This is a genomic window from Rhizobium sp. BK060, assembly GCF_014193145.1.
In the GTDB taxonomy this organism is placed as follows: Bacteria; Pseudomonadota; Alphaproteobacteria; order Rhizobiales; family Rhizobiaceae; genus Rhizobium.
The window spans coordinates 57672-114139 of the sequence record NZ_JACHYW010000001.1 but is presented as its reverse complement, the minus strand read 5'-3'; the positions used below and the strand labels follow the sequence as shown (position 1 = coordinate 114139).

The 56468-nt window shown below is 60.1% G+C and carries 54 protein-coding genes (2 of these 54 cut by a window edge); 34 read left to right on the top strand and 20 right to left on the bottom strand.

Translation table 11 applies throughout. The annotated features are described in order from the left end of the window. From pxpB to FHT71_RS00420, 7 genes are all read right to left on the bottom strand, one after another. Nucleotides 1-527: the 5' portion of a 5-oxoprolinase subunit PxpB gene (gene pxpB / locus FHT71_RS00450; protein ID WP_132588194.1), read on the bottom strand. It extends 184 nt beyond the left edge of the window; 527 of the gene's 711 nt are visible here — the first part of the coding sequence; it begins with the start codon at nt 525-527; its stop codon lies beyond the left edge, outside the window. Further along, complete coding sequence (locus FHT71_RS00445) at nt 524-991, bottom strand: acetyl-CoA carboxylase biotin carboxyl carrier protein subunit (protein ID WP_132588195.1); 468 nt, start codon at nt 989-991, stop codon at nt 524-526. The genes pxpB and FHT71_RS00445 overlap by 4 nt, the downstream gene beginning before the upstream one ends. After that, nucleotides 978-2375: an acetyl-CoA carboxylase biotin carboxylase subunit gene (locus tag FHT71_RS00440; RefSeq protein ID WP_183718652.1), complete on the bottom strand. Its 1398-nt coding sequence runs from the start codon at nt 2373-2375 to the stop codon at nt 978-980. Before FHT71_RS00440 ends, FHT71_RS00445 begins: the two co-directional genes overlap by 14 nt. Then, on the bottom strand, nt 2375-2794 hold the full coding sequence (locus tag FHT71_RS00435; protein WP_183718650.1) for an acetyl-CoA carboxylase biotin carboxyl carrier protein subunit: 420 nt from the start codon (nt 2792-2794) through the stop codon (nt 2375-2377). The genes FHT71_RS00440 and FHT71_RS00435 overlap by 1 nt, the downstream gene beginning before the upstream one ends. A 459-nt stretch (nt 2795-3253) precedes the next feature. Further along, the gene (locus FHT71_RS00430) at nt 3254-4339 is read right to left on the bottom strand and encodes an alpha/beta hydrolase (RefSeq protein WP_245505398.1); all 1086 of its coding nucleotides are present in this window, start codon (nt 4337-4339) and stop codon (nt 3254-3256) included. Nucleotides 4340-4478: 139 nt separating this feature from the next. Continuing rightward, nucleotides 4479-5309 carry an endonuclease/exonuclease/phosphatase family protein gene (locus FHT71_RS00425; RefSeq protein WP_183718648.1) on the bottom strand — a complete coding sequence of 277 codons (831 nt, stop codon included), beginning with the start codon at nt 5307-5309 and terminating at the stop codon, nt 4479-4481. 92 nt (nt 5310-5401) lie between these two features. Next, nucleotides 5402-6865 (bottom strand): phospholipase D-like domain-containing protein, encoded by a 1464-nt coding sequence (locus FHT71_RS00420; protein WP_183718646.1) that lies wholly within the window; start codon nt 6863-6865, stop codon nt 5402-5404. 246 nt (nt 6866-7111) lie between these two features. Between FHT71_RS00420 and FHT71_RS00415 the strand changes: the two genes are divergently transcribed. From FHT71_RS00415 to FHT71_RS00395, 5 genes are all read left to right on the top strand, one after another. Further along, nucleotides 7112-7363: a DUF2934 domain-containing protein gene (locus tag FHT71_RS00415; RefSeq protein WP_132588199.1), complete on the top strand. Its 252-nt coding sequence runs from the start codon at nt 7112-7114 to the stop codon at nt 7361-7363. 298 nt (nt 7364-7661) lie between these two features. After that, nucleotides 7662-7829, top strand: coding sequence for a hypothetical protein (locus FHT71_RS00410; RefSeq protein ID WP_183718644.1), 168 nt, complete (start codon nt 7662-7664; stop codon nt 7827-7829). 119 nt (nt 7830-7948) lie between these two features. After that, nucleotides 7949-8263 (top strand): plasmid stabilization protein, encoded by a 315-nt coding sequence (locus tag FHT71_RS00405; RefSeq protein ID WP_183718642.1) that lies wholly within the window; start codon nt 7949-7951, stop codon nt 8261-8263. A 29-nt stretch (nt 8264-8292) separates the two neighbouring features. Then, nucleotides 8293-9024 (top strand): glutathione S-transferase, encoded by a 732-nt coding sequence (locus tag FHT71_RS00400; protein ID WP_132588201.1) that lies wholly within the window; start codon nt 8293-8295, stop codon nt 9022-9024. A gap of 99 nt (nt 9025-9123) precedes the next feature. Next, nucleotides 9124-9918 (top strand): SDR family NAD(P)-dependent oxidoreductase, encoded by a 795-nt coding sequence (locus FHT71_RS00395; RefSeq protein ID WP_132588202.1) that lies wholly within the window; start codon nt 9124-9126, stop codon nt 9916-9918. Nucleotides 9919-9974: 56 nt separating this feature from the next. On the opposite strand, the gene pcaF is transcribed toward FHT71_RS00395, so the two are convergent. Genes pcaF through FHT71_RS00380 form a run of 3 tightly spaced genes read right to left on the bottom strand, consistent with a single transcriptional unit; the run spans nt 9975 to nt 12823 of the window. After that, complete coding sequence (pcaF, locus tag FHT71_RS00390; protein WP_132588203.1) at nt 9975-11180, bottom strand: 3-oxoadipyl-CoA thiolase; 1206 nt, start codon at nt 11178-11180, stop codon at nt 9975-9977. Nucleotide 11181: 1 nt separating this feature from the next. Beyond that, nucleotides 11182-11964 (bottom strand): CoA-transferase subunit beta, encoded by a 783-nt coding sequence (locus tag FHT71_RS00385; protein WP_132588204.1) that lies wholly within the window; start codon nt 11962-11964, stop codon nt 11182-11184. A gap of 10 nt (nt 11965-11974) precedes the next feature. Then, nucleotides 11975-12823 (bottom strand): CoA transferase subunit A, encoded by an 849-nt coding sequence (locus FHT71_RS00380; protein WP_183718640.1) that lies wholly within the window; start codon nt 12821-12823, stop codon nt 11975-11977. Between the two features lie 125 nt (nt 12824-12948). Here FHT71_RS00380 and FHT71_RS00375 point away from each other — a divergent pair, with 125 nt between their 5' ends. Beyond that, a complete protein-coding gene (locus FHT71_RS00375) occupies nt 12949-13704 on the top strand; it encodes an IclR family transcriptional regulator C-terminal domain-containing protein (RefSeq protein ID WP_183718638.1) in 756 nt (251 codons plus the stop codon). A 165-nt stretch (nt 13705-13869) separates the two neighbouring features. Here FHT71_RS00375 and FHT71_RS00370 read toward each other — a convergent pair whose 3' ends face one another. Together FHT71_RS00370 and FHT71_RS00365 are read right to left on the bottom strand one after the other, a co-directional pair. Then, nucleotides 13870-14871 (bottom strand): NADP-dependent oxidoreductase, encoded by a 1002-nt coding sequence (locus FHT71_RS00370; RefSeq protein ID WP_183718771.1) that lies wholly within the window; start codon nt 14869-14871, stop codon nt 13870-13872. A gap of 57 nt (nt 14872-14928) precedes the next feature. Then, nucleotides 14929-15744, bottom strand: coding sequence for an oxidoreductase (locus FHT71_RS00365; RefSeq protein WP_183718636.1), 816 nt, complete (start codon nt 15742-15744; stop codon nt 14929-14931). An 89-nt stretch (nt 15745-15833) separates the two neighbouring features. On the opposite strand from FHT71_RS00365, the gene FHT71_RS00360 reads away from it, so the two are divergent. Continuing rightward, complete coding sequence (locus FHT71_RS00360; RefSeq protein WP_132588208.1) at nt 15834-16265, top strand: helix-turn-helix domain-containing protein; 432 nt, start codon at nt 15834-15836, stop codon at nt 16263-16265. A gap of 137 nt (nt 16266-16402) precedes the next feature. Here FHT71_RS00360 and FHT71_RS00355 read toward each other — a convergent pair whose 3' ends face one another. Continuing rightward, nucleotides 16403-17290, bottom strand: coding sequence for a helix-turn-helix domain-containing protein (locus FHT71_RS00355; protein WP_183718634.1), 888 nt, complete (start codon nt 17288-17290; stop codon nt 16403-16405). Between the two features lie 114 nt (nt 17291-17404). Here FHT71_RS00355 and pobA point away from each other — a divergent pair, with 114 nt between their 5' ends. Beyond that, nucleotides 17405-18577 carry a 4-hydroxybenzoate 3-monooxygenase gene (gene pobA / locus FHT71_RS00350; RefSeq protein WP_132588210.1) on the top strand — a complete coding sequence of 391 codons (1173 nt, stop codon included), beginning with the start codon at nt 17405-17407 and terminating at the stop codon, nt 18575-18577. A 76-nt stretch (nt 18578-18653) separates the two neighbouring features. Here the strand turns inward: pobA and FHT71_RS00345 are convergent, their stop codons facing one another. Together FHT71_RS00345 and pcaQ are read right to left on the bottom strand one after the other, a co-directional pair. Beyond that, complete coding sequence (locus tag FHT71_RS00345; protein WP_132588211.1) at nt 18654-19082, bottom strand: lipocalin-like domain-containing protein; 429 nt, start codon at nt 19080-19082, stop codon at nt 18654-18656. Nucleotides 19083-19150: 68 nt separating this feature from the next. Beyond that, entirely contained in the window at nt 19151-20077 is a 927-nt protein-coding gene (pcaQ, locus tag FHT71_RS00340) for a pca operon transcription factor PcaQ (protein ID WP_183718632.1), read from the bottom strand. A gap of 151 nt (nt 20078-20228) precedes the next feature. Between pcaQ and pcaD the strand changes: the two genes are divergently transcribed. The 11 genes from pcaD to FHT71_RS00285 all read left to right on the top strand — a co-directional run bounded on the left by pcaD (nt 20229) and on the right by FHT71_RS00285 (nt 29852). Next, entirely contained in the window at nt 20229-21038 is an 810-nt protein-coding gene (gene pcaD, locus FHT71_RS00335; RefSeq protein WP_183718630.1) for a 3-oxoadipate enol-lactonase, read from the top strand. Continuing rightward, entirely contained in the window at nt 21035-21439 is a 405-nt protein-coding gene (gene pcaC / locus FHT71_RS00330; RefSeq protein ID WP_183718628.1) for a 4-carboxymuconolactone decarboxylase, read from the top strand. Before pcaD ends, pcaC begins: the two co-directional genes overlap by 4 nt. A gap of 10 nt (nt 21440-21449) precedes the next feature. Next, complete coding sequence (pcaH, locus tag FHT71_RS00325) at nt 21450-22199, top strand: protocatechuate 3,4-dioxygenase subunit beta (RefSeq protein WP_132588215.1); 750 nt, start codon at nt 21450-21452, stop codon at nt 22197-22199. Next, nucleotides 22199-22813, top strand: a complete 615-nt coding sequence (gene pcaG, locus FHT71_RS00320; RefSeq protein WP_132588216.1) for a protocatechuate 3,4-dioxygenase subunit alpha — start codon at nt 22199-22201, stop codon at nt 22811-22813. The genes pcaH and pcaG overlap by 1 nt, the downstream gene beginning before the upstream one ends. 72 nt (nt 22814-22885) lie before the next feature. Beyond that, the gene (locus FHT71_RS00315; protein WP_132588217.1) at nt 22886-23938 is read left to right on the top strand and encodes a 3-carboxy-cis,cis-muconate cycloisomerase; all 1053 of its coding nucleotides are present in this window, start codon (nt 22886-22888) and stop codon (nt 23936-23938) included. Nucleotides 23939-24063: 125 nt separating this feature from the next. Beyond that, on the top strand, nt 24064-25236 hold the full coding sequence (locus tag FHT71_RS00310) for an ABC transporter substrate-binding protein (protein ID WP_007794999.1): 1173 nt from the start codon (nt 24064-24066) through the stop codon (nt 25234-25236). Nucleotides 25237-25336: 100 nt separating this feature from the next. Further along, on the top strand, nt 25337-26200 hold the full coding sequence (locus FHT71_RS00305) for a branched-chain amino acid ABC transporter permease (RefSeq protein ID WP_132588218.1): 864 nt from the start codon (nt 25337-25339) through the stop codon (nt 26198-26200). 1 nt (nt 26201) lies between these two features. Then, on the top strand, nt 26202-27212 hold the full coding sequence (locus FHT71_RS00300; protein WP_132588219.1) for a branched-chain amino acid ABC transporter permease: 1011 nt from the start codon (nt 26202-26204) through the stop codon (nt 27210-27212). After that, the gene (locus tag FHT71_RS00295; RefSeq protein WP_132588220.1) at nt 27209-27973 is read left to right on the top strand and encodes an ABC transporter ATP-binding protein; all 765 of its coding nucleotides are present in this window, start codon (nt 27209-27211) and stop codon (nt 27971-27973) included. Before FHT71_RS00300 ends, FHT71_RS00295 begins: the two co-directional genes overlap by 4 nt. Then, complete coding sequence (locus tag FHT71_RS00290) at nt 27954-28670, top strand: ABC transporter ATP-binding protein (protein ID WP_132588221.1); 717 nt, start codon at nt 27954-27956, stop codon at nt 28668-28670. Before FHT71_RS00295 ends, FHT71_RS00290 begins: the two co-directional genes overlap by 20 nt. 348 nt (nt 28671-29018) lie before the next feature. Continuing rightward, nucleotides 29019-29852 carry an MBL fold metallo-hydrolase gene (locus FHT71_RS00285; RefSeq protein WP_132588222.1) on the top strand — a complete coding sequence of 278 codons (834 nt, stop codon included), beginning with the start codon at nt 29019-29021 and terminating at the stop codon, nt 29850-29852. Here the strand turns inward: FHT71_RS00285 and FHT71_RS00280 are convergent. Further along, nucleotides 29845-30594, bottom strand: coding sequence for a polysaccharide deacetylase family protein (locus FHT71_RS00280; protein WP_132588223.1), 750 nt, complete (start codon nt 30592-30594; stop codon nt 29845-29847). The genes FHT71_RS00285 and FHT71_RS00280 overlap by 8 nt on opposite strands. Further along, the gene (locus tag FHT71_RS00275) at nt 30591-31679 is read right to left on the bottom strand and encodes a glycosyltransferase family 4 protein (RefSeq protein ID WP_183718626.1); all 1089 of its coding nucleotides are present in this window, start codon (nt 31677-31679) and stop codon (nt 30591-30593) included. The genes FHT71_RS00280 and FHT71_RS00275 overlap by 4 nt, the downstream gene beginning before the upstream one ends. Nucleotides 31680-31870: 191 nt before the next feature. Here FHT71_RS00275 and FHT71_RS00270 point away from each other — a divergent pair, with 191 nt between their 5' ends. Next, nucleotides 31871-33592 (top strand): adenylate/guanylate cyclase domain-containing protein, encoded by a 1722-nt coding sequence (locus FHT71_RS00270; RefSeq protein ID WP_183718623.1) that lies wholly within the window; start codon nt 31871-31873, stop codon nt 33590-33592. Further along, a complete protein-coding gene (locus tag FHT71_RS00265; RefSeq protein ID WP_132588226.1) occupies nt 33589-34467 on the top strand; it encodes an FkbM family methyltransferase in 879 nt (292 codons plus the stop codon). Before FHT71_RS00270 ends, FHT71_RS00265 begins: the two co-directional genes overlap by 4 nt. Here the strand turns inward: FHT71_RS00265 and FHT71_RS00260 are convergent, their stop codons facing one another. Continuing rightward, nucleotides 34468-34947, bottom strand: a complete 480-nt coding sequence (locus FHT71_RS00260) for a class I SAM-dependent methyltransferase (RefSeq protein WP_132588227.1) — start codon at nt 34945-34947, stop codon at nt 34468-34470. Between the two features lie 125 nt (nt 34948-35072). Between FHT71_RS00260 and FHT71_RS00255 the strand changes: the two genes are divergently transcribed. Beyond that, on the top strand, nt 35073-36251 hold the full coding sequence (locus FHT71_RS00255) for a DUF3095 domain-containing protein (RefSeq protein ID WP_007794970.1): 1179 nt from the start codon (nt 35073-35075) through the stop codon (nt 36249-36251). Here FHT71_RS00255 and FHT71_RS00250 read toward each other — a convergent pair. Next, nucleotides 36241-37593: a nucleotide sugar dehydrogenase gene (locus tag FHT71_RS00250; protein ID WP_183718621.1), complete on the bottom strand. Its 1353-nt coding sequence runs from the start codon at nt 37591-37593 to the stop codon at nt 36241-36243. The genes FHT71_RS00255 and FHT71_RS00250 overlap by 11 nt on opposite strands. A 434-nt stretch (nt 37594-38027) precedes the next feature. Between FHT71_RS00250 and FHT71_RS00245 the strand changes: the two genes are divergently transcribed. The 10 genes from FHT71_RS00245 (at nt 38028) to FHT71_RS00200 (ending at nt 52658) form a co-directional block, all read left to right on the top strand. Further along, nucleotides 38028-39374 (top strand): adenylate/guanylate cyclase domain-containing protein, encoded by a 1347-nt coding sequence (locus tag FHT71_RS00245; RefSeq protein ID WP_132588229.1) that lies wholly within the window; start codon nt 38028-38030, stop codon nt 39372-39374. 152 nt (nt 39375-39526) lie between these two features. Beyond that, the gene (locus FHT71_RS00240; protein ID WP_132588230.1) at nt 39527-41419 is read left to right on the top strand and encodes an ABC transporter ATP-binding protein; all 1893 of its coding nucleotides are present in this window, start codon (nt 39527-39529) and stop codon (nt 41417-41419) included. Beyond that, entirely contained in the window at nt 41413-43323 is a 1911-nt protein-coding gene (locus tag FHT71_RS00235) for an ABC transporter substrate-binding protein (RefSeq protein ID WP_183718619.1), read from the top strand. The genes FHT71_RS00240 and FHT71_RS00235 overlap by 7 nt, the downstream gene beginning before the upstream one ends. A 3-nt stretch (nt 43324-43326) precedes the next feature. Beyond that, a complete protein-coding gene (locus tag FHT71_RS00230; RefSeq protein ID WP_132588232.1) occupies nt 43327-44325 on the top strand; it encodes an ABC transporter permease in 999 nt (332 codons plus the stop codon). After that, nucleotides 44326-45498, top strand: coding sequence for an ABC transporter permease (locus tag FHT71_RS00225; RefSeq protein WP_007794952.1), 1173 nt, complete (start codon nt 44326-44328; stop codon nt 45496-45498). A gap of 89 nt (nt 45499-45587) precedes the next feature. After that, on the top strand, nt 45588-46796 hold the full coding sequence (locus FHT71_RS00220) for a glycosyltransferase family protein (protein WP_132588233.1): 1209 nt from the start codon (nt 45588-45590) through the stop codon (nt 46794-46796). Between the two features lie 11 nt (nt 46797-46807). After that, nucleotides 46808-48055 (top strand): glycosyltransferase, encoded by a 1248-nt coding sequence (locus FHT71_RS00215; protein WP_132588287.1) that lies wholly within the window; start codon nt 46808-46810, stop codon nt 48053-48055. Next, a complete protein-coding gene (locus tag FHT71_RS00210; protein ID WP_183718617.1) occupies nt 48052-49185 on the top strand; it encodes a glycosyltransferase in 1134 nt (377 codons plus the stop codon). The genes FHT71_RS00215 and FHT71_RS00210 overlap by 4 nt, the downstream gene beginning before the upstream one ends. 195 nt (nt 49186-49380) lie before the next feature. Continuing rightward, nucleotides 49381-52095: an ABC transporter ATP-binding protein gene (locus FHT71_RS00205; RefSeq protein WP_132588235.1), complete on the top strand. Its 2715-nt coding sequence runs from the start codon at nt 49381-49383 to the stop codon at nt 52093-52095. A 92-nt stretch (nt 52096-52187) separates the two neighbouring features. Then, nucleotides 52188-52658: a cyclic nucleotide-binding domain-containing protein gene (locus tag FHT71_RS00200; RefSeq protein ID WP_132588236.1), complete on the top strand. Its 471-nt coding sequence runs from the start codon at nt 52188-52190 to the stop codon at nt 52656-52658. Nucleotides 52659-52731: 73 nt separating this feature from the next. Here the strand turns inward: FHT71_RS00200 and FHT71_RS00195 are convergent, their stop codons facing one another. Next, nucleotides 52732-54063: an MFS transporter gene (locus FHT71_RS00195; RefSeq protein ID WP_132588237.1), complete on the bottom strand. Its 1332-nt coding sequence runs from the start codon at nt 54061-54063 to the stop codon at nt 52732-52734. Between the two features lie 384 nt (nt 54064-54447). Between FHT71_RS00195 and cyoA the strand changes: the two genes are divergently transcribed. Together cyoA and cyoB are read left to right on the top strand one after the other, a co-directional pair. Further along, a complete protein-coding gene (gene cyoA / locus FHT71_RS00190) occupies nt 54448-55623 on the top strand; it encodes a ubiquinol oxidase subunit II (protein ID WP_132588238.1) in 1176 nt (391 codons plus the stop codon). 46 nt (nt 55624-55669) lie between these two features. Then, nucleotides 55670-56468, top strand: partial view of a cytochrome o ubiquinol oxidase subunit I gene (gene cyoB, locus FHT71_RS00185; RefSeq protein ID WP_132588239.1) — the beginning only. The gene runs 1205 nt beyond the window's last position; the window shows 799 of its 2004 coding nt (coding positions 1-799); its start codon is at nt 55670-55672; its stop codon lies off the right edge, out of view.

Genomic DNA, 56468 nt, shown 5'->3' with positions numbered 1-56468 from the left:
CTGAGCGAGGGTACGGTCTTGCGCGGCATATGGATGCGCGGATCGAGCCCGTAGAGATAGCCGAAGCCCGGTGCACTGCCGAGGGCGAAGACGCGGTAGGTGCCTTCGTGATGGATACGCACGACCTCGCGGTCGCTGAGGCCGGAAAGGTCGCACAGCGCCGGCAGGTCCGTCGCATGTTCGCCGCCGTAGGTCACGACGATCTCGATGTCCCGGCCGGCTAGGTCGACGCTGCGTGCCCGCTTCCATTCCTCCTGAAGCTGGTGAACAATAATGTCCGGTGTCTCCGGCGTCTCCTTGAGGATCACCAGCAGGTTCGTCATGCCCGGCACGATTTCGGCGACCTCCTCTCGAACTTCGAGGGCGCGGGAGAGCGCCCAGATGCGCCGCTGGTTCGGCAGGTCGAAGGCGCCGGGCGCTTCCATGAGGAAGGCACGCGTGCCGATGAAGGAAATTTTCGCCAGTGCGTCTGTGTCCGGCACGATTGAGGCGGGTGACGCGAACGTGGTCGATTGCGGGAGGTTCATCGGGTGGACTCCGTCGTCAGAATAGCATCGCCGTAGCCGACGAGGTCTCCGGTGCGGGCATGGATTTCGGCGACGACGAACCCTTCGGGCGCGGTGACGGGCAAGAGCAGTGGCCCAACCTCGACGAAGCCGACAATGGCGCCTGCTTCGACCGCCCGACCCTCGCTGGCAAGCGGCGAAGCGTCGGCGCCGCCAGGATGCGTGCTGCGGAAGAAGCCGGCCATCGGCGCCTTGATAGCGCAGCCTTCGGGCAGGGTTGCGCGCACCTCCGGGGCGGTTTCAAGGGCGTGCGCTGAGCGCGCACCGGGACTAAGAACAATCTTCAGCGCCCCGCCATCCTGCGTGAGAATCTCCAGCTCGCGCGCGCCGGAGGCTTCCAGCCACCCGGTGAGCGTGGAGATGAGAGCGGGATCGGAGAGATCGCCGATCGTGTTTCTGCCTGCCGAGCGGTCACGCCTGGACACGGGGTTCCTCCCTCAGCCGTTTTTCGAGATGATGGATATCGACACAGCCCCGGACGAAATCGGCATCGGCGAAGATCCTCTCGTGCAGCGGGAGGTTGGTGGAGATGCCCTCAATGCGAGTTTCCGACAAGGCGACCTGCATGCGCCGGATCGCCGCCGCACGGGTTGGTGCATGGACGATCAGCTTGGCGATCAGGGAATCGTAGTAGGGAGAGACGCGGTATCCGGCTGACACATGCGTATCGACGCGAATTCCCGGTCCGCTCGGGAAGCGCACCGCTGTAATGCGTCCGGGTGCGGCAACGAACGTGGCGGGATCCTCCGCATTGATGCGGCACTCGAAGGCATGGCCGTGCGCCTCGCCGCGGAAGCGGGACGGACTGAGCAGCTCCCCCTGCGCTGTTAGCAACTGCTCGTGCACGAGGTCGACACCAGCCGTCATCTCCGTGACGGGGTGCTCGACTTGCAAGCGGGTGTTCATCTCTATGAAGTAGAATTCACCGTGCTCGTAAAGGAATTCGAACGTGCCGACGCCGCGATAGCCGATCTGCCGGCAGGCCTCCGCACAGCGCTCACCGATCCTCTGCGCCAGTTCCGGCGCAATGGCGGGCGCGGGCGCCTCCTCCACAACCTTCTGGTGCCGCCGTTGGATGGAGCAGTCACGATGACCGACCCAGACGGCATTGCCGTGATTGTCACAGAGCACCTGGAACTCGACATGGCGCGGATGCTCCAGGAATTTCTCCATATAGAGCTCCGGCTTACCGAAAGCGCGGCGCGCCTCTTCGCGGGTGATGGTGATCGCATCGGCGACCTCGGCGCTCTCGCGCACGACGCGCATGCCGCGCCCGCCCCCGCCGCCGGCCGCCTTGACGATGACCGGATAGCCGATCTCTTCTGCGATGGCGCGCACGGCCTCGGCATCCCCCGGCAGCGGCTCACCCGGCCCAGGCACGCAAGGCACGCCGGCTGCCATCATCGCTCGCTTGGCAGCGATCTTGTCGCCCATGATGCGGATCGCCGAAGCGGGCGGGCCTATGAAGACCAGTCCCGCCTTCTCGACCGCCTCGGCAAAGTCGGCATTTTCCGACAAGAACCCATAACCCGGATGGACTGCCTCGGCGCCCGTGACGCGCGCCGCAAGCAGGATGGCGGCCTGGTTGAGATAGCTTCGCGCCGGCGCCGATGGTCCGATCGAGAGCGGGCCGCCCTTTTCGCCCGGGGCACCCGTGGTCCGGTCGGCCTCGGACGCGACGAGGATCGGGCGCAGCCCCAGTTCGAGGCAGGCGCGCCGGATGCGAGCGGCGATTTCGCCGCGATTGGCGATCAATACGGACGTGAAGGAATGGCCGCCTTGCCGGGCGGCGTGAAGGGGCGCGCGCATCAGCCGATCTCCACGAGCGGATCGCCGAAGCTCACTTCCTGCCCGTCTTCGAAGAAAATGCGCTTGACGACCCCGCTGAAGGGCGCTGGAACTGTGGTGAAGACCTTCATGGCTTCGACGATGCAGAGCGCCTGCCCCGCCTCGATGGCATCCCCGGCTGCGACGAGCGGCGCGGCGCCGGGGCTGTTGGACTGGTGCACGACGCCGGACAGTGGCGCGTGAACATAGCTCCGGTCTGGCTGTCCTTCCGGTGCCGCCGGCGCGATCCGCGCACTTTCCCATTGCGTCGCTGGACTGGGTTGAGACGAGGCCGGTGGATTGCGGACAATGATAGTCGTGCCGGCTTCCCTAACCGTCAGCTCCGAGACACCTGAACGCCCGACGAAGTCAAGTAGCGTCTTGATTTTTTGCAGATCCATGCTGTTCCCTAAGGCATCCAGGAGACCCGAGCGCCGCCCGATTGAGCTAAGATCTCTCTGGTTCGAATGGGGAAATCTTACACAGCATCTCGATTGATGGGGGCAGACAAACTTTGAATATGGCTGCTTCCAGCGCGCGGAATCGAACCGTCGAGCAGGCGAAAGAAGAACGGGTGGCGATGGCACATCAAAGGTAGATGGCCAGACTACTCGTTTCAGAAGCAGGCGAAACCAGCTTACGCGCCTGCGACCACGAAAGGCAAAGTGGGGCTGCCGGCGCGCCTGGACGAACCGAAAACCTTGCCGGAACCAGATCGGTGCTGGAGGACGAGCGAAGTGGAAAGGGCCAGCCAAATTTCGAAGCGGTCGGCTGCTTCGCTCGACGATCGGAAAAATATATAGCTATATCAATTACTTGGAAAGGCGCGATGGCCGTCCGTTGTACCGATATCGGGCAAACTACGGTTGTGGCTTGTCAGCAAAATGTTTGATCGCGTAATCCGCAATGCGCTGGTTCGACTTTCTTGCGTCATCGATCCAGAATGGGAAGAGCTGCCACTGATGGATCATGCCGGGCCAGATCTCGGTCTCGACATCGACGCCGGCCTTTCGGGCCGTATCGGCCAACCGCAAGGTGTCGTCCAGAAGCGCCTCGCCCGAACCGACCTGCATAAGCAATGGCGGAAACCCGGTCATATCGCCGTAAAGGGGCGACACCATGGGATCAGCGGGCGAGCGTGTTCCGAGATAGGCCTTGCGTATGAGATCCAGTTGAGCTGCGTCGATCAGCGGATCGGTGCTGGCGTTCGCCATCAAAGAAGCGCCTGTGGCGGCCAGGTCGGTGAGCGGGCTCATGGCAACCACGGCCGCGGGTAGCGGTCCCCTCACTCGCATCTGCCGCAGCGTGGCTTCAATCGCCAGGTTCCCGCCGACGGATTCACCGACGAGCACGATGTTGTCGTTCTCGTAGCCGGAGTCGAGCAGCCACCGATAAGCGGTCAACGTATCATCGATCTGATTGGGATACGGGTTGTCGGGCGCGAGCCGGTAGTCGATGAGAAGCACATCGGCTGACGCTGCCTTGGCCAGCGCGCCGGCTATTGCTCGGTGCGTGCGCAGCGAACCGCTGTAAAAGCCGCCGCCGTGAACATAGAGAATGGCTCTCCGGCCGAGCGGATGATGCAGTCTTGCCGGCCAGATGAGCTGCGCATCGACACCGCCGGCATCGACGGACCTGATTTGGACGCGCGTCGGCTCGGGAGTGGATTCCATCAGGTCTTCGAAGGCTTGCCGCCGGTCGCGCAGGCTGTCGGCTTTGTGGTAGTACTGCCTCCACGTTTCGACGAGCTTCTCAATCTGTTGCTTTGAGGCTGCAGTCTGGGGCGGAGGGGCCTCGGCCCGGGCGGATGCCGGCAAAAGCGCGATGGCGAGGCCCGTCGCCAACCACGCGACCCTGCCTTTTGTCATCGCGGCGGCAATCGCCGCCGATGTACGCCCACGCAACACATCGGCCCCATGTCGCAAAGCCCCGGCCACAAGCACCACGCAACCTCCTCGTCCAAGGTGTCTGTCGAGATGAGCAGAAACCTGCCATGATCGCAGGCAGTGTCAAGGCTTCGACCGCGATCACGACGGTGCCGTGCGATGTGGAGACAAAAGGCAGCGCTGAGATTGTCGATGAAGGCTAGCTCTTCGTGCTCAGCGCCTCCACCCGCTTGAGATTGACCACTGCCTTGACCGGCAGGTGATCGGAAGCGACGCGGGCGAGCGGCGTGTCGTGGGCTTCGACTGCTGTCACGACGCCCTTGCGGTTTGCCATGATACGATCGAGAGCGAGCACGGGAAGTCGTGCAGGAAAGCTTGGAACTGCCATAGGCTGCGGACCAAACGCGGACTGGAACGTGTGCAACGATGAACGGTCGCCAAGTCGCCATTCATTGAGGTCGCCGAGCAGGATGGTCGGGACCTCGCTCTTCCTGGCCATCAGCTCGACCAGCATCTTGGCCTGTTGCGCGCGCGAATGGCGAAGCAGGCCGAAATGGGCGGCGATGATGCGCAAGGCCCCGCCGCTCTCCAGATCAAGCTCGGCAACAAGCGCGCCGCGCGGCTCCAGCCCAGGGAGGTTGATCTGGTGAACATCGCGGACCAACCCCTTCTTGAAGAGCACAACATTGCCGTGCCAGCCGTGAGCCTTTGCCATGCCGTTAACCGGCACCGGGATCAGTCCGGTCTCCCGTTCCAATCTGCCAAGATCGAGAATGCCCGTACGCTCGCCAAATCGGGTGTCGGCTTCCTGCAGCGCGATCACATCGGCATCGATTTCGTGGATGACGCGGCTGGTGCGTTCCGGGTCGAAGCGCCGGTCGTTGCCGACGCATTTGTGGACGTTGTAGGAAGCTATTAGAGTGCCATCCGAGCGCGGTTCTTCCTCCGAATGCGCCGCATCCAACCGCTTTTTTCGATTGCGGATCGACGCAAGTATTTTGGCCGGCAGGCTTTCTTTTCTGGCATGCATCGGAGTTTGCTGGCGCCCCGTTGATCGAAGAGGTTCTAACCGGATTATAGGCCGGGCATTGGAAGTTGCCACGTCATAACCCCAGAAATCCGCTACAAGTAAGGCGATCCGAGCCACAGGACCTTCTCAATCAGCCGGACTGCGAAAGGACGCGCGCGTAGCCCCTGCAGCGTGACCGGCGAAGCCGATTTGATGGCTTCGTCGATACGCTCGTCGATTTCGTTGGCAAAGCCTTCGTTCAGCACCTCCAGGTCGATCTCGAAATTCAGCCGCAGCGATCTCGGATCGAGGTTGGACGACCCGACATAGGACCAGACCCCGTCGATCGACAGCAGTTTGGAGTGGCTGAAGGCGCCGTTGGAGCGCCAGATGCGGCAATAGCTGCTGAGGATCTGATCGAATTGCGCGGTCATCGCCCGGTCGACCAAAACGAGGTTGTTGACAGCCGGAACGATGATATCAACCTCGACACCACGTCGTGCCGCTGTCGCCAGTGCACTGATCAGCTCGCGGTCCGGCAGGAAGTAGGGGGACATGATGCGGATCGACTTGCGCGCAATGGAGAAGGCGCCCATCAGCATCTTGTGGTTCGTCTCGATGCTTCTGTCGGGCCCGGAGGCCACGACGCGGATGAAGACGGGATCGCCGGGCTGCCGTTCGGGCATCGCGGTTCGCCATGCCTCCCCTTGCAGGATCTCTCCGGTAGTGAAGCGCCAGTCCTCGGCCGCGACGTTGAGGAGATCGGCGACAACAGGCCCGGTGACGCTGAAATGGGTGTCGCGGGCGAAGTTCTCTCCGGCCATTTCGCGTGTGAAACCTGCCCGGATGTTCATGCCGCCCGTCAGCGCGATGCGGCCATCGGCAATGAGGATCTTGCGGTGGGTGCGCAGGTTCGCATAGGGCAAACGCAACCCGATGATGACGTTTCCATTGAAGACTGAGACGGTAACGCCGCCATCGGCAAGGTAACCGAGTATGCTCGGCACGGAATAGCGGGCGCCGACGGCATCGATCAGCACGCGTACCTCGACACCCCGCTTAACCGCGGCAATGAGGGAATCGGCTATCCTCAGTCCGATTGGATCACGGTCAAAGATGTAAGTCTCAAGGAGAACGCTCCGCTTGGCGCTGTCGATCGCCGCCTTCATTGCGCCATAGCAGTCGTCGCCCGTCTCCAGCATGTCGATCGCGTTGCCGGTTGCGAGCGGATTGCGGGCGACGCGGTCACCGAGCGTCTGGAGGGCGGCGAAGCGACGGCCGAAACCGCTGATGACGATATCGGTGTCGGCGTCGAAGCTTTCCAGCTCATCGAGGTCCGCTTCGGGGATCAGGGCATCGCGCCGAAGGCTGAGCGAAGCGCGGCGGATCCGATTGATGCCGGCGAGCGCATAGAGTACGGCGCCGATGATCGGCGAGAGGATGATCACGCCGACCCAGCCGATCGCAGCGCGCACCTCCTCCTTGGTCATGGCTGCGTGGATCGCTGCCGCGGCGCCCATGGCGAGCGAAACAACGAATAGAATATGCGGCCAATAGGTCGATATGAGATAAAACATTGCATTGAACTATAACGCTAAAGCTGCGACGTTCAATTGTGCACCCATGGGCGTGAAGTGGCCCGCCTTTCTTGCGTCAAATCGTTCGCGGGGAAGCAAAAATGCGCGCGCTGTTCAATGGCTGAATGCTGCAATGCAGAATTTCTTTTTGCAGCGTGTCAAAAATTGCTTGAATCAGCGTCATTCCTCTGGAACTCTGGCGCCAGTGTCGCGTTAGACCACGGGCATTATCTGAGGAGATCGGCGATGACAGAAACGCGCGAAGAGTGGATCAGGAAACGTGCCTATGCGCTTTGGGAAGAGGAAGGGCGGCCAGCGGGACGAGATTTCGCACATTGGGAGCAAGCCCGGGCCGAGCGCCAGGCGCTTGAAGGGTCCGCCGCATCTCTGGATGGCAAGGAAGTGAAGTCGCGCAAGCGCGCCGCCTCCACTCCAAAAGCAAATGGCGCCGCGAAGGTTGCGGCTCCGAAGAAAACAGCCGGCCGCAAATCGGCGTGACCATCTGGTTTCGACTGTGACGGAGGATCACGGTGGCGCCCTGCGTCACATGATTGCATTGCTTCTGCTCTATCGATTTCCAAGGGAGCGCGAAGGGCGCTTCGGGGGACGAACCACAGATGAACCCGCATAGCTTTGACGTAGCGGAAAAAATGCTGCGGCGGCAATTGGCAATGGAACCAAACTCCCGCTCGGATGTTGATAGCGGCAGTGGGAGTATCAGCATGAGCGGAAGCTCCCTCGCACATCCTTGTTCGTATCGGGAGTGCTATCCCTTCATTGCGCCGTTGAGGGTAGAATGACCGTTCTCGTCATCGCCGCTATCACCTATCTGGCCCTCGCCCTGATCCTTGTCTATGCGATCGACAGCCTGGTCGCATTGTTCTTCCCTGACACACGGTCTGCGCTGCATTTTCGCACCTTCGAAAAGATGATGGCGGCGTCGCGCAAGTACTATCGCAAATAGGCCGACGGGGTCGGAGTGCCTCTTTTCAAAGTCGCCAGGCGGCCACCCGCGCATTGCCGCGTCGCTGGAACTTTTCACGAAGTTGTTGGTTGCCTTTTTTTGTCAGAAAGGAAGCAGTCATGCCAAGAGGCGATAAATCCGCTTATACGGACAAGCAAAAACGCAAGGCCGAACACATCGAGGAAGGCTACGAAGAACGCGGCGTTTCCACCAAGGAGGCCGAACGACGGGCGTGGGCGACGGTCAACAAGGAAAGCGGCGGCGGCAACAAATCCGGTTCCGGCCGGGGCAAGAAGGATACCCACGAGGCAGCCGAAAAGGGTGGGCGCAAAGGCGGTGCCGCCTCCGCATCGCGTTCCGCAGCCGAGCGCTCCGCTTCTGCAAAGAAGGCCGCTGCGACCCGCAAGCGCAACGAGCAGCATACGCATCACTGATGACTGATGCTGGCCACCGGGAGGAACTCATGGCCTATGAACTCTATTATTGGGATGGTATTCAAGGCCGTGGCGAGTTCGTGCGCCTGGCGTTGGAAGACGCCCTGGCGGACTATGTCGACGTGTCCAGACAGTCCGGACGCGGGATGGGCACGGGCGCCATGCTGGAGCTTATGAGGAGCAAGAATGAACCCCACATTCCATTCGCGCCACCGTTTCTCAAAGATGGCGAGCTTATTGTCTCGCATGTGGCCAACATTCTTTTCTATCTCGGTCCGAAACTCGGTCTCGCGCCGGACGATGAAAAGCTGCGTTATGTCGCCAACGGCTTGCAGCTGACGATCACGGATCTGGTGGCGGAGGTGCACGACACGCATCACCCCATCGCGACATCGCTCTACTACGAGGATCAGAAGGAAGCGGCAAAAGCCCGCTCCCAAGCTTTTATCGTTGAACGCATTCCGAAATTTCTCGGTTACTTCGAACAAGTGCTGCAACAAAATCAAAGGGGATCAAGCTACATCGTCGGCGATACGCTGAGCTACGTCGATCTGTCGCTATTTCAGGTGATTGAGGGTCTGCGGTATGCCTTTCCGAAAGCCATGAATGCCTATGCGGCCAACTATCCGGGGCTGACAGGGCTGCACGATGCCGTCGCCAAGCGGCCGAACATCGCCGCGTATTTACGGTCGGAACGCCGGCTCGCCTTTAACGAGGAAGGGATCTTTCGGCACTATCCGGAACTCGATCTGGCGCCATAGCGGATATGGCATTGCCGGGTGTCGATGGTGGCTGATAAGCTCCCTGCAACCAACTTGCCCTTTACCCGTCCCATCAATTTCCTGGAGGCTATCGCTGCCATGGCAAATCTTGCTCAATTGCTTGCATCCATCAAAATTCCGGACCTTGCCGGCAAGGCGGTGCTGATCACCGGCGCTTCGACTGGTATCGGGGCAGCGCTTGCGCGCGCCTTTGCCGCCCAGGAGATGAAAGTCGGCATTCACTACAATGCAAGCCGGGAGCCCGCTGAAGCGCTTGCCGACGAAATACGGGCAGCTGGTGGTACCGTGCACCTCGTTCATGGCGACGTATCGCAGGAGGGCGAGACGGAACGCGTCGTCGAGGAGACGGCCAGAACCTTCGGGCATCTCGACGGGCTGATCAACAATGCCGGCGGCATGCTTGGCCGCAAGCCGACCGCCGAATATACCGACGAACACTACACGAAGGTCATGGATCTGAACGCGCGCTCGGTGCTTGCCGCCACGCGCGCAGCCCATCCCTGGCTGAAGAAACAGGGCGGCTTCATCATCAACACGACCTCGATTGCGGCGCGCAACGGCGGTGGCAACGGTGCCGTGCTCTATGCTGCGTCAAAGGGGTTCGTCTCGACCATTACCCGCGGCCATGCCAAGGAGTTCGTTCCCGATCGCATCCGTGTCAATGCGGTGGCGCCCGGTGTTATCGCCACGCCGTTTCATGATCGCTATACGAACGACGAGCAGATGGAGATCCAACGCAAATCCATTCCGATGGGGTTCGTCGGGACGCCCGAGGATTGTGTCGGCGCCTATCTCTTCCTCGCTTCTCCGACGCTCTCAGGCTACGTGACCGGACAGATCGTCGAGGTTAATGGTGGCCAGTTGATGCCGTAAGACAGGCGCCGAGCGGAAACGGCGCGGCATCCCCGCCGTTTCCTTTTTGCAACATTTCAGACCCGCTCGAGGGCAATTGCAATTCCCTGACCGACTCCGATGCACATGGTCGAGAGACAATAGCGTCCACCGGTTTGGCGCAGCTCGAGCGCAGCGGTGCCGGTGATGCGCGCGCCGGACATGCCAAGCGGATGGCCAAGCGCGATCGCCCCGCCATTTCGGTTGACGCGGCCGTCGTCATCGGCAATGCCGAGTTCGCGCAGAACTGCCAGCCCCTGCGACGCAAAGGCCTCGTTGAGTTCGATCACATCGAACTGGTCCTGTGTCATTCCGAGCCGGGCCATCAGCTTTCGCGAGGCTGGAACAGGGCCGATGCCCATGATACGCGGCGGCACGGCGCCGGTTGCTCCGCCAAGGATGCGGGCGATTGGCGTCAGCCCATGTTTCCTGGCAGCGGCCTCGCTCGCGATGACAAGGGCAGCAGCGCCATCGTTGACGCCGGATGCGTTGCCGGCCGTCACCGTTCCGCCTTCCTTCCTGAAGGGAGTGGAAAGCTTGGCAAGCGCTTCCATCGTCGTTGCGCGCGGATGTTCGTCCTTCTCAACGATCACGGGTTCGCCCTTGCGCTGGGCGATGGAGACGGAGGTGATCTCCTTTGCCAGCCGGCCATTGGCCTGCGCGGCGGCGGCCTTGGCCTGACTGCGAACGGCAAAGGCGTCCTGGTCCTCGCGCGAGACCTTGTAGTCCTCGGCGACGTTTTCGCCCGTCTCCGGCATCGAGTCGACGCCGTACTGCTGCTTCATCAGGGGATTGATAAAGCGCCAGCCGATCGTGGTGTCGTAGATCTCGGCATTGCGCGAAAAGGCTGTCTCGGCTTTCGGCATGACGAAGGGTGCGCGCGACATGCTCTCCACGCCGCCGGCAATCATCAGGTCCGCCTCGCCGGCACGGATCGCACGGGCTGCCGCAATCACGGCATCCATACCCGAACCGCATAGGCGGTTGATTGTTGTGCCGGATACGCAGACGGGCAGGCCAGCGAGCAGTGACGACATGCGGGCAACGTTGCGGTTGTCCTCGCCAGCCTGGTTGGCGCAGCCGAAGATGACGTCGTCGACGGCTTCCCAATCGGCCTTGCCGTTGCGCCCCAGCAGCGCCTTCAGTGGCACGGCGCCGAGGTCATCGGCGCGAACGGTCGAGAGCGAGCCGCCAAAGCGGCCGATCGGCGTGCGGATATAGTCACAGATGTAAGCGTCAGCCATTCTACGCGGCCTCCTTGTTGCCCTGATGGGCTTTCTTGGTGCGCGCATTGATGTCGCGCAGCGTCGCAAGTTCGATTTCGGTTGGAACAGGCGTCTCGATCACATGGTCGGCGAACTTGATCGCCCAGCCGCAGTTCTCGACGATCTGCTCGCGGTTGACGCCATGATGGATCGAGACAACGGTGAGTTCTCTCGTCACCGGAGCCGGCTCGAGAATGCACAGATCGGTGATAACGCGGGTCGGGCCCTTGGTCTTCATGCCGAGGCGCTCTCGGTGATTGCCGCCTTCGCCGTGACCCATCGAGGTGATGAAGGGTAGTTTCTCCACGAAGCCACGCTTGGAAAGCGCCATGGTGATGAAGATCTGGCCGCAATTGCTGGCGATCTCCGGCGCCCCGCCGCCGCCCGGCAGGCGAACCTTGGGATGGTCATAGGGACCGACGACCGTGGTGTTCAGGTTGGCGAACCTGTCGATCTGGGCACCGCCGAGGAAGCCGGTGGTGATGCGGCCGCCCTGCAGCCAGTAGCGGAACATTTCCGGCACCGAGACGGTAAACAGTGCGGTGTCGCAAAGTTCGCCATCGCCGATCGAGAGCGGCAGCACATCCGGCTTCGTACCGACCGTGCCGCTCTCGTAGATGAGCGTGATATCCGGTGCATGGGTCAGGCGTGCAACGTTGCAGGCGGCCGACGGTGCGCCGATGCCGACGAAGCAGACATCGTCATTGGTCAGCGCGCGCGCTGCGGCAATGGTCATCATTTCGGTGGGGGTAAAGTCGTTCATCCTGGCCTCCTCACGCAACCTTCTTGGCATGCTTGGCGAAGTCTTCGGGGCTTGCCTGCATGACGTTCTCGTCGATCCAGTTCAGGAAGGTGTCGCGATCGCGGGCGATCTCGTCCCAAGCGATGTAGAAGGCATTGGAGCGCGGATAGTAGCCCTGTGCATAGGACGGGAATGCGCCACCTGGAACTTTCGCGACGGCGGTTACAGCCCAGGTCGGCAGCACGACGGAGTTCGGCGATGGCGGGTCGAGCGCGTCGACGATCTCCTCGACCGTCACGATCGAGCGTCTGGCGGCGAGAACCGCCTCCTTCTGGACGCCGACAATGCCTTCGAGCAGGACGTTGCCCTTGCGGTCGGCCCGCAGCGCGTGAATGATCGTGACATCGGGGCGAATGGCCGGAACGGCGGCAAGGACCTCGCCCGTGAACGGGCATGTCACGGTTTTGATGTTCGGATTGACCTTTGGAAGATCGGCGCCGATGTAGCCGCGCAGCGCCGCGAAGGGCAGGTTCGCAGCGCCTGCCTCGTAGGCATTGGCCATGGCGGCATGGCTGTGTTCTTCAATCTCCAGCGGCCGCGGCCACTGATTTTCCACTGCATCGCGGAAACGGTGCAACGAGCCAACGCCCGGATTACCGCCCCAGGAGAACTTCATGCCGCGCGCAGCTCCGACCCCGATCAGTTGGTCGTAGAGAATGTCCGGGGTCATGCGGATCAGAAAAAGGTCCCTCTTGCCCTGGCGGATCACCTCGTGGCCGGCGGCATAGGGGATGAGATGGGTGAAGCCCTCCATGGCGACGGTGTCGCCATCCCTTACGTTCTCGGCGACGGCTTCCTTCAACGATACGATCTTCGCCATATGGCCTCCCGCAATCTGCTGTCGAATGCGCGCAATAAGCGCCTCCGCAAAACCGTCGTCAAATAGTTTGTGCGTTATTTGACATTTGTTCGTATATCGCACAAACTATAGCGAGGAGAACGGCGATGCGTGAAACTGATTTTGTCAGCGGGTTTGCTCGAGGATTGAAGGTGATCGAAGCTTTCGAGGAGACGCGCCAGCGTCTTTCGATTGCGCAGGCCGCGAAGCTGACTGGCCTCGACCGCGCCACGGTTCGGCGCTCATTGCTGACACTCGCCGAGCTCGGCTATGCCGACTACGACGGCAAGTTCTTCGCCCTGACGCCGAAGATCCTGCGTCTCGGGCATGCCTACCTCTCGGCAACGCCCCTGCCCGTCCTTATTCAGCCGCATCTGGATCAACTGTCAGAAAAAGCCGGGCAGAGCGCATCTGCCTCCGTGCTCGACAACACGGAAATCGTCTACATCGCGCGCGCCTCGCAGCGTCGTGTCATGTCGATCAACCTGACGCCTGGCAGCCGTCTTCCCGCCTTCTGTGCCTCGATGGGGCGTGTGCTGCTGGCAGCGCTCCCAGAGGCAGACGCCAGAGCAATCCTTGCCCGCACCGACCTCAAGCCCAATACGCCGAACACCAAGACGGATGTCGAGGAACTGGTGACCGAATTCCGGCGCGTGCGCGAGCAGGGTTACGCCGTGATCGATCAGGAGCTGGAAATCGGCCTTTGCTCTATTGCAGTTCCTGTCGAGAACGATCGCGGGCAAACGGTGGCGGCAATCAACGTCGGTGCGCCGGCCGCGCACGCGCCAGCCGCGGACATGCCGGCTCGCTACCTGCCACTGCTCAGGGAGACACAAAAGGCGCTGCGCCTCGTGCTGCGCTAGGCTCGGCGCTCACAAATCAGAGCTAGAAGATGCTGGCAGGCGCTATGTATGCACTTGAGAAGACGATATGTTCGCAGCGTTCACATCGGGTGCGAATGCGACAACTGTTCTTGAGTTTTGCGAGCATGTCTTCGACTTTGCGGTGTCTGTGCCAATCAGCCGGCGTCACTTCACCGCGACAACGACCCTCCCCTTCGCACGACCCGTTTCGACATAATCCAGCGCCTCATTGGTCCTCTCGAACGGGAAGACCTGATCAATCACCGGGCGTATGTTACCCGCCTCGATCAGGGAGGTGATCTGTCCAAGCTGTCCGCCGTTCGCTGTCATGAAGAGAAACGCGTAGCTGGTCCCCTGGCGTTTCGATTTTCTCCTGATGCCGAAACTTAGCAGGCGCATGACCTGTTGCAGGAGCCAGCCAGAGCCGTTCTGCCTCGCAAAGTCCGGATCGGGCGGACCGGAAATCGAGATCAGCTTCCCGCCGGCTTTCAAAACAGCAAGGGATTTGTCCAGCGTCTCCTTCCCTAAGCTGTTCAGCACGACGTCATAGCCCTGCAGCACTTTTTCGAAATTATCCTTCTTGTAGTCGACCACGACGTCTGCGCCGAGACTTTTCACAAGAGCGACATTTGCCGTGCTCGTGGTCGCGGCCGCATATGCGCCGAGATGCTTGGCAAGCTGGATCGCGATCGTGCCCACGCCGCCCGAGCCGGCATGGATCAGAACCTTCTGCCCCTTGCGCAAGTTGGCTCGCTCCACAAGCACCTGCCACGCCGTCAGCGCGACAAGCGGAATGGATGCTGCCTCTTCCATGGTCAGATTGGCGGGCTTCATTGCTACATCGGCCTGGTCCATGGCGATATACTCTGCAAATGTGCCGATCCGATCCTGGGCCGGACGGGCATAGACCTCGTCACCGGGCTTGAATCGTCGGACATTGGCCCCCACTTGGACCACAACGCCGGCGACATCGTTACCGAGTACCAGCGGGAGGCGGTAGGGCAGGATCAGTTTGAACTCTCCGTCCCGGATCTTGCCGTCCAAAAGGTTCACGCCAGCGGCATGAATCTCGACGATGACGTCGTTGTCACGCAACTGCGGTTCAGGACTTTGGCCGAGCTGTAGGGCGCCGCCTTTCCTATAGCGATCGATCAGGAATGCTTTCATCATACGAACTTTCGTTTCTGTGTGAGCCGGCAGCGCCGGTCGTGCAGCGATGAACGCTCAATCGGGAAGCCTGTTGAATTTGCGAAGGCTCTTGTCGACGAAGGACTCGGGCAGAAAGCGGCGGATGAAGCGGATCTGTCCTGCCGCTTTTCCGGCAGTGTAACGTCTCTTGGGCGATGCCGCGTTGGCTGCCCGGACGATGGCTCTGGCGACCACCTCGGCTGCATCGCCCTTCGCGACGATTTCGCGCATCAGCCTCTGCGCGCTGGCGCGCGCCGCATCGTAGACGGCAAGCGGTCGGTCCGGTCGCGTGATGTTCTCTTCGAAGGCGGTGCGGGTGACACCGGGTTCGACGAGCACGACGCGGATGCCCTGCGTTCGCACTTCGTGGTCGAGAGATTCCGAATAGCCTTCGATGGCGTGCTTGGTCGATGCGTAGAGCGCGTTATAGGGAGCCGGGATCAGCCCGAGTATGGAGCTAAGGTTGATGATCCGGCCTCGGCGCTGCCGTCTCATCACCGGCAGGACCGTATTCGTCATTCGCATGGTGCCGAAGACGTTGACGTCGAATACCGCTTTCGCCTGCGCCGTCGTCGATTCCTCGGCCCCGCCGAGCAAGCCGATCCCGGCATTGTTGACGAGCAGATCGATCCGCCCTTCCCGGCTTAGAACCTCGTCGACGACGCTTTGCACGGATTGGTCGTCGATGACATCGCAGATCAGCATCGCGATCCCATCGGGCGTATCGGCCATCGGCTTTCGGCTGGTGCCGAAGACACGGTAGCCATCGCGCCGCAGGGCTTGCGCCGTCACCAGTCCAATGCCCGAGGAAGCGCCCGTGACTAGGGCAATGCCGCGTTCTCTTTTACTCATCGGCTTCCGCTTTCATTTTGTCATGGAACATCGATGACCAATCAGTTACTATCAAATCAGTACCAAGTCACTACTGAAAAGATATCGACATGAAGAATCTTTCGGACCAACCCTGCCTGATCGCCCGCAGCCTGGCGCTTGTGGGAGACGCATGGAGCATGCTGATCCTGCGCGACGCCCATACGGGGCTGACCCGCTTCGATGATTTCCGCAAGAGCCTCGGTATTGCGCCGACAATGCTGACGGGGCGGCTTTCGGCCCTCACCGAGGAGGGGTTGCTGGAGAAACGCCGCTATTCAGACCGTCCGCCCCGGGACGAATATGTGCTGACGCAAGCAGGTCGCGACTTTCTGCCGGTTCTGTTTGCGATCGGCGCCTGGGGACGCAAGCACCGCGGCGGGGGCAAGGTGACGCGCTTCTTCGACGCCGAGACCGGAACGGAGATCGATCCCGTCACCATCGACCGCGCGACCGGCGCGCCGGTCGGAACCCGCCCTATTCGTATTGCCGCACCCGAGTAAGCCGCTTCACGGCAGATAAAGCAACGCCTGACAACTCCTATCGACGTTCACCTCCAGCGCAGTTTTGCCGGGGAATAGTCCGTGCGCCGAGCGATGCCTAAGGCAGGTTGCTTGCAAATGCTGATGTCAGATAGCAGCTAGACGCCAAGCTTGGCTCGCTCCGCCATGCGCCATGACCTGGGCGTCTGGCCGGCCTGCTTGAGAAAGAAGCGCGAGAAATAGGCGGGATCCGAGAAACCAAGGCGATAGGCGATCTCCTGGACGCTGCCAAAGGTGAAGACCAACTCGCGCTTTGCCTCATCGAGAAGCTTGCGGGCAATCAATTCATGCGCGCCGTAGCCGGTCGTGGCGCGCACGATCCGGTTGAGGTGGGTCGGCGAGATGCCGAGCGCCCTGGCATAGAAGGCGGCCGGCTCATGCGACTTGAAATGCCGCTGTATCAGGCCGTGAAGCAGTTCCATGCGTCGCTCATTCTCATCGGCGGCCGCCTGATCTTCCTGCCCTTCAGAAGAGAGGCGCGCTGTCAGTAGCAAGGCCGACGTCAGATAGGACTCCAGCAGATCATTGCGTCCGGCCCGCCGTTGCGAAAACTCGTGCCCGAGCCGCTGCAGGCAAGTCGCGACGTAGCGTGCGTCCTCATCTTCCATGTCGAGTTTCGTCAGATGCGGAGAAGCCATCCACTCGCCGAGCCTGCTGCGGTCGCCGGGTATCGCCTTCAGATGCGAACTCAGCACCGTAATGACGAAGCCGTCGATGTTCTTGGAAAAGCGAAAGCCGTGATCGACGCCGGGAGGAACAGTGATCACCGACTGTGGTTCGATCGCGCGCCGGACGCCTGAGAACATGACCTCCCCGGAACCGCTATCTATGTGCAATATCTGAAAGAAACTGTCATGGCGATGGGGCCGGATCTCCCAATGATGCAGGCTGCTACGCGATGGAATTGTTTCGCAATGCAGCCAAAAATCTGGCTTTCGACCGGTGTTCTCGCCGTATAGCTCGTATGTCGGAACAATCCTGGCCATTTCCGCCTCCGCCCGCCGCATGTTCGATTAGTGCAATTTCGTGATGGAATTGTCCATTGCTGATCGCGTCGCGCCTCGTCACAATTTGACAAAAGACAAGTGCGGGAGGACGCCATGCGCACCAAGGTAGCCATCATCGGCTCCGGCCCATCAGGGCTTCTGCTCGGCCAATTGCTGACAGAGGCCGGCATCGACAACATCATCCTGGATCGGGTCGGGAAGGACTACATTCTTGGCCGCGTGCGCGCTGGAGTGCTCGAGGAAGGCACCGTCGGCCTCATCGACGAGGCAAAGTCAGGCACGCGCCTGCATGCCGAAGGTCTCCCGCATGACGGTTTCTCCCTTGCCTTCGACGGGCGCGATCACCGCATCGACCTTTTTGGCCTGACTGGCGGCAAGCGCGTCATGGTCTACGGGCAAACGGAAATCACCCGAGACTTGATGGAGCGGCGCGAGATCAGCGGCGCAAAGACGATCTACGAAGCGGCCAATGTTCAGCCGCACGGCTTCGATGGAACGGCCCCCCAGGTGAGCTACGAAAAGGATGGCGTCGCCCATCGGATAGACTGCGATTTCATTGCCGGCTGCGACGGTTTTCACGGCGTCAGCCGCAAGGCGGTGCCGGAAAAATCGCTGCGCACATTCGAAAAGGTTTACCCCTTCGGTTGGCTTGGAATTCTGGCTGAAGTCGCTCCTGTCAATCATGAACTGATCTATGCCAACCACCCGCGGGGATTTGCGCTGTGTTCCATGCGTTCTGAGCATCGCAGCCGCTATTACATCCAGTGTCCGCTCGACGAAAAAATCGACGCCTGGAGCGACGACCGCTTCTGGGACGAGCTGCGCCGACGTCTGCCTGCACACCATGCCGAGGCACTTGTTACCGCGCCTTCCTTCGAGAAGTCGATCGCGCCGCTGCGCTCCTTCGTTGCCGAACCGATGCGCTTTGGCCGTATGTTCCTGGTCGGCGATGCAGCCCATATCGTCCCGCCGACCGGTGCCAAAGGCCTCAATCTTGCCGCGAGCGACGTGCATTATCTGTTTTCGGGCCTCATAGAGCACTACCAGGATCGCTCGAACGCGGGCATTGACGCCTACTCGCAAAGGGCGCTCGCGCGAGTTTGGAAGGCGGTTCGTTTCTCCTGGTGGATGACCACGATGATGCACCGGTTTCCTGATACCGGTGACTTCGACCAAAAGATTCAGGAAGCTGAACTCGACTATCTCACGCATTCAAATGCGGCCTCGACGGCGCTTGCGGAAAACTACGTCGGTCTTCCCTACTAGCTCCCCTTCCGCCATCCACGGAAGGGTGCATGGAGAGCGGCGGTGGTCAATGCGTCCCACCGCTGCTCGCCCGCTCTCAGATCTTTCGGAACTCGAGTTCGTATACGACTTCCTCGCCAGTCGTGGGATCCACACCCGGCGCGCCGCTGATCATCAGCCTGCTGCCGTCGATGGAGAATGGCCTGACCAGGTCGGTGACACCCCAGGCCGGATTCCAGCTGGCATCGACATGGTGGATAACGCGGCCGTTATCGAACGTGTAGGTGCCGGCATAGGCGAGCATGCTATCGAAAAGAGCAACCTTTTCGGAATCGGTCGGCATCTTACCGTTAGAGACGGGCCGTTCACTGCTGACGACCAATGCCATCATTCTGCCGTCCGGTTGATACGATAAGAAACCGACCGGGTCCGGTCCCATCGCGTCGGAAACGGTGCCGGACGCAACCGTCTTTCGTTTCCAAGACACCATTCGCCATGTTCCATGTAATGCGGCTGCACTTCCCATAGTGTGGCTCCCACGCGCAGTTGCACGAGCTGGACGATACCACGCAGGCCGTATCGGGAACAGGGTCGCTAGGTCTTCGCGGCGATCTCGGTTGCCGCTTCCCGCAATGTCTGCATCAGGATAGAGAGCGGCAGCGAGGGGATGGCGTCGGTGCGCATTGTCAATCCGACCGGGCCTTTCGTTTCGCTCGTGTCGATCGGCAAGACTTCCAGCAAGCCGTCGGCGATGTCGCTCGCCACGACGCCTGTCGAGATGATCCAGATGGCGTTGCTCGAGCGCACGAAGGCGCGGCCGAAGGAATCCGAAACCGTCTCGATCTGGTTCGGTAGACTGGCCACGCCGTTGGCAATCAAAAAGCTTTCCACAAACGGGCGAATGATCGAGGCACGTGTGGGCATCAGCACTGTGTATTCGCTGAGGCTCGCGAATAGGGACTGGCGCGACTTAAGGAGCGGATGGCCGGCACGAACGGCAAAGACGACCTGCTCCGAATAGAGATGCTCGAAGGAGAAGCCGGCCATCTTTTCGGCTCCGGCAAGACGCCCGACGACGAGATCAAGGTCCCCCACACGCAACTGCTCCAGAAGCACTGCATTCTCGCCTGTGACGATCTTGATGCGGCTCCAGGTGTTCTCCTTCAAGAAGAGCTCCATCGCCCGCGGCATGATCCGCGTCGATACCGTTGGCAGCGCGCCGATGCGGATCGGCGGTGCCTCGCCGAAACGCTCTTGCGAGACCGAATCAAGCCCCTGGCGCAGTGCCGTCAGCGCCGCCCCCGCGTGCCGGAGAAAGACGTCGCCATAGCGGGTGATCCTGATGCCGCGTCCATCGCGCTCGAAGACGGCCACACCAAGCACCTCTTCCAACTCGCGGATCGTCTTCGTCACCGCGGGCTGGCTGACGTTGAGCAGCTCGGCAGCCTTCATCACGCTTTTCTGACGAGCGACCTCGACAAACGTCTGCAGATGACGAAACTTGACGCGATTGTCGATCATGCTTTTCATAACTCCGGAGTTATCGAAACGCCACGAAATATCATTTTACCTAACCAAATTAAACATCCAGTTTGAACCATGGTCTGTGCAGGATCTTTTCGTCAGGTCGACTGCGGCTTGCATGGGGATGGGCGCGGAGAGGAGATTTGCCATGCAGTTTGCTCGTATCAACGACATCGCGATCCATTATCAGCTGATCGGCGGCCCCGCCGACAAGCCGGTCATTGTCTTTGCCAATTCGCTTGGCACCGATTTCCGCATCTGGCGTGACGTGATCGTGCGACTGGCCGGGGACTATGCGATCGTTGTTTACGACAAGCGCGGCCACGGGCTTTCCGATGTCGGTCAGGTTCCTTATTCGATCGAAGACCATGCCTCCGATCTTGCCGGTTTGCTCGATCTTTTGGCGGTCAAGCAGGCCTTCATCTGCGGTCTTTCGGTGGGCGGGTTGATTGCTCAGGCGCTCTACAAGGCGCGTCCCGACATGGTGCAGGGGCTGATCCTTTGCGACACCGCGCACAAGATTGGTACTGCCGAAAGCTGGAATGCGCGGATTGCAACCGTTGCCAGCAAGGGCATCGGCAGTATTGTCGATGGTGTCATGAAGCTGTGGTTCACGCCGGCCTTCCGGCGGCCCGAGAATACGGCCTATCACGGTTACAGCAACATGCTCGTGCGCCAGCCGGTGGAAGGCTATCTCGCCACCTGCGAGGCGATCCGTGACGCCGACTACACGGAGGCTGCCGCCAAGATCGGCGTTGCGACGATCTGCATCGTTGGGGATCAGGACGGCTCGACACCGCCCGACCTTGTGAAGCAGACCGCCAAGCTCATTCCCAATGCCCGCTTCGAGGTCATTCGCGACGCCGGCCATATCCCTTGCGTGGAGCAGCCGGAAGCGCTGACGGCAATCATCCGCGCGTTCATCGATTTCGCATTGCATGGAGAAGAGAACTCATGAGTGAACTCCACCAGCCATCGGAGCGCTTTCAGCAAGGGATGGCGACGCGCCGTGCTGTGCTGGGCGATGCCCATGTCGATCGCGCCGAAGCGAGTTCGACGCCTTTCGACAAGCCGTTCCAGGACCTAATCACCGAAGCTGCCTGGGGCCACGTCTGGTCGCGCCCGACGCTGACGCGCCGTGAGCGATCGATCGTCACCATCGCGCTTCTTGCTGCGCTCGGCCAGGATGAAGAGGTGGCCATGCATGTACGCGCCACCGCCAACACCGGCGCCTCACGAGATGACATCTGCGAGGCGCTGCTGCACGTGGCGATTTATGCTGGTGTTCCCGCGGCCAATCACGCCATCAAGATCGCCAAGCACGTTTTCGAACAGATGGACGCCGGCAAGGCGACCTGAAAGGTACAGTATGTCTGACCTCACCAACCGCAAGCCTGAAACCGGCGCTTTCTTCGCCCGTGATCGCGCGTGGCACGCGCCCGCCCTCACCCCGGGCTACAAGACCTCTGTTTTGCGTTCTCCGCAGCGCGCATTGCTCTCGCTCGACGGGACGATCTCGGAGATCACAGGCCCGGTCTTCGGCCATTCTGTCATCGGCGAGCTCGACAATGATTTGATCCACAACTTCGCCAAGCCAGGCGAGAGTGCCATCGGCGAACGCATCATCGTTCATGGCCGCGTGCTCGATGAACGTGGCCGGACAGTGCCGGGTGCTCTTGTCGAGTTCTGGCAGGCCAACGCCGGCGGGCGCTATCGACACAAGAAGGAAACCTATCTCGCCGCCATCGATCCGAATTTCGGCGGTTGCGGACGCTGCATCACCGACGAGTACGGTCAGTATTCTTTCCGTACGGTTCGCCCAGGGGCCTATCCCTGGCCGAACGGCGTCAACGACTGGCGCCCGGCCCATATCCACTTTTCGATCTTCGGCCACGGGTTTGCCCAGCGTCTGATTACGCAAATGTATTTCGAGGGTGATCCAATGATCTGGAAGTGTCCGATTGTCGGCACGATCCCGGACAAGCGCGCCATAGAGCAGCTGATTGCGCCGCTCGACTGGGGCAATACAATTCCGATGGATGCGCGCGCCTACAAGTTCGATATCGTGCTGCGCGGCCGCCGCTCGACCATGTTCGAGAACCGCCTGGAGGGGAATTGATGGTACAGGAACCAGGCTACCTCAAGGAAACACCGTCGCAGACGGCTGGCCCGTACGTTCATATCGGCCTAACGCCGAACTTCTGTGACATCGGTGGCGTTTATGAAGACGACCTTGGCTCGATGATGGTCAACGACAAGACTCTCGGAGAGCGTATCACCGTGACCGGCCGCGTTCTTGACGGAGCTGGTGCGCTGGTCCGCGATGCCGTCATCGAAATCTGGCAGGCCGACAGCGCCGGCCTCTATAACAGCCCGTCTGAAATGCGTGGCACGGCAGATCCGAACTTCACCGGTTGGGGTCGCTGCGCGACGCGCGCCGAAGACGGCGTATTTACCTTCGACACCGTCAAGCCAGGTCGCGTTCCGTTCAAGGACGGACGCAAGATGGCGCCGCACATCACCTTCTGGATCGTCGCTCGTGGAATCAACATCGGCCTGCACACGCGCATGTATTTTCCCGACGAGACCGAGGCCAACAAGGCCGACCCGCTGCTGTTGCGCATCGAGCACCGCGAGCGCGTCGACACGCTGATTGCCGTTCGCGAGGGCTCGACCTACACCTTCGACATTCGACTTCAAGGAGACAGGGAGACCGTGTTCCTGGATATCTGACCGCAGGGCTGCGGGACCTTGCAACGCGACGATTTCCGGGCGCAGTTATCGGTTCCCGCAAGAAAGATACTGATGACGATCTCAGCTTACGATCACCCCTTTCTCTCCGGCCTGCTTGGCGACGACGAGACTGCTTCGTATTTCTCCGCGCAGGCGGATATTCGCGCGATGCTCGGCTTTGAAGCAGCGCTCGCGAAGGCTAAGGCCGTTCATGGTCTGATTTCGCACGAGGCCGCACGCCATATCGGCACAGTTTGCGCGACGTTTGAGCCGGACGTTTTGCATCTGAGAGCGGCCACTGCCCGCGATGGGGTTGTGGTTGCTGATCTCGTCAAACAGCTTCGCAAGGCGGTCGGAAGTCCGTATTCCGATTGCGTTCACCTCGGCGCCACGAGCCAGGATGTCATCGACACCAGTCTGATGGTTCGGCTCAAGGCAATCGCGTTCCTGTTTTCAAGTCGGCTCTCGCAGCTTGCCACGGCGTTCGACAATCTCGACGCGCAGTTTGGAAAGAATGTCCTGATGGGGCGCACACGCATGCAGGCAGCGATTGCGATCACCGTGTCGGATCGTCTTCGTGCCTGGAGCGCGCCGCTCGGCGGCTATCGCGACCGGCTGACCGAACAGCGGTTCCCCGTGCAGTTTGGCGGGGCGGCCGGCACGCTCGACAAGCTTCAGGATCACGCACCGGCCATACGCGCTGCTCTTGCTCAGGAACTCGGCCTTTCCGACACGCCGCAATGGCAAAGCCAACGCGGGATAATCGCTGATTTCGCCAATCTGCTCTCACTCATCAGTGGCAGCCTCGGCAAATTTGGCCAGGATATCGCGCTTCTGGCGCAGGCCGGCGATGAGATCGAGCTTGCCGGTGGCGGCGGTTCGTCCGCAATGGCGCACAAGCAAAATCCGGTCGCCGCTGAAGCGCTGGTTGCTCTTGCGCGCTTCAATGCGACCCAGCTTTCCGGTTGCCATCAGTCGCTGGTGCATGAACAGGAGCGATCGGGCGCGGCCTGGATGCTCGAATGGCTTATTCTGCCGCAAATGGTTATGGCTACAGCCGCTTCGCTTCGTCTGGCGCTTGAACTGGCCGGTCATATCAAGCGAATTGGGCAGCGAAACTCATAACCCTGGAAGTATGAATTCCGGCTTTTATTTCATTTTACATTACCGTTTGGGATGAGACACTATCGCCAAGATTTAGCTCCGAGCTAATCCGGCGTGGGAGTGCGCCATCGTCAATGGGAGGATTTATGAAACGGTTTGTCCTGGCCGCGGTTGCGGCAATCGTCATGAGCACAGCGGCCTACGCCGACAGCGTCAAGGTGGGTGTCGTTGGGCCGTTCTCCGGTCCATTTGCCCTGCAGGGCAAGAACTTCAAGGCCGGTATTGACGCCTACATGGCGATCAACGGCAACAAGGTCGGCGACAATACTGTGGAAGTCATTTACCGCGATCTTCCGGCCGCCGATCCGGCGCAGTCCAAGGCACTGGCGCAGGAACTGGTCGTCAAGGAAAAGGTCCAGTACCTGGCCGGCTTTTATTTCACGCCTGATGCGATGGCCGTGACACCGATCCTGAAGCAGGCGAATACGCCGCTCGTGATCATGAATGCTGCCACATCGGCGATCGTCACCAAGAGCCCACTGGTGGTCCGCGCCTCGTTCACGACATGGCAGACCTCGACCCCGATTGCCAAGGTCGCCCATGACGCCGGCGTCAGCAAGGTCATCTCAGTCGTCAGCGACTACGGTCCGGGTGTCGACGCCGAGAATGCCTTCAAGGCAGCCTTCGAAAAGGAAGGCGGCCAGGTCGTCGAGGCGATCCGCATGCCGCTGTCGACAAACGATTTCAGCCCGATCATGCAGCGCATCAAGGATTCTGGCGCGCAGGGCGTCTTTGCCTTTCTGCCGTCCGGTCCGACGACGCTCGGCTTCGTCAAGGCCTACAACGAGAACGGTCTCAAGGCCGCCGGCATCAAGTTCTTCGCGCCGGGAGACCTGACGCAGGAATCCGACCTTCCAGCACTTGGTGACGCTGCTCTCGGCATTCAGACGACCTTCCATTATGCGGTCTCGCATGACTCTCCTGAAAACAAGGCGTTTGTCGAAGCCGCAGCCAAGGCGATCGGCAACAAGGCGGAGCTGTCCTTCCCGGCCGTCGGCGCCTATGACGGCATGCATGTCATCTACAAGATGATCGAGGCGACCGGCGGCAAGCAGGACGCGGCCAAGGCTGTCGAGGCCGTCAAGGGGCTGACGTGGGTCAGCCCGCGTGGTCCGGTCTCGATCGATCCGGAAAGCCGCCACATCACGCAGAACATCTACCTGCGCGAAGTCACCAAGGCCGATGATGGGACCTATTACAACAAGGAAGTCCAGACGTTCGAAAAACAGGGTGATCCTGGCCTTGCGGCTGCGAAGTAACGGCTTCTGATATCTGCAGTGGACCGGAGAATGCTGGCGGCGCCGAGTGCGCTGCAAGCACCGCAACTCCGGCCCGCTCCAACAGCATCGGGATAACCTCATGCAAACAGTCTTCAGCATAGCCGTCGATGCGCTTGCCTATGGCATGGTGCTGTTCGTCATCTCGATCGGTCTGTCGGTGACAATGGGATTGATGCGCGTCGTCAATCTTGCGCACGGCGCTTTCGCCATGATCGGCGGCTACATCGCCTCCTATGCGGCGCGCGATCTCGGGCTCGGTTACGGCGTTGCGGTCATTGCTGCTGTCGTTGGTACGGTGATCATAGCAATTCCTGTCGAACGCTTTCTCTATAGGCGCATCTATGGGGCGCCGGAACTGACGCAGGTGTTGATGACCATCGGCATCACCTTCTGCATCATCGGTATTGCAAACTACGTCTTCGGTCCAACGCTGAAGACGATCCCGCTACCATCAGGACTTCAGGGCTCGGCCGATCTTGGCTTCCGAACCATCCCAGTCCATCGCCTGTTTGCGATCCTGTGCGGTCTCGCTGTCGCCGTCGGGCTTTGGTACGCGATCGAAAGAACAAGCTTCGGGGTGAAGCTGCGCGCCTCCGTCGACAATGCCGCCATGGCCGCAGCGCTCGGGGTACGCACCGAGGTCATCTATGCGTTGAGCTTTGCGGCCGCCGTCGGGCTTGCCGCCTTCGGCGGCGTAGTCGGCGCCGAACTGCTGCCCGTCGAACCCTACTATGCGCTCAGATACATGGTGACCTTCCTCGTGGTGGTTTCGGTCGGCGGCGCGGGATCCATCCCTGGGGCCCTGCTGGCCTGTCTCCTGCTTGGCGGCATCGACACCACCGGACGCTACCTGATGCCGGAGTTCGGCGAATTCTTCTTCTATCTCGCGGTCATTGCCATCATCTGCATCTTCCCGCGTGGCCTTGCGGGAAGGACGAAATAGAATGGCTATCGTCATGAATACCGAAGCAGCAATTTCCATGCCCGCCCGCCCGCGTCGCTCGATGGGGCGTGATGTGGCGGGTATCGCCGCCATCGTCGTCGTTGCCGCGATCGGCTACCTGTCGTTTCCGGACAATCTTGCGCTGCTCACGCGTATCGTCGCGGCCGCCTTGCTTGTCTTGTCGCTTGATCTCGTCACCGGTTACTGCGGGGTTGCGACACTTGGCCATGCGGCCCTGTTTGGATCAGGTGCCTATGCGGCCGGCATCGTCTCGGCTCACTACGGCATCAACGATCCGCTTTTGATGACGCTTGCAGGCATCGTCGGCGGGGCAGTAGCCGGATTTGTCAGCGGCGCCGTCATCCTGCGTGGCCACGGCCTGCCACAGCTCGTGCTGTCGATCGCGCTTATCAATCTCTTCCACGAGTTCGCCAACAAGGCGGCCAGTTGGACCGGCGGTAGCGATGGCCTGTCGGGCATCTCTGCCGATCCGATCTTCGGCTACTTCGAGTTCGATCTCTATGGCCATACCGCCTATGTCTTTGCGATTGTCCTGTTGCTCATCGTCTTTGTGATCCTGCGCCTGCTCGTGCGCTCGCCCTTCGGCATGCTGTGTCGCGCCATCAAGGCGGATCCGGTCCGCGTGCGCGCGATGGGCGCCTCGCCAAAAGCCGCCCTGATGAAGATGTACGTGATTTCGGGAGCGGTCGCCGGCGTCGGTGGGGCACTCAACGCCATCACCACGCAGGTCGTCGGCCTCGACAGCCTTTCCTTCACGCTGTCAGCGGAGTCGCTTGTGATGCTCGTCCTCGGCGGCACGGGCTCGCTGTTTGGCGCGCTGTCTGGAACTGTAATCTTCATGCTGTTTGAGGATTATGTCTCGGCGGCAAATCCGTTCCACTGGCTGACGATGGTCGGCGCACTGTTGATCGCCGTTGTCCTGTTTGCCCCGAAGGGGCTCTATGGTTCCGCCGCAGCCTTCGTGAACCGCAAGAAGGAGGCGGGACAATGAGCGCCGTCTTCGAAGTCCTCAACCTGAAGAAATCCTTCGGTGGCCTTGCCGTGACAAACGACGTGTCGCTGTCGATGGCACCGGGCGATCGCGTGGCGCTGATTGGACCGAACGGAGCGGGCAAAACGACATTCGTCAATCTTGTGACGGGCAACCTTCAGCCCGATTCCGGCGATGTCCGGCTTGCCGGCGAGACCGTCACCAAGATCGGGGCCAATGGCCGCGTCAAGCGCGGCCTGGTGCGCTCCTTCCAGGTTACCCGGCTCTTCGTCGAGATGACGCCGGCCGAGCATGTGGCCCTTGCCATCCTCCAGCGTCAGGGACGCACGGGCCGCATGTTCGGAAATTTCCTTGCGATGCCCGATGTGATGGACGAGGCATGCGACCTGCTCACAACGCTCGGCATCGTTCATCTCATGCATCGCAAGGTCAACGAGATTGCCTACGGCCAGCAACGTCTCCTGGAGATCGCCGTCGCCATGGCGCTGCGGCCGAAGGTGCTGCTGCTTGACGAGCCGGCGGCCGGTGTCCCCCAGAGCGATACCGGCCGCATCGAGCAGGCGCTTGCCGACCTGCCCGCCGATCTCGCCGTCTTGATGATCGAGCACGATATGGACCTCGTCTTCCGCTTCGCCAAGCGCGTCGTCGTTCTCGCTGCCGGCGCGATCATCTTCGACGGATCGCCTGCCGATGTCACCAAGGATGCCCGCGTTCGCCAGGCCTATCTCGGGAGCTATGCCAATGCCAGCCACGCCGCTTGAGGTCGAAAACCTGTCCGCCGGCTACGGACCGACACGCGTTCTCGAAGGCGTTTCCTTCTCCGTTCCTGCCGGCGCGCGCCTCGCCGTTCTCGGTCGCAACGGCATGGGCAAGACCACGCTACTTGCGACGCTGGCCGGACAGACCAAACGCTATGATGGTAGGATACGCATCGGCGCAGCCGATGTAACGGCGATGCCAAGTGCTGCACGTGCTCACAGGGGATTGGGTTATGTGCCGCAGGCACGCTGCATCTTTCCGACCTTGACGGTCGAGGAGAACCTTTTCGTTGGCCTGAAAGGCCGTGCAAAGAGCGCGCTTGAGGAAGCTTACGGGATGTTTCCGCGCTTGAAGGAGCGACGCCGCAACCTCGGCAACCAGCTTTCCGGTGGCGAACAGCAGATGCTGTCCACGGCGCGCACAATCCTCGGCCGCCCGTCGGTGCTTCTCCTTGACGAGCCACTCGAGGGGTTGGCGCCCGTCATTTGCGAGGAACTGATGGCGGCTTTCGCCGAGCTCGCCAAGACCGGCGACATGACCATTCTTCTTGTCGAGCAACGTATCCAGAGCGCCTTGGATTTTGCCGACCGCGTGATCGTGCTCGAGCGCGGGCGTCTTGCCTGGGCCGGTGCGCCGAAGGCACTGTCTGACGATCACGACACTGTTGAGCGTCTGCTGGGTGTTGGAGGGCTTCATTAAGTCGGGCGATGCAATCGTCGCGTTGCCCTCCAATGTCCCAGCGCCTCATACTCTTGGCGAAGGGGCCGACAATTGTATTTGGAGGGCCGAGCAACCATCTAATACAAAGAAATGCGGACCGTGTCGCTTCTGTCCTGCCCAAGCGTTATGGCCCGTTTACCGAAAACAAACCATAGGCAGTTGCTTTCCGAAGCAAAAATCGATTGCTTAGGAAAATCTACCAGTTGAACTGATAGCCGGTAGAAACGATACCAACGATACGGGGTCGCCCATGGAATTCCACGCTTCGCTTGCTAATCATGATATGATTACGATAGCGTTGTGGGGTTGGCCCAATTTGAAGACGCGATGAGTAAAGATCTGTTTCAGGTAAAGTTTTGGGGCGTTCGTGGCAGTATCCCGGTCTCGGGCCCCGAATTCGATCGCTATGGCGGCAACACCTCGTGCATCGAAATTCGCTGCGGTGAACACCGGATGATCTTCGACGCCGGATCGGGCGTACGCGAAGCTGGCCTTGCCATGCTGAATGAGGACGTCCGTGACGTCGACCTGTTTTTCAGCCATTGTCACTACGACCACATCATCGGCCTGCCGTTCTTCAAGGCGATCTATTATCCCACCATCGATCTGACGATCTGGTCCGGCCATCTCGACGGAAAGATGAGCACCCGCGAGATGATCGAGCAGTTCATCAGCCCCCCATGGTTTCCTGTCAAAACCGACATCTGCCAGGCGACTATGAGCTTTCGCGACTTTCATGCGGGTCAGACGCTGGAGCCGCGGCCCGGTATCAAGATCAAGACCTTCATGCTGAACCATCCCGGCGGCGCGATCGGCTACCGTATCGAATGGAAGAGACGCTCGGTGGCCCTGATCTACGACATCGAGCATATCCCCGGCGTCTACGATCCGGTTGCGCTCGAAATGATGAAAGACGTCGATCTCGCCGTCTACGACTGCACCTATAACGAAGACGAGATGCAGCGCTTCAAAGGCTTCGGCCACTCCACGTGGCAGCATGGCGTCGAACTCGCCAGGATGGCCGGAACCAAGCAGTTTGCCCTGTTCCACCATGCCCCGTCGCGCACGGATACGCAGCTGGAGCAGATGGAACAGGAAGCACGGGCTTCGTTCCCAAGGGCTTTCGCCGCCAGGGACAATCAGGTCCTCGAAATCAGCTAAGCAGATCGCGCGCCGACATCCAGATGGCGCCGGGATGATGTTCGGTTTCCCGGAAGAGACGGGCCAGGAATTCCCATTCCGACGCTCCATGCACCAGATGGTGGGTGAGTAGGCCGATCGGCTCATCGTCGCCAGCAAAGCGAGCCTGTAATTCCACCACCAATTCTCCAACCAGATCCGCATGCGGACGGTTGCCGCGCTGTCGGCGGGTATTGACGACATCGACATGGGTATTCAGCAGGCGGATCGGGTTGCCGGCCTTGGCTCTGCCGAATACGGACAGCCCATCGAAGTCCTGCGCGCCAAGCTGCGGGACCAGCTCTTCGCTTATCCTGTTCCAAGGCGGCACCAGCATGGGCAAAAGCCTTGGACCGTAAAGATCTTGGAGCGTGACTAGGCCATCGCGCAATTCCCCAAGCACGGTATGCGCCGGTCGGTGGCGGCCGAGCTCCTGTTTCTTTTCGTCCGGCCCGGCATGGTTTGCATGCGACCAGCCGTGGACGGCAACAAGAACGTGATCTTCCCGGGAGAGGCGCGTTGCCAAGGCTTCGCCAGTCGACGCCGGAATAACCGCAATCGTGAGTGGGACGGAAGACTGACGGGTTATCCTGAGCAGGCGCTCGAGTGCATCGGTCGGCTCGATTGCGTCGTCGTCGCGCAACCAAAGTCGTGCCTGTCGACCTGCCGACCGCCAGCGGTCCAGTTCCTGCCGGAGGGGCGTCCAGTTTTGATCGTCGGTCATGCTTTTCGTCTCACATAAGTCTGCAGAATGGCATCGAGCGCATTGGCTGCAACCTGGAGCGAACGTTCCTCCAGAACGAAGTGACGCGCGCTTGCGCCCATTGTCGAGCGCTTGACGGGCTCGTCAAGCAAAGCCGCGATTGCGGCTGCGAAGGCCGGCACATCGCCTGCGGGCGTCAGATGGCCGGTGACGCCGTCGATAACCACCTCGGGAACGCCCGCAGTCCGCTGGGCGACCACAGGTAGTCCCGCCGCCTGGGCCTCCAGATAGGCAAGCCCGTAGGCCTCTCCACAACCCGGCCATACGTAGATGCCGGAGCGGCCGAGCTCATCAGCGATTTCGCCGGCGCTGAGCTCTCCGAGCCATTCGATGCGATCCGATTCGAAGGCGCCAAACAACTGCCGCACGTCGGCCCGCATCGGCCCATCGCCGGCGATTGCCAGCGTCCAGTGGCGATCCCCGAGGTGCTGCAGCGCCGCCGCGAGCATCGTGTAGCTCTGCATCTTGTCGCCGGAACGCATCATTGCGACGGCGATGAGGCGTTCCGGCTTCACCTGAGGCGGGGCGGTCGCCAAAAGCGTTGTATCGATGAAAGGCTTCAGGGCGGCGAATGAACCCGTCGGTAGGGCTTGTACCAACCCGGCCCGGTCGCGCTCGGTGAACATGATGTTGACGGCTGCCGCGCGGGCGCCGTCCACGACCAGTCTTTGTTGCTCGCCCCATTCCGTCGCATCTCTTTTCGCCGAATAGGACGCCTCGGCTGTGACGTATGGGATGGCGAACTCCCGGCAGAGTGCCGGCCCGAAGACATCGGGCGATTTGTAGTAAGGATGATAGCAGAACCAGAGGTCGGGGCGCGGCTTGCTTGTCCAGTCGTCCCGCAGGCGCTTCAATTCCGCCTCTGCGGCGGCCCGCTGCCCGGCCGCCTCCTGCGGTGTCGCTGCAAAGCTGCGGAACTGCGAGACGATTTCGACCGAATGTCCGGCAAGCTCCAGAGCGCGTATGAGCAGGCGCGCCATCAGGCGGTCGCCGGATGGAATGGGGTGGTTCGGGGATTTCAACGGTGCGTAGAACGCAATCCGCATTTCCGCACCTCCATCGACACACACTGTTTACAATCGTTGTATGGGCCTGCCACCAGAAATTCCGCTATTGTCGGCTTGCATAAGTTTTGTTGATAAACATGAAAGGCGATCGCAATCGCAGTGGCGGCAATTCCACCTCAATTCCGTCCTCTCTATTGCATTTGTCATTTGGTATTCAAGAACGGGAATGAATGGCGACGATCGCTGCCACCAGTATTTTTTCAGAGCGCTCGATCAGACGGGCTCGGCTCGGTTCCGGGCTCGTCATGTTTCTCTTCGTGCTGCTGCATCTCTCCAACCATGCCTTGGGTCTGATTTCCGTCCAGGCCGCTGACGATGGGCGAAGGCTTTTCTTGGCGATCTGGCGCAACCCTGTGGGAACGGTGGTATTCTACGGGGCGATCCTTACTCACATCACATTGGTTCTGCGCTCCGTTTATAGACGCAGGAGCCTGGTGATGCCGGCCGCGGAGATGACCCAGATCGTGCTCGGAATCGCTATTCCGCTGCTGTTGATCGACCATGTCATCGGCACGCGGATTGCCCACACGCTCTTCCGGCATCGGGATGACTACGAGACGATCGTTCGTCTCCTTTGGATCACCTCGCCAGCCAACGGCTGGCGACAGGTTGTCGCGCTTCTTGCTGTATGGACCCACGGCTGCATCGGCCTGCACTTCTGGCTACGCTACCGACCCTGGTACGATAGCATTGCCGCAATGCTGCTTGCCGTTGCGATCCTGCTGCCGGTGCTTGGCATACTCGGCTTCATCGAAATGGGTCGAACGATTGCGGAACCTGCTTACGAGGGCATGGTCAATACGGATCGGTATCAGGAAAACCTCAACATCCGCTATTATTCAGACCCGGAAGCGCAGCGCCAGATCGCGATGATCCGGGCCGGATTGTATGGATCATTTTCGGGCGCGCTGCTGATTGTCGTCGGTGCGCGGACCTGGCGGCGGTGGAGGGAGCGCGTCGATCAGATCACCGTGCGGTATCCGGGCGGTGAGGCGATCAGCGTGCCGCGTGGCTTTACGGTTCTCGAGGCAAGCAGGCTGGGCGGTTTGCCGCACTATTCTGTCTGTGGCGGCAAGGGGCAATGTTCGACCTGCCGGGTCCAGATCCTCAGCCGTCATGAGGATCTGCCGCCGCCCGACAAGCTGGAGCATTCGACGCTCAAACGGATCAACGCAGCGCCCGATGTGCGCCTTGCCTGCCAGTTGCGACCGACGCATGACGTGACAGTCGCGCCGCTGCTCGTTGCCGCACCGGAGACGGCATTGCCGCCCAACACTCAGGAGACGAGCCCCGGACGTGAACAAGAGATCACCGTTCTCTTCTGCGATATCCGTCATTTCACCTCGCTGACGGAAACGCGGCTCCCCTTCGACATCGTATTCCTGCTCAACCGCTATTTTGCGCTGGTCGGCAATGCCGTCGAGAAAGCCGGCGGGCGAATAGACAAGTTCATCGGCGATGGCGCCATGGCGCTCTTCGGCATCGGCAGCTCTCCCGAAGAGGCCTGTCGCCAAGCGCTTGCGGCGGCGGCGGCCATCGTGCGTGATATCGACAAGCTCGGCGCCGAGCTTTCGGACGAACTTTCCATGCCGCTTCACATAGCCATTGGCATTCACACTGGCCCCGCGGTTGTCGGAACGCTCGGCTATGGCCGGGTGCGCAACCTTACCGCAATCGGCGATACGGTGAACGTTGCAAGCCGGCTGGAGACAGCTGCCAAGGAATTCGATGCGGCAATCGTCATTTCCGAAACGGTCGCAAACCTTTCCGGAGCGGATACGGCCGGTGTCGAAAGCCGTGAAATCAGTGTGCGGGGCCGCGCCCTGCCCTTGAAAGTCTATGTCATTGCGAGTGACAAAGCCGCCGAACTGGTCGAAGGAAAAGATGCATGACAGGCCGCGACTGGCTCAAGGCCAAATTCTGGAAGAAGCGCCTGCGCCGGGCACGCAATGCGATTGCCAGCAGGTTCTTCAATACCCGCACCGGGCGGCGGTTGCTGATCGAGAACATCGGACCGCGGGTCGTCTCGATGACGGTCGATGCGGGGGATCACCTCATGACCTTTTCGCCATCCGACTACATCGGGCGAAAGGTCTTTCGAAAGGGGCACTTCGAGCGCGAGCATGTTGACCGGCTGATCACGGTGCTGCGTGAGCGGGGCCTGATGCGCAAGCACGGCCATCTCCTGGAGATCGGTGGCAACATCGGAACGCAGACCGTCTACTTCGCGCTGAGCGGCGCCTATGCCCGCATCGTCAGCATCGAGCCCGACCCGCGCAACTTCCCGCTGCTGCAGAAGAATATCCGCCAGAACAAGCTCGATGGGATGGTGACGCTGGTCAACTGCGCCGCTGGGGCGAAAGCTGGCGAGATCGACTTCTTTATGAACGCCAACAATCATGGAAAAAGCAGCGCGTACCGAAAGAGTGCCAGCGATGAGAAGACGAGCGTCCCGGTCAAGCCGGTGACACAGATCCTCGATGAGCTTTCGATCGATCCTGCCGATATCGGCCTCGTCTGGATGGACATCGAAGGCTATGAGCCGGTCGCATGCCGCTCGATGCTGCCACTCCTGTCGCGCCGCGTGCCTGTCTACATGGAGTTCACGCCACTCTTCTACGGGCCGGAACAGACCCGCGAATTCATCAAGACGCTCGCCAGCTTCTACGAGAATTGCCTGGTCTTCTTCGAGGAGGAAGAGCAGGAGATGAAGGTCGTGAACCTGCCTGGCAGCGTCGAACAGTACGACGTGCTGTTTCTTCCCTGATTATTTGCGCCGATAGAGATAGTAGCGGCCTTCCTTCACGCCTGCAGGAAGCGCCAGCGGCTCCAACTCCGGGTGATCCAGCGGCAGACCGCTGACGGCAATCCCGTCTTTGGTAAGGACGCCGACCATCAGTTGCGGCAGCCATGTCAGCGTGATGGCGTCGATGTCGTCATGACCGGTACCGATATCGGCATGCGCGAGAGCTGCGCCGATGCCGACGAAAGCCTGGCCGGATTCACGGATGTCGCCGGTCACCATATTCTGCGCCGGCGGCGTGGAGGACGAATATGAGCGGACCTCACGATCGAAGGCGATAATGCGACGATCCGGAAAATGCTCGCACAGATGATCGTAGGTGCGGCCGTTGCCAAGGCCAAATTCCAGCACCGGGCCTTCGGTGCCGTTCACAAGCTCGACGATTGCATTGAGGATATCGCGCTGAGCCGTCAAACGGCGGATGAAGCTGTCCAGACGGCTCATCTATGTTCTTGTCCATTCAATCGTTTTTCGACAGCGGTGCTAGCACATGAAACTGTGCAAAGTCGATTGCCGTAGATGCAAAATGGCGTTGCAGTCACGGCATGGGTCTGTGTTAGGTTTCTCACATGAACGACGTTTCGAATGAAAGATTTTTCGCCGACGTGCCTGTCTTCACCGACTTCGAGCGGGTGACGGATACGAGCAACTATCACCCGCTCCCAGACGGCTGGTTTCTGGCACTCGCCGACATCGTCGGTTCGACACCGGCAATTGCGGCCGGTCGTTACAAGGACGTGAACATGGCGGGCGTCAGCGTCATTTCAGCGATCCTGAATGCGGTCGACAAGGGAGACTACCCGTTCGTGTTCGGAGGCGACGGCGCCGTGGTCGCTTTGCCCGGAAACCTGGAGGTCGCTGCGCGCGGCGCACTGGCGGCGGCGCAGCGCTGGGTTGAGGAGGAAATGGGCCTGACGCTGCGCATTGCGGTCGTGCCTCTCGCCGATATTCGCAACGAGGGCCTGGACGTTCGCGTCGCGCGTCATGCGGCCAGTCCGTTCGTCACCTACGCAATGTTTGCCGGGGGTGGAGCGAGCTGGGCCGAGCGCCAGATGAAGAGTGGGCGTTATGGTGTCGAGCCCGCGCCGCCAGGCACGCGGCCGGATCTGACGGGCCTGTCATGCCGCTGGAGCCCGATCGCCGCTCACAACGGCGAAATCGTCTCGATCATCGCCGTACCGGCCGAAGGCGGTCGCCCCACCGCCGAGTTTCGCAAACTCGTGATGGACGTCGTGGCAATCTCTGCCGAACAGGGTCGCGGCGGCCACCCGGTTCCGCCGGACGGTCCCGAATTTGCCTTTTCGATGAAAGGCGTCGATCGTGAGGCGCGGGCGATAGCACAGCCGGGAAAGCGCCTGAAGCAGAAGCTGTTCATCCTCCTTCAGATTGTCCTCGTGGTCGTCCTGCACAAACTGGGTGCCAAGCTTGGCCGCTTCGACGCCCGGCGTTACACGCAGGACGTTTCCGGCAATTCCGATTTCCGCAAGTTCGATGATGGCTTGAAGATGACGATCGATGTCGATTCGAACCATCTCGGCCGTATTCAGGCGCTGCTAGAGAACGCAAAAGCCAAAGGCATCGCCCGCTACGGCTTGCACCGGCAGGCGTCCGCGTTGATGACCTGCTTCGTTCCAACACCGCTTTCGCGCGACCACGTGCACTTCATCGATGGCGCCAGCGGCGGCTATGCCGTTGCCGCGAGCCAGATCACGGGCAAGCAGCTCTCAGGCGTTCAGATCACGCCTTGACAATGTGACCGGCGGTTAGCCCGAGACGCGCGAAGACATTGCGGGTGTCGACGATCAGCGGCGCACTGTTTGCGACGAGCGGGTAGTCGAGATGATCATGGTCGGTCGCCACCAGAACGGCGTCATAGGCTTCCAACACCTCCAGCGTAAGGTCGACCGATTTGCGACCTTTCAAGTGCTGGTACTCGCGCGTCGAGGGGATCTCGCCGACATGGGGATCGTGGAAGTCGGCCTTGCCTCCCCGCTCTTCGATGATCTCAATGAGGCGCAGCGAAGGGCTCTCGCGAATGTCGGCGACGTTCTTCTTGTAGGCTAAGCCGAGAACCAGCACGCGCGAGCGACTGAGGGCCTTGCCGGAGCGCATGTCGAGTGCTTCGGCAAGTTTCCCGACGACGTAGCGCGGCATTGCCGAGTTGATCTCGCCAGCGAGCTCGATGAAGCGCGTCGGCAACTCGTACTCGCGGGACTTCCAGGTCAGGTAAAAGGGATCGATCGGGATGCAGTGTCCGCCGAGTCCTGGCCCAGGATAGAAAGGCATGTAGCCGAACGGCTTGGTCTTTGCTGCCTCGATCACCTCCCAGACATCAACTCCCATGGCGGCGTAGACGGTCTTCAACTCGTTGACGAGCGCGATGTTGACTGACCGGAAGATGTTCTCGGTCAACTTGACGGCCTCTGCCGTCGCGTTGGAAGACACGGGAACCACGGTCTTGACCGCCGCGCCGTAGAAGCTCCTCATGAGTGCCAATGCCTGCGGGCCGTCGCCGGCGACGACCTTGGGGATTGTCGCCGTGTGATAATGCTGGTTGCCGGGATCCTCACGCTCTGGGGAAAAGCCGACGAAGAAATCCGTGCCTGATTTGAGGCCGGTTCTTTCCAAAATGGCCTTGACGACGTCGTCCGTGGTGCCCGGATAGGTCGTCGACTCCAGGACCACAAGCTGGCCGGCCCGCAGATGCTCGGCGATCGACCGAGACGTCGCCTCGACAAAGGAAAGATCAGGGTCGCGGTGCTTGGTGAGCGGCGTCGGCACACAGATCACGATGACATCGCAAGCCGCGAGCCCGGCAAAATCCGTGGTGGCGGAAAAGCGTCTGCCGTCGATTTCGGCAGCGAGATCGACGCTTGCGACGGCATCAATGTAGGAGCGCCGCGCATCCAGGGAGACGATCTTGTCGGGGTCAATGTCGAAGCCAGTGACAGCAAAACCGCTGCGGGCAATGGCGATTGCCAGCGGCAAGCCAACATAGCCGAGCCCTATGACGCCGGCGCGGGCGCTGCGCGTTTCGATCTTGTTTGAAAGGATGTCATAGGCGGAGGAACTGGCCAAGGCAGATCTCATCTCAGTGCTGAAGGTACTCTGATCTAATGTAAGACCGTGGCAATTGAAACCCGCCCGCAGTTCACTGAGCACTGACGCGATCGTGAAAATTCGCGCCATGGGTGTGCCTCAATCTCGCCGCTGTTCCTGCAGTGTGACCAAAAAGACTCGGGCGTCCCAAGAGATTGCATCACAACGTCAGAAAATGTGCGGATGCCATTGTTTGGGGTTGGCGCCGTGCCTATTTGTTTTCAATAACCAACCGCGAGAAAGGATTGCCTGTCACGCCTATTAAAATAAGGGTTTGACAGGTGCCGCTGCTGGGCCCCCGGCAGATCGTTGACACAATATTATCGCTCGTCCATCCTCCTTCCCGCCCTGCGCACGGCGTTGCTGCAGGCAGGGTTGCTGACGCTTTTTGGGAATGGACGTGCTTTATGAGGATACTACCGAGAATGGGCACGATCGAATCCACCGTCTCCACTATTTTGTTGGATCGGGTCGCCGAATGGCTGACGAATTCTTCGTTGGCTGGCGATGACCTCGAGAGCATCGTTCGCGGATTTTGCGAGCGCGTTGCGGCAGCGGGCTTGCCGATCGTACGCGTGCATCTGACGTTTTCCATGCTGCACCCGCTTTACGACGCGCTGAGCTTTACGTGGCGACGGGCAAGTGGCGTCACGATCGAGGGGTTTCGCCATACCGCGGCGGGACAGAAGCCCGACCGCTTCCTGCAGAGCCCGTACTACTACCTGTTGGACAACAATCTGCAGCACATTCGCCGCCGGATTCCAGCCGATGGGCCGGCCGAATTTCCGGTCTTCATCGATCTGCGGCAGGAGCGCATCACCGACTATTTGGCTTTCGTTCAGCCGTTTGGTGATGGTTCCGTGCAGGGCATGATGGGGTCATGGTCGACGGACAGCCCCGCAGGCTTTTCCGACGACATGATCGATGCGCTGTTGCGCATGCAGAACCACCTTGCCGTTGCGGCCAAGATGGCGGTTCTCGGCAAGCTCGCCAACAACATGCTGACCACCTATCTGGGCGGCGATGCGGGCAAGCGGGTGCTGAATGGCCAGATCCGTCGTGGTGACGGTGAGACAATCCGCGCCGCTCTCGTCATGGGCGATATGCGCCAGTCGACTATGTACGCCGAAAAGGAAGGCCGGCAGGCCTACATTGATACGCTAAACCAGTTCTTCGACGCGATCGCTGCGCCGTTCAATCGCAATGGCGGTGAGATCTTGAGTTTCCTCGGAGACGGTTTCCTGGCGGTTTATCCCTGCGGCCGGCACAAGGATCCGTCCAAGATTGCCTGTGAGGCCGCCCTTTCCGCCGTCCATCAGGCGCAAGCGCGTGTCGCGGAATTGAACCGGGAACGATTGGACGCGGGCCTGAGCAAGGTTTCCTACGGAATCGGCCTGCATGTCGGGAATGTGATGTTCGGCAATGTCGGCCTCAAGGACCGACTGACGTTTTCGGCATTCGGCTCGGCCGTCAACGAAGTCCAGCGCCTGCAAGCGCTGACAAAGAAATATTCGAGCGAGGTGGTCGCAAGCCAGGCATTTGCCGGCTACTGCGGCGGCGAGTGGCGCACCTTGGGAGAGGAAAAACTGCGCGGCATCCGCCAGAAGGTCACTATTTTGCAGCCGCATGTGCCGGCGCCCGTCCCGCATGTCGAAGAGAAATTCCGCGAAGTCGCACCGACCGGACTTTCAGAGGCGGAGCAGGTCATCCTGCTTCATCGTGATGCTCGCAAGCAGGCCAATAAACCAACGGTCGAGAAGTTCGTGCAGTAGAGGCGTAACCGCCTCAAACCAGATCCAGATTTCACTTTGCGCCGCGCAAGAAATGCGCCGGTTTTTGCGTGTCCGTCATCAACTGGACACCCCGATTGCGGTACGATAGTGTGCCTCAACGGGAACATAGAAAACTGGGGAATTTCATTGGTATGGCGTCCGCCTCGGATCTGTTGCGCATCGAGAACCTCGACGTTTCTTTCTCGGTTTTCGGCGATCGCCTGCGCGTCGTAAAGAACGCGAATATCCGTATCTTGCCGGGCAAGGTCACTGCGCTCGTCGGAGAATCCGGCTCAGGTAAATCCGTGATTAGCCAGAGCATAATGGGCATCCTCCCGAATCCGGCGACGGCCGAGGGACGTATCCTTTTTACCGACCCCCTGGACGGCAAGACGACGGACATTTTACGCTACTCGCGTGACAGCGAGCAGATGCGTGACCTGCGTGGGCGTCGCATGGCGACAATTTTTCAGGAACCGATGACCTCGCTGTCACCGATCCACACGGTCGGCAATCAGATCAGCGAAGCGCTCCTCATCCACACTGACGCCGATAAGCAGGAAGCGCGCGAGAAGACCGAGGAGATGCTGGGTCTCGTTGGCTTTGCCAATCCGAAGCGCACGTTCGATATGTACCCGTTCGAACTCTCTGGCGGCATGCGCCAGCGCGCGATGATCGCAATGGCGCTGATCTGCAATCCGGCGCTGTTGATCGCCGACGAGCCGACAACTGCGCTCGACGTGACAATCCAGGCGCAGATCCTGGAGCTATTGCGCGACCTCCAGCACAAGCTCGGAATGGCGATGCTGCTGATCACGCACGATCTCGGCGTTGTCGCCAACATGGCCGACGAGGTCGTGGTGATTTATCACGGCGAGATCATGGAGGCGGGGCCGGTCGATTCGATTTTCCGCAACCCTCAGCATCCATATCTCAAGGGCCTGATGGCGGCCATACCGCACTTCGACATGAAGCCCGGCGAGCGCCTCAAGGCGCTGCGCGACGTGCCCGTGAACCTCGAATCCCTGATCGGCAAGAAGAAGGTGAAGGCTGAGGGGCCGGAGGTCCTGCTTTCCGTCAACAACCTCTCGAAAACGTTCAAGACCCGCAACCGTGGGTTCTTTGGAACACGCGAGGCGGCGCTGGTTCACGCCGTCGACGATGTCAGTTTTGACATCCGACGGGGTGAGTGTCTTGGACTCGTCGGCGAATCCGGATGCGGCAAGACGACCGTCAGCAAGATATTGATGCGCGCCGTAACCCCCGACGGCGGCTCCGTGATCTTCAACGACGGCAAGGATGTCATCGACGTCTTGTCCGTCTCAGGTGACGATCTGCAGGAATTGCGCACCAAGATACAAATGGTCTTCCAGGATCCGGTTTCCTCGCTGTCGCCACGCATGACCGTGCGTAATATTCTCAGCGAGCCATTGGAGATCCACGACCGCGGGGATGGGCCGGAGCGCAAACAGCGCGTTGAGGCGCTGATGGGCGCCATCGGCCTCGACCGGCGCTACCTGAACCGCTACCCGCACAGCTTTTCCGGCGGCCAACGTCAGCGTATCGGCATCGCCCGTGCGTTGGCACTTGGGCCGAAGCTTATCATTCTGGATGAGCCGGTATCGGCGCTCGACGTGTCCGTTCAGGCCCAGATTCTCAACCTGCTCAAGGACCTGCAGAAGGATCTTGGGCTCACCTATCTGTTCATTTCGCACAATCTGGCGGTCGTCGACTACATGGCCGACCGCATCGCCGTCATGTGCAAGGGGCGCATCGTCGAGATCGCGCCACGCGAGATCATTCTGCGTGATCCCGTGCATCCCTATACGAAGTCGCTGTTGGCAGCCGTTCCCTTCCCCGACCTGAACCGGCCGCTCGATTTCGAAGCGCTCAGAAAGAACGGCGCCGCAGACAAGCAGAATTGGGGTATCACCTTTACGGCGGAGCATGATGACGCTTCCGAACTGGATTACGCAGATCTCGGCAACGGCCATTTCGTGCGGGCCCGCAAGGGTGCGGACGCAAAGGAGCTTCGCTCATGGTAACGCGGCGCACGTTTCTAGGTGGCCTTATCGGTTCGGCAATGCTGCCTTCGGTCGTCGAGGCGGCGGCGGATCGTGACATCGAGCCGGAGTTCCTCAGGGATTGGCTGCGCGCAGGACGTATTCCTGTGATGGTGGATCGGCTGCCGACCCATCCGCGGATCGTCAACATGAAGGAGGCGGGTCGGCAGCCGGGCGTCTATGGCGGCACGGTGCGCACGATCATCGGGAGCCAGAAGGACATCCGCTATATGACCGTCTACGGCTATTCGCGCCTGGTCGGTTATGACAAGCACCTGATGTTCCAGCCGGATATTCTGCTTGGTTTCGAATCCAAGGATGACACTGTCTTCACGTTCCATTTGCGCGAGGGACACCGCTGGTCTGACGGCGCACCCTTCACGGTCGACGATTTCCGTTACTGGTGGGAAGACGTGATCCTCAACAAGCAGCTGACGCCAGGTGGCGGAGCGCTCGAGCTGAGGCCGCATGGCAATCTTCCGAAATTCGAAGTCCTCGACGAATTGAGGGTTCGCTACACTTGGGAGCGGCCCAATCCGATGTTCATGCCGGCGCTCGCCGGCCCGCTACCGCTGGTGATTTTCGGACCCGGACACTACCTCAAACAGTTCCACAAGAAGTATCAGGATGATTTCCGTCTTTCGGCGCTGATGAAGGAAAACCGCGTCAAGAAGTGGGCGGACTTGCACATCAAGATGTCGCGCGCCTCGCGCCCTGAAAATCCGGACTTGCCGACGCTCGATCCATGGCGCAACACCACGCCGCTGCCGGCCGAACAATTCGTATTTGTGCGCAACCCGTTTTTCCATCGGGTCGACGAGAACGGGGTGCAACTCCCCTATATCGACAAGTTTATCCTCAACGTCAGCTCGTCCTCGATCATTGCTGCCAAGGCGGGCGCCGGTGAATCCGACTTGCAGGCAACTGGCGTTGACTTCAGCGACTACACCTTCCTGAAGGATGCAGAGAAGCGGTTTCCGGTGAAGGTCAATTTGTGGAAGCAGGTGCGCGGATCGCGTGTTGCGCTGCTGCCGAACCTCAACTGCGCCGATGAGGTCTGGCGCAACCTCTTCCGCGAGGCCCGGTTTCGGCGCGCGCTGTCGATGGCGATTAATCGGCATGAGATCAACATGGTTGCCTTCTACGGTCTCGGCAAGGCAAGCGCTGATACCGTTCTACCCGATAGTCCCCTCTTCAGGCCCGAGTATGCGGAGGCCTTCATTGCCCATGATCCGGATCAGGCCAACAAGCTCCTTGACGAGCTCGGACTGACGAACCGTGGCGCCGACGGCATTCGCTTGCTGCCGGACGGTCGCCGTGCCGAAATCACAGTGGAAACCGCTGGCGAAAGCAACCTCGACACCGACGTTTTGGAACTGGTGCGTGATCATTGGCTTGAGGTCGGTCTTGCGCTCTACACGCGTACCTCGCAACGCGACGTTTTCCGCAGCCGCGCCATGAGCGGCACGATCATGATGTCGATCTGGTACGGCATCGAGAACGGCGTCGCAACCGCCGATATGTCTCCGGGGCAGCTTGCGCCAACGGTTGACGATCAACTGCAATGGCCGCTTTGGGGGATGTATCACCTGTCTGCCGGACAGGAAGGCAGCGCGCCCGACCTCAAGGAAGTGCAGCAGCTGGTCGATCTTCTCAAACAATGGGGTGATACGGCGAGATTTGAGGAGCGTGAAGTGATCTGGCATCAGATGCTGGCGCTTTACACCCAACAGGTCTTCTCAATCGGCCTCATCAACAGCACGCTGCAGCCGATCCTCAGATCTGCCAAATTGCAGAACGTGCCAGAGCGGGCCCTTTATGGTTTCGATCCAACGTCCTATCTCGGCCTTTATATGCCGGATGCCTTCTGGTTCAAGGAGGCTTGAGGGATGCTGAAATACATCCTTTGGCGCATTGCAGCGATGGTGCCGACGCTGTTCATCATCTCGGCGCTGGTCTTCACCATCATCGAACTCCCACCTGGCGATTTCTTCGAGAGCCAGATCGCAGAGCTGCGGGCTCAGGGCGAGAGTGCCAATCTTCAGGAAATCGAAGAGCTGCGGAAGCAATACGGTTTCGACAAGCCTGAGATCGTCCGCTACTTCTTTTGGGTCGGCGGCATGCTGCACGGAGACTTCGGCTATTCGTTCGAATATCAGCTGCCAGTCTCCGAAGTCGTCGGCGATCGCCTCTGGCTGACGATCCTCGTTTCCTTTTCCACGATCCTGCTGACGTGGTTGATCGCCTTTCCGATCGGCATCTATTCGGCCACCCATCAATACAGCTGGGGCGATTATGGGCTGACCTTTCTGGGGTTGCTCGGCATTGCCATCCCGAACTTCATGCTGGCCTTGATCCTGATGTACTTTGCCAATATCTGGTTCGGGGTGTCGATCGGGCATTTGATGGACCAGAAGTTCCTCAACGAGCCGATGAGCTGGGAAAAGGCCAGGTCCATTCTCTCGCATCTGTGGATTCCAGTCGTTATCGTCGGTACGGCGGGAACGGCCGGGATGATCCGGCGGCTTCGAGCCAACCTGCTCGACGAGATGCAGAAGCAGTACGTGGTGACCGCGCGCGCCAAGGGGCTTCACCCGCTGCGCGCGCTCGTGAAATATCCGCTGCGCATGGCTCTCAACTTTTTCGTCGCCGATATCGGTTCGATCCTGCCTTCGATCATCTCGGGCGCCGAGATTGTTGCGATCGTGCTTTCACTCGAGACAACGGGCCCAATGCTCATCAAGGCTCTGCAGAGCCAGGACATGTATCTCGCAGGCTCATTTCTGATGTTCCTTGCCTTCCTCAACGTGGTCGGAGTACTCGTTTCCGATATTGCGCTTGGCTTCCTCGATCCGCGTATCCGCCTCCAAGGCAGGAGCACCAAATAAATGTCGCCCTTGCCACCGCCCGGCGCGCCGATGCCGCATTATGTTTCGACGGCACCCTTCGATCCGATGGCGACCGAAGGGATGACGGCTGCGCAATCACGCATCCACCTTGCCTCGCAGAAGCAATTGATGTGGTGGAAGTTCAAGCAGCACCGGCTGGCCCTTGCCTCCGGCGTCTTCCTGCTCGCCCTTTATTTCATGATCATTATCGTCGAATTCATTGCGCCCTATGGGCTGCATACCAAGAATGTCGACTTCATCCATTCACCGCCACAGCGGGTCCACTTCTTCGACAACGGCAAGTTCATCGGCCCCTTTGTCTATGGACGCAGCATGTCGCTTGATCTCGACACGCTCCATCGAATCTACACTGACAAGCCAAACGATGTGCAGCCGATCCGTTTCTTCTGCCGCGGGGACACCTACAAGTTCTGGGGACTGGTAAGTTCTGATCTTCATTTGGTCTGCCCGGCAGTCGGCGGGCAAATGTTCCTGCTTGGCACGGACCGTCTCGGCCGCGACGTGCTTTCGCGCATTCTCTATGGGGCGCGCATTTCGCTGACGATCGGCTTGATCGGTATCACCATCAGCTTCTGCCTCGGTATCGTCATCGGGGGACTGGCCGGCTATTGGGGCGGTATCTTCGATTTGATCGTCCAACGCCTCATTGAAGTTCTGCAGTCGCTGCCGAGCCTGCCGCTCTGGATGGCGCTGGCGGCGATCATGCCGGTGACATGGAGTCCGATCGTCATTTACTTCGGGATCACGGTCATTCTCGGGATCATTGATTGGACTGGATTGGCGCGAGCCGTGCGCTCGAAACTCCTGGCGTTGCGTGAAGAGGATTATGTCCAGGCCGCCCAGTTGATGGGCGCCAGTACGCCGCGCGTCATCGGCCGACATCTCGTGCCGGGCTTCATGTCCCACTTGATCGCCTCGGCCACAATCTCGATCCCCGGCATGATCCTCGGCGAGACGGCACTGAGCTTCCTCGGACTTGGTCTGCGGCCGCCGATCACCAGCTGGGGCATTCTGCTGACAGAGGCAAAGAGCGTAAGCGTCATCGCATTCTATCCATGGTTGCTTTTTCCGATTATACCGGTCGTTCTGGTAATTTTGGCGTTCAACTTTCTGGGAGACGGCTTGCGCGATGCGGCAGATCCCTACAAATAGCGGCCAGCCCGGCGGAGCGCTGCTCTGTTGTCTGACGGCCAGCGGAAACCGGCGGTGCTAGTATGATGTACAGCGCAGAAGGAGTGCCCATGGCACGGCGCCTGGAAGATGCCCGCATCCTCATGTATAGCCACGACACGTTCGGGCTTGGTCATTTGCGCCGTTGCCGCGCGATCGCCCATGCACTGGTCGAGGACTATCGCGGGCTTAACATTCTCATCATCTCCGGAGCCACGATTGCCGGCGCATTCGATTACCGCGCACGCGTCGACTTCGTGAAGATTCCGAGCGTGATCAAGCTGCGCAACGGCGAATACACGTCGATGGCGGGTCATATCGATTTGCATGAAACGCTGAAAATGCGAGGCTCGAGTATTCGCCACACCGCCGAAACCTTCCAGCCCGACATTTTCATCGTCGACAAGGAGCCAATGGGGCTGAAAGGCGAGGTCGAGGAGACACTGGCCTATCTGAAGGCGCGCGGCACTGTTTTGGTGCTTGGCTTGCGCGAGATCATGGATGCACCGCACCTGCTTGATGCCGAATGGAAGCGCAACGGCATCATGCAGAAGATCGACCAGTATTACGATTCCGTCTGGGTCTATGGTCCGCCGGATTTCTACGATCCGCTGGTCGGCCTCGATGTTCCCGCAAGCGTGCGCAGGAAAATGGATTTCGTCGGCTTCCTGCAACGCAGCGTCTCCACGAGCAAGACCTCGATCAACGCGCGCTCTGACAACTACATCTTGGTCACGACCGGCGGTGGCGGCGATGGGTCTGATCTCGTGCACGACGTCATGAACGCCTATGAGCATGATCCGACCTTGCAACAAAAGGCACTCGTGGTCCTCGGCCCGTACATGCCTGCAGCCGAGCGCTCGAAGCTGGTCGCCAAGGGGTCCCGCATCCCTTACATCGAGGTAATCGAGTTCGACAACCACATGGAAGAGTTGATGGTGGGCGCCACGGGGGTCGTGGCCATGGGTGGCTACAACACCTATTGCGAAATTCTGTCGTTCGACAAGCCTGCCCTCATTGTCCCTCGGGTGAAGCCACGGGAAGAACAGCTTTTACGCGCCCAGCGGGCGAGCGAGCTCGGCCTGATCGACATGTTGCTGCCGGATCAGTCCGCAAATCCAACGGTCATGTCTGAAGCCCTGAAGCGACTGCCGGAGCGCCTGCCGCCGTCCAAGAGTGGCTGTACCTTGCAACTGAAAGGGCTGGACCATATCTCGCAAACCGTCGGTCATTGGCTGGACGGCCGTAGCCGTCATCTGTCCGTCGTCGGAGCCGAGTGAAGGCCAAGACTTTGTTGCACCGCCGTAAGATTCTCGTCGTGCTGAAAGGCTACCCGCGCCTTTCGGAAACCTTCATCGCCCAGGAACTGCTCGGCCTGGAGAAGGCCGGCTTTGACCTGACCTTGATTTCGATGCGCCGCCCCACCGATAAGAAGCGGCATCCGGTGCACGACGAGATCAGGGCACGCGTCATCTATCTGCCGGAGTATCTACACGAGGAGCCGATCCGTGTCCTCAAAGGCTTTCTTGCGAGCTTTCGCAAGCCGGGGATCAAGGCGCTATGGAAGCGCTTCCTGAAAGACCTGCAGCGTGACGTCTCCCGCAATCGCTTTAGACGCTTGGGGCAAGCGCTGGTGCTCGGCCGCGAGTGGCCTGACAACGGTGAATGGTTGCACGCGCATTTCATCCACACGCCGGCCTCGGTAACGGAGTATGCGAGCATCCTGACAGGCGTGCCGTGGACTTGCTCTGCCCATGCCAAGGATATCTGGACATCGCCTGATTGGGACCTGCACGAAAAACTCGGCAGTGCACGCTGGACGGTGACCTGCACACGAAACGGCTATGAACACATGCGTACGCTGACGCCTCGCAAGGAAGCGGTGCATTTGAGCTACCATGGCCTCGACCTTGCGCGCTTCGCCCATTTCGGCGGTGAGCGATCTCACCGTGACGGCAGCGATCCGGCCGACCCTGTGCCTATTCTCAGCGTCGGGCGGGCAGTGGAGAAGAAGGGCTACGAAACGCTTTTGAGAGCACTTGCGCTTTTGCCCCGCGACCTGAATTGGCGGTTCGAGCATATCGGCGGCGGCGACAAATTGCCGAAGCTGAAGGCTCTTGCTGCCGAACTCAACCTGACGGACCGGATCAGCTGGAAGGGCGCGCTCGCTCAGGACGACGTGCTCGACCACTATCGCCGGGCCGATGTTTTCGCGCTTGCCTGCCGGGTTGCGTCCAATGGCGATCGCGATGGCCTGCCGAATGTGCTGGTGGAGGCATCCAGCCAGCGCCTGCCTTGCGTCTCGACCTCGGTTTCAGGCGTGCCCGAACTCCTTGTCGACGGTGAGAACGGAATGGTGGTTCCACCGCAGGATCCTGTGGCGTTCGCGGGGGCCCTTGAGAAAATGATCCGGGACCCTGCCTTGCGGCTGCGGCTCGGCGATGCCGCGGAACGGCGGGTGCGCGAGCATTTCGATCACGAGGCAAGTATCGATCAACTTGGCCGGCTGTTTGAAGAGGAATGGCAGAAAGCCTCATGAACATGCCCCGCGTCTTTTTCTACGTTCAGCATTTGCTTGGCATCGGCCATATCGCCCGGGCAAGCCGCATTGCCAGTGCGCTCGTTCGCGACGGATTCGACGTCACCGTCGTTACCGGCGGTCTACCGGTCCCCGGTTTCCCCGGAGAAGGCATCAGGACGGTGGCGCTGCCGCCAGTCGTGGCGAGCAATGCAGGTTTCTCAGGGCTTGCCGACGGCAATGGCGTTGCCGCGGACGAGGCGTTCCTAAGCCGGCGTCGCGATCTGCTGCTTTCCGCCTTTCGCGATTGCGCGCCCGATGTCGTGATCATCGAAGCGTTTCCCTTTGGTCGCCGGCAGATGCGTTTCGAGCTGCTTCCGCTCCTTAATGCTATCAAGGAAGCGCATCCAAGGCCGAAACTGTTCAGCTCGGTGCGCGATATCCTGCAGGAAAACCGCAAGCCGGGGCGCGACGAAGAGACAGTCGAACTGATCCGGAACCATTTTGATGGTGTCCTCGTCCACGGGGATCCCAATTTCGCTCGTTTGGAAGATACCTTTCCTCTGACGTCCGAGATCGCATCCAAAATTCACTATACCGGCATGGTGGCAGCTGCGCGCCCGGCTGCGCCGGAGGAGACCTTCGATGTTATAGCGTCCGCAGGCGGCGGAGCCGTCGGCCTCGATCTGCTTGGCGCCGCCAATGCAGCCGCTGCCATGCTGCCGGCGAACCTGCGGTGGCTGCTTATCAGCGGGCCGAACCTTCCGGAGGATGATTTCGCCGGCCTGGTGAACGCAAGGCCTGCGAATGTTACGCTCGCTCGTTTCCGGAAGGACTTTCCCTCGCTGCTGCGCGGCGCACGTGTTTCCATCTCGCAGGCGGGTTACAATACCGTTGGCGATCTGTTGCAGACGGACTGCAGGGCGATCCTCATCCCATTCGTTGCCGGGGGAGAGACGGAGCAGACGGTTCGCGCCGAGCGGCTGAAGGCGCTTGGGCTTGCAGACATCCTGCCGGAGGCCGGCCTGACGCCGGAGATCGTTGCCGACGCCGTCGCCATGGCCCTTGCGACGCCGCGTGCAGCCTTGGTGCCGCTGGATCTGGGGGGGGCGCAGAAAACAGCCGCAATCATTCGTTCATTGACTGGCTGAAACCCTCGCACTTTGCGAAAGTCATGTGATATAAACAACATCCCGGCGAGAATCGGCATGACAACGGCAAGCCGATTCGCCTTGTTTTCATTATGAGATCCGGCGGTCCGGTTGCATGGTCCTGTTTTCGGCATTCCTCTTTGTCTTGCCGCAGGTTCACTGCCCCCAGATTTCCCAGGCAACTGACGGTTAGCAATGGAAAAAAGCCTCGCGCGTTACATTTGGTCGAACACGCGGCTGCAGCAGCTCTGGATCCTAACAGTCGTTGCAGTCTCGATGATCCCCTACTTTCTGTCCTTCGACCTGCCGAAGCAGATCGTCAACGGACCGATTCAGGGTTCGGGCTTTGAAGGCCAGGGCGCAACGCAAACCTTCATGCGCCTCGTCTTCACGTTACCCGTGATCGGCGAAGTCGAGTTGTTCAAGGGTGTCCAGCTTGACCGACTGCAGATGCTGATGGGGCTGAGCCTCGTTTTTCTGGCGCTCGTGGTCCTCAACGGCCTCTTCAAATTCTACATCAATACCTACAAGGGACGGCTTGGCGAGCGGATGCTGCGACGCATCCGCTTCGAGCTGATCGACCGTGTCCTGCGGTTCCCACCGTCGCATTTCAAGCGCATCAAGTCAGCTGAGATCGCCACGATGATCAAGGATGAAGTCGAACCGATGGGTGGCTTCACCGGTGATGCCTTCGTTTCGCCTGCCCTGCTCGGCGGTCAGGCGCTGACGGCGCTCGCTTTCATCATCGTTCAGAATTTCTGGCTCGGGATGATTGCCGCGGCTATTGTCGGCGTACAGGCGGTCGTGATCCCGCGCATGAGAAAGCGCCTGCTCGAGCTTGGTCGCCAACGCCAGCTGACGGCCCGCGAGCTGTCCGGTCGTGTCGGCGAAATCGTCGATGGCATAGGCACGATCCACGGCAACGACACATCGAATTTCGAGCGTGCCGACATTGCCACGCGGCTCGGGTTGATCTTCTCGATCCGATACGATCTCTATCAGTGGAAGTTTTTGGTTAAATTCCTGAACAACTTCCTTGCCCAGGTTACACCGTTTCTGTTTTACGCAATCGGCGGCTATCTCGCGCTCCAGGGCCGACTGGATATCGGCCAGCTCGTCGCCGTCATCAGTGCCTATAAGGATCTGCCCGGGCCGCTCAAGGAACTGATCGACTGGGATCAGATGCGCCAGGACGTGCAGGTCAAGTACCAGCAGGTTTACGAGCAGTTCAATGTCGAGCCACTGATCGACGGCAAGATCCAGGACATTTCGCCAGAAGCGATCGGTGCGCTGACGGCTCCGCTGGTGATTACCAACCTGACCGTCAGCGACGACAGCGGCGCGCGGCTGGTCGATCACGTTTCGGTCGAGATCAAGCCGAACGAAACAGTCGCCGTGGTGGGCCCAAATTCCAGCGGCGCCGAGGCCTTCGCGGAGGCACTCGGGCGCTTGGTGTGGCCGGATTCCGGCCGTGTCACCATCGACGGCAAGGACCTTCTTGATCTGCCTGAATCCATTACTGGCCGGCGCATCTCCTATGCCTCTGCCGACAGCTACTTTTTCCACGGAACGCTGCGGGACAATCTCCTTTACGGCTTGAAACACGCACCCCTGCGAGAGCCGAAGTATGACGGCAAGGAGGCTCAAGAGGCCAAGTGGTATGCTGAGGAGGCCGTCAAGGCCGGTAACCCGACGATGGATATCAACAGCGACTGGGTGGACTATCAGGCTGCCGGCGCGACTGGCCCGGAGGATATCCTGACGGCGATCCGCCCGGTGCTTGATGCGGTCCTGATTTCACAGGACATCCTCGACCTGGCACTGCGATCAACGGTCAACACGAACGTGCATGTCGTGCTCGCCGACCACATCGTCGATCTGCGAACGGCGCTGCGCCAGCGCATGCAGGAGATTGAACTTGGCAACATCGTCGTGCCGTTCGATTTCGATGCCTACAATCCTCAGGCCACCGTTGGTGAAAACCTGCTCTTCGGGGCGATGAAGCGACCGATGATGAACAATCGTCGTCTGGCGGCGCATCCGTATTTTCAGACGCTCTTTAGGGAAACTGGCCTCAGCAACGATCTTTACGCCATGGGCTTGGAGATCGCGGAGAACGCGGTCGAACTCTTCCACGATCTGCCGCCAGATCACCCGTTCTTCCAGCAGCTGACCTTCATGACGGCGGATGACATTCCGACCTATCAGGCACTGTTGCAAAAGCTGCAAAGCCGACGCTTCGACGACGCGGCCCCCGAGGAACGCTCCGCGATTATTCGGTTGAGCTTTGCCTATATAGAGCCCAGGCATCGTTTTGGTCTCTTGACGGGCGAGCTGATGGACAAGATCGTCAGTGCCCGCAAACAGTTCCATGAGAACATACCGGATGATCTCGCCGCCGTGATCGAGCGATACGATCCTGAGCATTTCATCTCATCGGCAAGCTTGATGGACAATGTCCTGTTCGGGCGCATTGCCTATCAACAGGCCGACGCGTCCGACCGCATTCGGGCCATCATGGGCGAACTGTTCGACTCGCTCGAACTCTTCGATGACGTCTTGTCGATCGGGCTCGAGTTCGACGTCGGCTCTGGCGGCAAGCGCCTGACCATGGTGCAGCGGCAGAAGCTGAATCTTGCTCGTGCGCTCCTCAAGCGCTCGGACTATTTCGTGTTCAACAGGCCGTTATCAGCCCTCGACCAGCGAGTGCAGGATCAGATCACGCACAACGTTGTGGAAGGGTTGCACAGGGAAGGCGAAAAGCCCGCCATCATCTGGGTGCTGTCTAACGCGAAACTGGCCGAAATCTTTGATCGAATCCTGCTCTTCGACAGGGGCGCCCTGGCCGAAGCCGGCAACTTTCCGGAGCTTTCCGAGCAAAACGGTATGTTCAAGGAACTGTTATCGTAATACTCTATGGGAGGACAATAAGATGGCGTCCCTTGAGAGGTGCCACGGTCTAGCGCCGCGCACCGAACAGTGCGGCAGGGGGTAGTAGGTTTATGCTGCTGAGAGACGAAGTCGAAATGCTGCGGCGGGTGCCGATCTTCTCGAGGATTGCACCGGCGAAACTCAAGCTGTTGGCCTTCACTTCCGATCGAATGACATACAATATCGGTCAGGACCTCTTCCATCAGGGGGATCCGGGCGATGCCGCCTATGTCGTCTTATCTGGTACCGCCGACATTCTTGTCCACTCCTCGGCCGGCGATATCAAGGTCGCCGATGTGGAGCCCAACTCAATCGTCGGCGAAATCGCCATTCTGTGCGATGTCTCCCGTACCGCGACTGTTCGTGCCACGTCGCCGTTGGAAGTTCTGCGCATCAGCAAGGAACACTTCCTGAAATTGCTCAGTGATTTCCCTGAAATGGCCGTCGAGATCATGCGCGTGCTGGCCGACCGCCTTAACCATACGACGGCGGAGCTCACGGCCGCCCGCGCCGCAAAACAGCCGCAGGCGGCGGCGATGTAACGATTTCACCTTCTCTGGAAAGCAAAAGGCCCGCCTCACGATCGTGAGGCGGGCCTTTTGTCGTTTTGCGAGATTAGTCGCGCTGCTCGAGCGCCCTGCTGAAGGCCAGAGCAGCGAGCGTGCAGATGGCGCCCGACAGCAGGTAGTAGCCAACGAAAGCCAAACCGAAGCGGCTGGACAGTGTCAGTGCGACCAAGGGTGCAAAGCCCGCACCGACGAGCCAGGCCAGGTCGGAGGTGAAGGCCGCGCCGGTGTATCGGTAGCCTCTGCCGAACCGCGATGAGATCGAGCCGGTCGCCTGGCCAAAGGACAGGCCGAGGACACCGAAGCCGATGATGACGAAAGCCTCCTGTCCCTTGGAGCCGGCGGCCATCAGCATCGGACCGACGAAGCTGAAGATCGCGATGAGGACCGCGCAGATCGCCAGCTGGGCGCGCCGCCCGATGCGATCGGCGATCATTCCAGAGACGACGATCGCGACGAGACCGACCACGGCGCCGACCATCTGCACCACCATGAACGCGCCGATCGTGTGGGTTCCGTAAAGATAGACCCAGCCAAGTGGGAAGATCGTCACGAGGTGGAACATCGCAAAGCTTGCGAGCGGTACGAAGGCGCCGAGCAGGATATCGCGTCCATGCACCCGCAGCACGTCTCGGATCGGTGCGGCTTCCAGCTCATGCTGCTCCAGGGCAGCGCCGAAATCCGGCGTCATCACGAGACGTAACCGTGCAAACAACGCAACGACGTTGATGGCAAAGGCGACGAAGAACGGATATCGCCAACCCCAGCTCAAGAAGTCTTCGCTGGAAAGGTTGGCGATGAAGTATCCAAACAGGGCGCTTGCCAGGGCAAAGCCGATGGGCGCGCCGAGCTGCGGGATCATCGCATACCAGCCACGGTGATTTGGAGGCGCGTTGAGCGCCAGCAGCGAGGCGAGGCCATCCCATGCTCCGCCGAGCGCAAAGCCCTGGCCGAGCCGGAACAGCGCCAGCAACGCGATCGACCAGACGCCGATCTCGTTATAACCGGGCAGGAATGCGATCGACGCAGTCGAACCACCGAGTAGAAACAATGCGATCGTCAGCTTGGCGCCGCGGCCGTAGATGCGGTCGATGGTCATGAACACGACAGATCCCACCGGACGTGCCAGAAATGCCAGCGAAAAGATCGCAAAGGAATAGAGCGTCGCCGTCAGCCGATCCGGCGCGAAAGGAAAGATAAGCTGAGGGAAGACCAGCACCGATGCAAGGCCATAGACGAAGAAATCGAAGAATTCCGACATGCGCCCGATGACGACGCCGATCGCGATGCTGCCAGGTGACACCGGCTTATCGGCGTGAATTCGCCGTGCATCCTGTTCCATCGATGTGGACGACGGTCCGTAGTGTGTAGTACTCGCCATTAAAAATGCCTCCCTCATTGAGGCACCCCGTGTGGCAAAGCGCCTCATGAGCGATCTTGATCAAACTCCTGCGCTTATCAAGTCTGATCGATGTAAATAGTTCATCTTGCTGCTCGAAAATTAGATGTGGATGAAAAATCGCGGCCCGTGCCGCGAAATTGGCCTGCAAAAAGGCTGGCATGATCGGCCTTCGCGGATATATTAGCCGTACAAAAAGGTTGGGCGCGAAAATCCTTCGAAATTTTATCAGGATTTTGACTTCCTGCGCCACGTGCCTTATCCCGCAGTGCGGCATTTCTGCTGCGCTGCGACCAAACACCTCATGTTGCTATCGGGTACAGTGCTTTAGTCGCGGTTTGGACGAAACAACAAGAGCATAGAGACGTGCAAAAACTGCCAAGGTTTTCCCGCCATCTCCTCGTTCTGCCACTGCTTTTGGCGCTGGCTGGATGCAATTTGGTGGTCATGTCGCCTTCAGGCGATATCGCTATGCAGCAACGCGACCTGATCATTGTGTCGACGGTTTTGATGCTGCTGATCATCGTTCCGGTGATCTTCCTGACGCTGCTGTTTGCCTGGCGCTATCGCCGTTCCAACGCGGCGGCCACTTATGATCCGGAATGGCACCATTCCACACGTCTCGAGGTGGTCATCTGGTCAGCGCCGTTGGCGATCATCATCGCACTCGGGGCCATCACCTGGATCAGCACGCACAAGCTCGACCCCTTTCGTCCTCTCGATCGGATTGACGCTGAGCGCGCCATCCCGGCCGATACCAAGCCGCTGACCGTTGAAGTCGTCGCGCTCGACTGGAAATGGCTGTTCTTCTATCCCGAACTCGGCATTGCGACCGTCAATGAAATGGCAGCGCCAGTCGACGTTCCGATCAGTTTCAGGATCACCTCCTCGTCGGTCATGAACTCCTTCTACGTGCCTGCGCTTGCGGGTCAGATCTATGCGATGCCCGGCATGGAGACCCGGCTGCATGCCGTCATCAACAAGGAAGGTGTCTTTGACGGCTTTTCGGCCAACTACAGCGGCGCCGGCTTCTCGCACATGCGCTTCAAGTTCCATGGCGTAAACCAAAAGGGATTCGATCAGTGGGTGGCGCAGGTCAAGGAAAAGGGCACGGCACTGAACCGGGACACCTATCTGAAGCTCGAGCGGCCGAGTGAGAGGGAGCCGGTGCGTTATTTCTCGTCGGTCGACAAGGATCTCTTCAATGCAATTCTCAACATGTGCGCGGCACCCGGCAAGATGTGCATGAACGAGATGATGCACATCGACATGATGGGCGGCGGCGGCAAGGAAAGCGCCGAAAATCGCGAGAAGCTGCGCTACGACGACCGTCATGCCAATCAGACCGGTGGCGAACCCGGGGCGCCTGCGGGCGAAAGCCACGATGCCATCGAAGCCAAGCCGGCAGACGCTACGAACGGCACCAACGAGACCAACGACATGCAGAACATGCCGGGAATGCAACATGACGGTCACGCGATGCCCGGCATGGACAGCCGAACCGGCGGCGAGACGACGCCTGCGCAATCAAACAGCAACTAAGACCTGGCGCTTTGCGTCGATACGACATCAATGAACGGGTTCATCCATGTTTTCCAATCCTGACCTCCTGAAGTTCATCTTCGGTCGGTTGACCCTAGAATCGATCCCCTATCACGAGCCTATCCTGGTCGTGACCTTCGCGGCCGTCGCGCTAGGTGGCATCGCGCTTCTGGGTGTTGTTACCTATTTCAAGCTCTGGGGTTACCTCTGGCGCGAGTGGCTGACGAGCGTCGATCACAAGAAGATCGGCATCATGTATGTCATCCTTGCGCTCATCATGCTGCTGCGCGGCTTCTCCGACGCAATCATGATGCGCCTCCAGCAGGCCATTGCCTTCAACGGATCGGGTGGCTACCTGCCGCCGCATCACTACGACCAGGTCTTCACGGCCCATGGCGTCATCATGATCTTCTTCATGGCGATGCCGTTCGTCACGGGCCTGATGAACCTTGTGGTGCCGCTGCAGATCGGCGCGCGAGACGTATCCTTCCCGTTCCTGAACAACTTCTCGTTCTGGATGACGACGGCAGGCGCGATCATCATCATGATCTCGCTTTTCGTCGGCGAATTCGCGCAGACCGGTTGGCTTGCCTATCCGCCGCTGTCGGGATCCGACTATAGTCCGGGCGTCGGCGTCGATTACTACATCTGGGGCTTGCAGGTGGCAGGTATCGGCACGACCCTGTCAGGGATCAACCTGATTGCGACCATCGTCAAGATGCGTGCACCCGGCATGAGCTTCATGAAGATGCCGGTCTTCACCTGGACGGCGCTCTGCACCAACATCCTGATCGTCGCGACCTTCCCGATTCTGACGGCGACGCTGGCGCTCCTGTCGCTCGACC

Excerpts from the sequence above, each read along its gene's own strand:
- FHT71_RS00440 (WP_183718652.1), bottom strand. The coding sequence starts at position 2,375 with ATGCGCGCGCCCCTTCACGCCGCCCGGCAAGGCGGCCATTCCTTCACG.
- FHT71_RS00435 (WP_183718650.1), bottom strand. The coding sequence starts at position 2,794 with ATGGATCTGCAAAAAATCAAGACGCTACTTGACTTCGTCGGGCGTTCA.
- FHT71_RS00425 (WP_183718648.1), bottom strand. The coding sequence starts at position 5,309 with ATGCATGCCAGAAAAGAAAGCCTGCCGGCCAAAATACTTGCGTCGATC.
- FHT71_RS00420 (WP_183718646.1), bottom strand. The coding sequence starts at position 6,865 with ATGTTTTATCTCATATCGACCTATTGGCCGCATATTCTATTCGTTGTT.
- FHT71_RS00415 (WP_132588199.1), top strand. The coding sequence starts at position 7,112 with ATGACAGAAACGCGCGAAGAGTGGATCAGGAAACGTGCCTATGCGCTT.
- FHT71_RS00410 (WP_183718644.1), top strand. The coding sequence starts at position 7,662 with ATGACCGTTCTCGTCATCGCCGCTATCACCTATCTGGCCCTCGCCCTG.
- FHT71_RS00405 (WP_183718642.1), top strand. The coding sequence starts at position 7,949 with ATGCCAAGAGGCGATAAATCCGCTTATACGGACAAGCAAAAACGCAAG.
- FHT71_RS00400 (WP_132588201.1), top strand. The coding sequence starts at position 8,293 with ATGGCCTATGAACTCTATTATTGGGATGGTATTCAAGGCCGTGGCGAG.
- FHT71_RS00395 (WP_132588202.1), top strand. The coding sequence starts at position 9,124 with ATGGCAAATCTTGCTCAATTGCTTGCATCCATCAAAATTCCGGACCTT.
- pcaF (WP_132588203.1), bottom strand. The coding sequence starts at position 11,180 with ATGGCTGACGCTTACATCTGTGACTATATCCGCACGCCGATCGGCCGC.
- FHT71_RS00385 (WP_132588204.1), bottom strand. The coding sequence starts at position 11,964 with ATGAACGACTTTACCCCCACCGAAATGATGACCATTGCCGCAGCGCGC.
- FHT71_RS00380 (WP_183718640.1), bottom strand. The coding sequence starts at position 12,823 with ATGGCGAAGATCGTATCGTTGAAGGAAGCCGTCGCCGAGAACGTAAGG.
- FHT71_RS00375 (WP_183718638.1), top strand. The coding sequence starts at position 12,949 with ATGCGTGAAACTGATTTTGTCAGCGGGTTTGCTCGAGGATTGAAGGTG.
- FHT71_RS00370 (WP_183718771.1), bottom strand. The coding sequence starts at position 14,871 with ATGAAAGCATTCCTGATCGATCGCTATAGGAAAGGCGGCGCCCTACAG.
- FHT71_RS00365 (WP_183718636.1), bottom strand. The coding sequence starts at position 15,744 with ATGAGTAAAAGAGAACGCGGCATTGCCCTAGTCACGGGCGCTTCCTCG.
- FHT71_RS00360 (WP_132588208.1), top strand. The coding sequence starts at position 15,834 with ATGAAGAATCTTTCGGACCAACCCTGCCTGATCGCCCGCAGCCTGGCG.
- FHT71_RS00355 (WP_183718634.1), bottom strand. The coding sequence starts at position 17,290 with ATGGCCAGGATTGTTCCGACATACGAGCTATACGGCGAGAACACCGGT.
- pobA (WP_132588210.1), top strand. The coding sequence starts at position 17,405 with ATGCGCACCAAGGTAGCCATCATCGGCTCCGGCCCATCAGGGCTTCTG.
- FHT71_RS00345 (WP_132588211.1), bottom strand. The coding sequence starts at position 19,082 with ATGGGAAGTGCAGCCGCATTACATGGAACATGGCGAATGGTGTCTTGG.
- pcaQ (WP_183718632.1), bottom strand. The coding sequence starts at position 20,077 with ATGATCGACAATCGCGTCAAGTTTCGTCATCTGCAGACGTTTGTCGAG.
- pcaD (WP_183718630.1), top strand. The coding sequence starts at position 20,229 with ATGCAGTTTGCTCGTATCAACGACATCGCGATCCATTATCAGCTGATC.
- pcaC (WP_183718628.1), top strand. The coding sequence starts at position 21,035 with ATGAGTGAACTCCACCAGCCATCGGAGCGCTTTCAGCAAGGGATGGCG.
- pcaH (WP_132588215.1), top strand. The coding sequence starts at position 21,450 with ATGTCTGACCTCACCAACCGCAAGCCTGAAACCGGCGCTTTCTTCGCC.
- pcaG (WP_132588216.1), top strand. The coding sequence starts at position 22,199 with ATGGTACAGGAACCAGGCTACCTCAAGGAAACACCGTCGCAGACGGCT.
- FHT71_RS00315 (WP_132588217.1), top strand. The coding sequence starts at position 22,886 with ATGACGATCTCAGCTTACGATCACCCCTTTCTCTCCGGCCTGCTTGGC.
- FHT71_RS00310 (WP_007794999.1), top strand. The coding sequence starts at position 24,064 with ATGAAACGGTTTGTCCTGGCCGCGGTTGCGGCAATCGTCATGAGCACA.
- FHT71_RS00305 (WP_132588218.1), top strand. The coding sequence starts at position 25,337 with ATGCAAACAGTCTTCAGCATAGCCGTCGATGCGCTTGCCTATGGCATG.
- FHT71_RS00300 (WP_132588219.1), top strand. The coding sequence starts at position 26,202 with ATGGCTATCGTCATGAATACCGAAGCAGCAATTTCCATGCCCGCCCGC.
- FHT71_RS00295 (WP_132588220.1), top strand. The coding sequence starts at position 27,209 with ATGAGCGCCGTCTTCGAAGTCCTCAACCTGAAGAAATCCTTCGGTGGC.
- FHT71_RS00290 (WP_132588221.1), top strand. The coding sequence starts at position 27,954 with ATGCCAGCCACGCCGCTTGAGGTCGAAAACCTGTCCGCCGGCTACGGA.
- FHT71_RS00285 (WP_132588222.1), top strand. The coding sequence starts at position 29,019 with ATGAGTAAAGATCTGTTTCAGGTAAAGTTTTGGGGCGTTCGTGGCAGT.
- FHT71_RS00280 (WP_132588223.1), bottom strand. The coding sequence starts at position 30,594 with ATGACCGACGATCAAAACTGGACGCCCCTCCGGCAGGAACTGGACCGC.
- FHT71_RS00275 (WP_183718626.1), bottom strand. The coding sequence starts at position 31,679 with ATGCGGATTGCGTTCTACGCACCGTTGAAATCCCCGAACCACCCCATT.
- FHT71_RS00270 (WP_183718623.1), top strand. The coding sequence starts at position 31,871 with ATGGCGACGATCGCTGCCACCAGTATTTTTTCAGAGCGCTCGATCAGA.
- FHT71_RS00265 (WP_132588226.1), top strand. The coding sequence starts at position 33,589 with ATGACAGGCCGCGACTGGCTCAAGGCCAAATTCTGGAAGAAGCGCCTG.
- FHT71_RS00260 (WP_132588227.1), bottom strand. The coding sequence starts at position 34,947 with ATGAGCCGTCTGGACAGCTTCATCCGCCGTTTGACGGCTCAGCGCGAT.
- FHT71_RS00255 (WP_007794970.1), top strand. The coding sequence starts at position 35,073 with ATGAACGACGTTTCGAATGAAAGATTTTTCGCCGACGTGCCTGTCTTC.
- FHT71_RS00250 (WP_183718621.1), bottom strand. The coding sequence starts at position 37,593 with ATGAGATCTGCCTTGGCCAGTTCCTCCGCCTATGACATCCTTTCAAAC.
- FHT71_RS00245 (WP_132588229.1), top strand. The coding sequence starts at position 38,028 with ATGGGCACGATCGAATCCACCGTCTCCACTATTTTGTTGGATCGGGTC.
- FHT71_RS00240 (WP_132588230.1), top strand. The coding sequence starts at position 39,527 with ATGGCGTCCGCCTCGGATCTGTTGCGCATCGAGAACCTCGACGTTTCT.
- FHT71_RS00235 (WP_183718619.1), top strand. The coding sequence starts at position 41,413 with ATGGTAACGCGGCGCACGTTTCTAGGTGGCCTTATCGGTTCGGCAATG.
- FHT71_RS00230 (WP_132588232.1), top strand. The coding sequence starts at position 43,327 with ATGCTGAAATACATCCTTTGGCGCATTGCAGCGATGGTGCCGACGCTG.
- FHT71_RS00225 (WP_007794952.1), top strand. The coding sequence starts at position 44,326 with ATGTCGCCCTTGCCACCGCCCGGCGCGCCGATGCCGCATTATGTTTCG.
- FHT71_RS00220 (WP_132588233.1), top strand. The coding sequence starts at position 45,588 with ATGGCACGGCGCCTGGAAGATGCCCGCATCCTCATGTATAGCCACGAC.
- FHT71_RS00210 (WP_183718617.1), top strand. The coding sequence starts at position 48,052 with ATGAACATGCCCCGCGTCTTTTTCTACGTTCAGCATTTGCTTGGCATC.
- FHT71_RS00205 (WP_132588235.1), top strand. The coding sequence starts at position 49,381 with ATGGAAAAAAGCCTCGCGCGTTACATTTGGTCGAACACGCGGCTGCAG.
- FHT71_RS00200 (WP_132588236.1), top strand. The coding sequence starts at position 52,188 with ATGCTGCTGAGAGACGAAGTCGAAATGCTGCGGCGGGTGCCGATCTTC.
- FHT71_RS00195 (WP_132588237.1), bottom strand. The coding sequence starts at position 54,063 with ATGGCGAGTACTACACACTACGGACCGTCGTCCACATCGATGGAACAG.